Annotated in this window: 51 protein-coding genes (1 of these 51 only partly in view); 27 read left to right on the top strand and 24 right to left on the bottom strand. The window is 72.0% G+C overall.

The window, feature by feature from the left end; genetic code table 11:
• The first annotated feature begins 77 nt into the window (after positions 1–77).
• Positions 78–365: a hypothetical protein gene (locus tag V6U90_RS13010; RefSeq protein ID WP_334434990.1), complete on the top strand. Its 288-nt coding sequence runs from the start codon at positions 78–80 to the stop codon at positions 363–365.
• A 315-nt stretch (positions 366–680) separates the two neighbouring features.
• Here V6U90_RS13010 and V6U90_RS13015 read toward each other — a convergent pair whose 3' ends face one another.
• Together V6U90_RS13015 and V6U90_RS13020 are read right to left on the bottom strand one after the other, a co-directional pair.
• Positions 681–1049: a DUF4180 domain-containing protein gene (locus V6U90_RS13015; protein ID WP_334434992.1), complete on the bottom strand. Its 369-nt coding sequence runs from the start codon at positions 1047–1049 to the stop codon at positions 681–683.
• Entirely contained in the window at positions 1042–1503 is a 462-nt protein-coding gene (locus tag V6U90_RS13020; RefSeq protein WP_334434994.1) for a helix-turn-helix domain-containing protein, read from the bottom strand. Before V6U90_RS13020 ends, V6U90_RS13015 begins: the two co-directional genes overlap by 8 nt.
• Positions 1504–1630: 127 nt before the next feature.
• Between V6U90_RS13020 and V6U90_RS13025 the strand changes: the two genes are divergently transcribed.
• The 6 genes from V6U90_RS13025 to V6U90_RS13050 all read left to right on the top strand — a co-directional run bounded on the left by V6U90_RS13025 (position 1631) and on the right by V6U90_RS13050 (position 11661).
• Positions 1631–3268, top strand: coding sequence for a DUF5722 domain-containing protein (locus V6U90_RS13025; protein ID WP_334434997.1), 1638 nt, complete (start codon positions 1631–1633; stop codon positions 3266–3268).
• 370 nt (positions 3269–3638) lie between these two features.
• On the top strand, positions 3639–5294 hold the full coding sequence (gene kdpA, locus V6U90_RS13030; RefSeq protein WP_334435000.1) for a potassium-transporting ATPase subunit KdpA: 1656 nt from the start codon (positions 3639–3641) through the stop codon (positions 5292–5294).
• Between the two features lie 20 nt (positions 5295–5314).
• Positions 5315–7507, top strand: coding sequence for a potassium-transporting ATPase subunit KdpB (kdpB, locus tag V6U90_RS13035; protein ID WP_334435114.1), 2193 nt, complete (start codon positions 5315–5317; stop codon positions 7505–7507).
• Entirely contained in the window at positions 7507–8388 is an 882-nt protein-coding gene (locus V6U90_RS13040) for a potassium-transporting ATPase subunit C (protein WP_334435004.1), read from the top strand. Before kdpB ends, V6U90_RS13040 begins: the two co-directional genes overlap by 1 nt.
• 40 nt (positions 8389–8428) lie before the next feature.
• Entirely contained in the window at positions 8429–10981 is a 2553-nt protein-coding gene (locus V6U90_RS13045; RefSeq protein WP_334435007.1) for a sensor histidine kinase, read from the top strand.
• The gene (locus V6U90_RS13050; RefSeq protein WP_334435010.1) at positions 10978–11661 is read left to right on the top strand and encodes a response regulator; all 684 of its coding nucleotides are present in this window, start codon (positions 10978–10980) and stop codon (positions 11659–11661) included. The genes V6U90_RS13045 and V6U90_RS13050 overlap by 4 nt, the downstream gene beginning before the upstream one ends.
• Positions 11662–11684: 23 nt before the next feature.
• Here V6U90_RS13050 and V6U90_RS13055 read toward each other — a convergent pair whose 3' ends face one another.
• A complete protein-coding gene (locus V6U90_RS13055) occupies positions 11685–12620 on the bottom strand; it encodes an STM4015 family protein (RefSeq protein WP_334435012.1) in 936 nt (311 codons plus the stop codon).
• Between the two features lie 375 nt (positions 12621–12995).
• On the opposite strand from V6U90_RS13055, the gene V6U90_RS13060 reads away from it, so the two are divergent.
• Positions 12996–14606: a family 43 glycosylhydrolase gene (locus V6U90_RS13060; protein ID WP_334435014.1), complete on the top strand. Its 1611-nt coding sequence runs from the start codon at positions 12996–12998 to the stop codon at positions 14604–14606.
• Positions 14607–14714: 108 nt separating this feature from the next.
• Entirely contained in the window at positions 14715–17522 is a 2808-nt protein-coding gene (locus V6U90_RS13065; protein WP_334435016.1) for an FAD-binding and (Fe-S)-binding domain-containing protein, read from the top strand.
• On the opposite strand, the gene V6U90_RS13070 is transcribed toward V6U90_RS13065, so the two are convergent.
• The 7 genes from V6U90_RS13070 to V6U90_RS13100 form a co-directional block, all read right to left on the bottom strand.
• Positions 17512–18183 (bottom strand): class I SAM-dependent methyltransferase, encoded by a 672-nt coding sequence (locus tag V6U90_RS13070; RefSeq protein WP_334435018.1) that lies wholly within the window; start codon positions 18181–18183, stop codon positions 17512–17514. The two genes, V6U90_RS13065 and V6U90_RS13070, sit on opposite strands and share 11 nt — an antisense overlap.
• Before the next feature lie 32 nt (positions 18184–18215).
• Positions 18216–19238: a prolyl aminopeptidase gene (gene pip, locus V6U90_RS13075; RefSeq protein WP_334435020.1), complete on the bottom strand. Its 1023-nt coding sequence runs from the start codon at positions 19236–19238 to the stop codon at positions 18216–18218.
• A 90-nt stretch (positions 19239–19328) separates the two neighbouring features.
• Positions 19329–19832: a hypothetical protein gene (locus tag V6U90_RS13080; protein ID WP_334435022.1), complete on the bottom strand. Its 504-nt coding sequence runs from the start codon at positions 19830–19832 to the stop codon at positions 19329–19331.
• 122 nt (positions 19833–19954) lie between these two features.
• Positions 19955–21313 carry a hypothetical protein gene (locus tag V6U90_RS13085; RefSeq protein WP_334435024.1) on the bottom strand — a complete coding sequence of 453 codons (1359 nt, stop codon included), beginning with the start codon at positions 21311–21313 and terminating at the stop codon, positions 19955–19957.
• Entirely contained in the window at positions 21310–22062 is a 753-nt protein-coding gene (locus V6U90_RS13090; RefSeq protein WP_334435027.1) for an ATP-binding cassette domain-containing protein, read from the bottom strand. Before V6U90_RS13090 ends, V6U90_RS13085 begins: the two co-directional genes overlap by 4 nt.
• A gap of 20 nt (positions 22063–22082) precedes the next feature.
• Positions 22083–22232 carry a hypothetical protein gene (locus tag V6U90_RS13095; RefSeq protein ID WP_334435029.1) on the bottom strand — a complete coding sequence of 50 codons (150 nt, stop codon included), beginning with the start codon at positions 22230–22232 and terminating at the stop codon, positions 22083–22085.
• Between the two features lie 300 nt (positions 22233–22532).
• Positions 22533–23375, bottom strand: coding sequence for a hypothetical protein (locus V6U90_RS13100; protein WP_334435031.1), 843 nt, complete (start codon positions 23373–23375; stop codon positions 22533–22535).
• A 274-nt stretch (positions 23376–23649) separates the two neighbouring features.
• Here V6U90_RS13100 and V6U90_RS13105 point away from each other — a divergent pair, with 274 nt between their 5' ends.
• Positions 23650–23844, top strand: a complete 195-nt coding sequence (locus tag V6U90_RS13105) for a CsbD family protein (RefSeq protein WP_334435034.1) — start codon at positions 23650–23652, stop codon at positions 23842–23844.
• A gap of 59 nt (positions 23845–23903) precedes the next feature.
• Here V6U90_RS13105 and V6U90_RS13110 read toward each other — a convergent pair whose 3' ends face one another.
• Positions 23904–25322 carry a KamA family radical SAM protein gene (locus V6U90_RS13110; protein WP_334435037.1) on the bottom strand — a complete coding sequence of 473 codons (1419 nt, stop codon included), beginning with the start codon at positions 25320–25322 and terminating at the stop codon, positions 23904–23906.
• A gap of 141 nt (positions 25323–25463) precedes the next feature.
• Between V6U90_RS13110 and V6U90_RS13115 the strand changes: the two genes are divergently transcribed.
• The 9 genes from V6U90_RS13115 to V6U90_RS13155 all read left to right on the top strand — a co-directional run bounded on the left by V6U90_RS13115 (position 25464) and on the right by V6U90_RS13155 (position 35566).
• Entirely contained in the window at positions 25464–26525 is a 1062-nt protein-coding gene (locus tag V6U90_RS13115) for a zinc-binding alcohol dehydrogenase (RefSeq protein WP_334435040.1), read from the top strand.
• A 5-nt stretch (positions 26526–26530) separates the two neighbouring features.
• Positions 26531–28102, top strand: a complete 1572-nt coding sequence (locus V6U90_RS13120) for an amidohydrolase (RefSeq protein ID WP_334435042.1) — start codon at positions 26531–26533, stop codon at positions 28100–28102.
• The gene (locus V6U90_RS13125) at positions 28099–29661 is read left to right on the top strand and encodes a lysine 5,6-aminomutase subunit alpha (RefSeq protein ID WP_334435045.1); all 1563 of its coding nucleotides are present in this window, start codon (positions 28099–28101) and stop codon (positions 29659–29661) included. The genes V6U90_RS13120 and V6U90_RS13125 overlap by 4 nt, the downstream gene beginning before the upstream one ends.
• Positions 29658–30410, top strand: coding sequence for an OAM dimerization domain-containing protein (locus V6U90_RS13130; RefSeq protein WP_334435048.1), 753 nt, complete (start codon positions 29658–29660; stop codon positions 30408–30410). Before V6U90_RS13125 ends, V6U90_RS13130 begins: the two co-directional genes overlap by 4 nt.
• Positions 30407–30799: a hotdog domain-containing protein gene (locus tag V6U90_RS13135; protein ID WP_334435050.1), complete on the top strand. Its 393-nt coding sequence runs from the start codon at positions 30407–30409 to the stop codon at positions 30797–30799. The genes V6U90_RS13130 and V6U90_RS13135 overlap by 4 nt, the downstream gene beginning before the upstream one ends.
• A complete protein-coding gene (locus tag V6U90_RS13140) occupies positions 30796–32142 on the top strand; it encodes a glutamate mutase L (RefSeq protein ID WP_334435052.1) in 1347 nt (448 codons plus the stop codon). Before V6U90_RS13135 ends, V6U90_RS13140 begins: the two co-directional genes overlap by 4 nt.
• Before the next feature lie 393 nt (positions 32143–32535).
• Positions 32536–34191 (top strand): apolipoprotein N-acyltransferase, encoded by a 1656-nt coding sequence (lnt, locus tag V6U90_RS13145; RefSeq protein WP_442933579.1) that lies wholly within the window; start codon positions 32536–32538, stop codon positions 34189–34191.
• Between the two features lie 20 nt (positions 34192–34211).
• Positions 34212–35006 (top strand): polyprenol monophosphomannose synthase, encoded by a 795-nt coding sequence (locus V6U90_RS13150; protein WP_334435054.1) that lies wholly within the window; start codon positions 34212–34214, stop codon positions 35004–35006.
• A gap of 53 nt (positions 35007–35059) precedes the next feature.
• The gene (locus V6U90_RS13155) at positions 35060–35566 is read left to right on the top strand and encodes an FxsA family protein (protein WP_334435120.1); all 507 of its coding nucleotides are present in this window, start codon (positions 35060–35062) and stop codon (positions 35564–35566) included.
• Positions 35567–35768: 202 nt separating this feature from the next.
• Here the strand turns inward: V6U90_RS13155 and V6U90_RS13160 are convergent, their stop codons facing one another.
• The 3 genes from V6U90_RS13160 to V6U90_RS13170 form a co-directional block, all read right to left on the bottom strand.
• Positions 35769–36110 carry an RNA polymerase-binding protein RbpA gene (locus V6U90_RS13160; RefSeq protein ID WP_208814296.1) on the bottom strand — a complete coding sequence of 114 codons (342 nt, stop codon included), beginning with the start codon at positions 36108–36110 and terminating at the stop codon, positions 35769–35771.
• Positions 36111–36327: 217 nt separating this feature from the next.
• Positions 36328–37452, bottom strand: coding sequence for a hypothetical protein (locus V6U90_RS13165; protein WP_334435058.1), 1125 nt, complete (start codon positions 37450–37452; stop codon positions 36328–36330).
• Positions 37453–37513: 61 nt separating this feature from the next.
• Complete coding sequence (locus V6U90_RS13170; protein ID WP_334435061.1) at positions 37514–38860, bottom strand: MFS transporter; 1347 nt, start codon at positions 38858–38860, stop codon at positions 37514–37516.
• Positions 38861–38926: 66 nt separating this feature from the next.
• Between V6U90_RS13170 and V6U90_RS13175 the strand changes: the two genes are divergently transcribed.
• From V6U90_RS13175 to gltX, 5 genes are all read left to right on the top strand, one after another.
• On the top strand, positions 38927–39580 hold the full coding sequence (locus tag V6U90_RS13175; protein ID WP_442933582.1) for a TetR/AcrR family transcriptional regulator: 654 nt from the start codon (positions 38927–38929) through the stop codon (positions 39578–39580).
• A gap of 59 nt (positions 39581–39639) precedes the next feature.
• Entirely contained in the window at positions 39640–40968 is a 1329-nt protein-coding gene (locus V6U90_RS13180) for a flavin-containing monooxygenase (RefSeq protein ID WP_334435065.1), read from the top strand.
• On the top strand, positions 40965–41783 hold the full coding sequence (locus V6U90_RS13185) for an SDR family NAD(P)-dependent oxidoreductase (protein ID WP_334435068.1): 819 nt from the start codon (positions 40965–40967) through the stop codon (positions 41781–41783). The genes V6U90_RS13180 and V6U90_RS13185 overlap by 4 nt, the downstream gene beginning before the upstream one ends.
• 47 nt (positions 41784–41830) lie before the next feature.
• Complete coding sequence (locus V6U90_RS13190; protein WP_334435070.1) at positions 41831–42244, top strand: cupin domain-containing protein; 414 nt, start codon at positions 41831–41833, stop codon at positions 42242–42244.
• A 101-nt stretch (positions 42245–42345) separates the two neighbouring features.
• Positions 42346–43806, top strand: a complete 1461-nt coding sequence (gene gltX / locus V6U90_RS13195; RefSeq protein ID WP_334435072.1) for a glutamate--tRNA ligase — start codon at positions 42346–42348, stop codon at positions 43804–43806.
• Positions 43807–44128: 322 nt separating this feature from the next.
• On the opposite strand, the gene V6U90_RS13200 is transcribed toward gltX, so the two are convergent.
• From V6U90_RS13200 to V6U90_RS13230, 7 genes are all read right to left on the bottom strand, one after another.
• Positions 44129–45169, bottom strand: coding sequence for an ADP-ribosylglycohydrolase family protein (locus tag V6U90_RS13200; RefSeq protein ID WP_334435074.1), 1041 nt, complete (start codon positions 45167–45169; stop codon positions 44129–44131).
• 32 nt (positions 45170–45201) lie between these two features.
• The gene (locus V6U90_RS13205; protein WP_334435077.1) at positions 45202–46008 is read right to left on the bottom strand and encodes an energy-coupling factor transporter transmembrane component T family protein; all 807 of its coding nucleotides are present in this window, start codon (positions 46006–46008) and stop codon (positions 45202–45204) included.
• Positions 46008–47768 (bottom strand): ABC transporter ATP-binding protein, encoded by a 1761-nt coding sequence (locus V6U90_RS13210; RefSeq protein ID WP_334435080.1) that lies wholly within the window; start codon positions 47766–47768, stop codon positions 46008–46010. Before V6U90_RS13210 ends, V6U90_RS13205 begins: the two co-directional genes overlap by 1 nt.
• Positions 47765–48541 carry a hypothetical protein gene (locus V6U90_RS13215; RefSeq protein WP_334435083.1) on the bottom strand — a complete coding sequence of 259 codons (777 nt, stop codon included), beginning with the start codon at positions 48539–48541 and terminating at the stop codon, positions 47765–47767. Before V6U90_RS13215 ends, V6U90_RS13210 begins: the two co-directional genes overlap by 4 nt.
• The gene (locus tag V6U90_RS13220) at positions 48538–49077 is read right to left on the bottom strand and encodes an ECF transporter S component (protein WP_334435085.1); all 540 of its coding nucleotides are present in this window, start codon (positions 49075–49077) and stop codon (positions 48538–48540) included. The genes V6U90_RS13215 and V6U90_RS13220 overlap by 4 nt, the downstream gene beginning before the upstream one ends.
• A gap of 95 nt (positions 49078–49172) precedes the next feature.
• Positions 49173–49985, bottom strand: coding sequence for a GntR family transcriptional regulator (locus V6U90_RS13225; protein ID WP_334435087.1), 813 nt, complete (start codon positions 49983–49985; stop codon positions 49173–49175).
• Positions 49986–50558: 573 nt separating this feature from the next.
• Complete coding sequence (locus V6U90_RS13230) at positions 50559–51098, bottom strand: winged helix-turn-helix domain-containing protein (RefSeq protein WP_334435089.1); 540 nt, start codon at positions 51096–51098, stop codon at positions 50559–50561.
• Positions 51099–51712: 614 nt separating this feature from the next.
• On the opposite strand from V6U90_RS13230, the gene V6U90_RS13235 reads away from it, so the two are divergent.
• A complete protein-coding gene (locus tag V6U90_RS13235; protein ID WP_334435091.1) occupies positions 51713–51859 on the top strand; it encodes a hypothetical protein in 147 nt (48 codons plus the stop codon).
• On the top strand, positions 51859–53019 hold the full coding sequence (locus V6U90_RS13240) for a YeiH family protein (protein ID WP_334435094.1): 1161 nt from the start codon (positions 51859–51861) through the stop codon (positions 53017–53019). Before V6U90_RS13235 ends, V6U90_RS13240 begins: the two co-directional genes overlap by 1 nt.
• An 89-nt stretch (positions 53020–53108) precedes the next feature.
• Here the strand turns inward: V6U90_RS13240 and V6U90_RS13245 are convergent, their stop codons facing one another.
• Positions 53109–54236: a sulfite oxidase gene (locus V6U90_RS13245; protein ID WP_334435096.1), complete on the bottom strand. Its 1128-nt coding sequence runs from the start codon at positions 54234–54236 to the stop codon at positions 53109–53111.
• Between the two features lie 171 nt (positions 54237–54407).
• Between V6U90_RS13245 and V6U90_RS13250 the strand changes: the two genes are divergently transcribed.
• Entirely contained in the window at positions 54408–54881 is a 474-nt protein-coding gene (locus tag V6U90_RS13250; RefSeq protein ID WP_334435098.1) for a hypothetical protein, read from the top strand.
• A gap of 58 nt (positions 54882–54939) precedes the next feature.
• On the opposite strand, the gene V6U90_RS13255 is transcribed toward V6U90_RS13250, so the two are convergent.
• Both V6U90_RS13255 and V6U90_RS13260 read right to left on the bottom strand, forming a co-directional pair.
• On the bottom strand, positions 54940–56538 hold the full coding sequence (locus V6U90_RS13255; protein WP_334435099.1) for an amidohydrolase: 1599 nt from the start codon (positions 56536–56538) through the stop codon (positions 54940–54942).
• A gap of 110 nt (positions 56539–56648) precedes the next feature.
• The coding region annotated (locus tag V6U90_RS13260; protein WP_334435102.1) for an RNA polymerase sigma factor crosses the window boundary (this coding region is incomplete at its 5' end): on the bottom strand, positions 56649–57671 show 1023 of its 1183 nt. Its footprint extends 160 nt past the window's final position.

Here is a 57671-nt window from a genome sequence, read left to right on the forward strand (position 1 = left end):
GAGGGCGAATGCCCTCCGATCCGCCATGACCTGGACGGATATGGCGGAAGAACGAACGCGGCGAGGTGGACGAGGGTATGTCGAACAGTCGAACCGGCTACCGGCTGGTGCGCCGGGCAGGTGACGCCGCGCCGGTGGCCTCAAACGCGCAACCGTTGGACAGCGCGTTGGCGGCGTTCCAGGAGCAGGTCCGGGCCGGCGGGTACGGGCCGTATGACGGTCGGCGGCTGATGGTGGTGTCGGACGAGGAGTGGAGCGCGTCCAGCGGGCAGCCCTTGTCGAGGCCATCCGGCTCGGCCTCCGCCCCGACGCCGCCTGCCCCACGCTGGCGGAACCTGTTCAGCAGGCTCCGCTCATCCCGGTGAGACCGCCTGATGCGGTGGGCCCGGCACGGGCCGACCGCAGCCCTGGCCGGCCGCTGCCTCGTCAGGGGCCGGTACCCAGGCTGCCCGGGGAACGCGTGGCCGTCACCGCTCGACCCGGCGGCCCGGCCCGAGCAGGTCGAGACGGCACGGTGCTCGACGCGAGCGCGCCCCGGGACTGACCCGTACCGGGGCGCAGTTGACCAGCCCACCGCCAGGAGCAGAACCCAGTGTCCTAGGACGCCCTGCAGGTGGTGGCGTGCCTCCGCACTCGCGGGCAGCTACCCGCTGGCACCGATCTGCGCGCAGCTGCCCGGGTCAGGCTGTGGCCCGCAACCGGGCGTCGAGGGCGTCGAGGTCGGGGACGAACCACACGTGGTCGGCCCGGTTGGATTCGTGGACGAGGGCCCGCAGGGCTGCGCTGGCCGTGAGGTGTCGGGATATGTCACCGATGACGACCAGGCGGAGCCGGTAGTTGACGAACTTCTGCATGATCTCCCCGGCGAACTGGGTGCCCAGGGAGAAGAAGCGTTCGTCCAGGCGCTCGGCCGGTACGGCCACCACCTCGGCGCCGAGGAACGCCGCGCCGATCAGGTCCAGCGCGTCCTGCATGGTGGCCACCAGCGGACCGTCCGGGTCGCAGACCAGCACCGGTACCCCGGCGCGGTGCTCCACCACGTCAGGCACCGTCGCCCCCCGGGGTGAGTAGGCCGTTGTCGCCGTCGAGGACCGCCTCGACCAGGCGCAGCAGTTCGGAGGTGGCGGCGACGCCGCCCAGGATCACGATCTTCATGCGATGGCGTTCCTCGTCGTGGATGGTCTGGATGCGGAGTGGTTCGGTGGGCTGCTCGGTGGTCTGCGATCCGGCCAGCAGCAGGGTGCTCAACCGGTCGGCGGCGGCCCGGTCGACACCGTCGATCTGCACGATGCTCGACACCTCCACCAGGCCGATGCCGGCGGGCCGGGCGGTTGGCGGCTGCCGCTGCCCGGTCAGCGCCTCAAGGGCGCTGCGGGTGATCCGGTACTGCTTGCCGATCCGGGTTGCGTTGAGTCGGCCGGTGCGGATGTAGCCGCGCACGGTGCGTACGTGGAGGTCGAGCAGGTCCGCCACCTGCTCGACCGAGTACATTTCTTCCTTCATCGTCACCAATAATAGCTGGGTAAGCAGTGGATAGGGAAGTTTAGGGTAGGGGGTGGGATGGGTGCGGCGTGCCCGGCGCCAGGTCCAGCCGGTTGACGGACCGCGGAGACCGGGATGGCATATATCAATGTCCTTCACATCCTGGATGGGTCTCGGCCGCGTCACACTCGCGGTCGTCAGTGCCCTGACCATCTCCGTCGCCGGGCTCACCCCACCGCCGGCCACCGCCGTCCGTCCCGACCAACCGGCCACCGGCAACACCGCCACCGACGGTGCCCCCGCCGCCACGGCCCTGGCCTACCCGACCCGCTCCGACTACCGGCTCAAGGGCATCCAACCCGACTTCTGGTCGAACCCGACCGAGATCGCCGGTAACAACGCCGGTGGCGTCTCGATGAACCTGGTCTGGGCCGACTGGCAACCGACCCGCCGGTACGCCCCCTGCGGCGCTGGCGAACAGCAGTACGACGGGCAGTGCTTCTGGGTCGTGCCGGCGGTCGACACGGCGATCCGGGACTGGACCGCCCGGGGCCTGGTGGTCACCGCCATCGTGTACGGCGTACCCGGCTGGGCCCGCACCACCCGACCCTGCTCACCCGTGGGACCCGGGTACGAGATCTTCTGCGTGCCCGACAACCCGGCCGACTACGCCCGCTTCGCCGGCTTCCTCGCCTGGCGGTACAACGGCATGCAGGGCAACGGCCGGATCGCCGACTTCGTCATCCACAACGAGGTCAACGCCAACGCCTGGTTCGACATCGGCTGCGGGCAGGGCACGGCCTGCGACACCAACCAGTGGATCGGCATCTACTCGGCCAACTACAACGCCGCGTACGACCGGATCACCGCCGAGCAGGCCACCGCCAAGGTGCTCGTCTCCCTCGACCACCACTTCGGGCCGGCGTACGACCAACCGGCGGCCCACTCGGCCCTGCTCTCCGGGCAGACCCTGCTGCGGGGCGTCGCCGCCAACGCGGCCGGCCGGGCCTGGCGGGTCGCCTTCCACCCGTACCCGCCGGACCTGTTCTCCCCGACCTTCACGGCCCGCGACTACCCGAAGGTCACCTTCGGCAACATCGGCGTCCTGGTCGGCTGGCTGCACGCCACCTTCCCGGGCACCCCGTCGGCCTGGCAGGTGCAGCTCACCGAACAGGGCGTCAACTCCGGCACCGGCTCCAGCGAGGCCGCCCAGGCCAGCGCCCTGTGCCAGAGCTTCCGCAACATCCTCGGCACCCCACACATCGAGAGTTACCTGTACCACCGGATGCAGGACCACCCGGCCGAGGGCGGACTGCAACTGGGGCTGCGCCGCAGCGACGGGTCGGCCAAGCCGGCCTGGGCCACCTGGGCGCTGGCCAACCGCACCGACCTGAACCCGCCGCAACTGTCCTGCGGGTTCGAGCACCTGCCCTACACCGTGCTGACCCGGGCCGTCCGCAACGGGTACGGCCACGTGGCCAGCAGCCGGCAACTCCCGGCGGGCTTCACCCCGGAGGGCACCTGGCGGCTGCTGCGCAACCCGGCCGCCGGCACGGTGCTGCTCTTCGAGTGCCAGGTCGGCAACCACTCGATGCTCACCCGCTACGCCAACTGCGAGAACCAGTTCCCGCTCGGCCCGGTCGGCTACGTCCACACCACCCAGCTGGCCGGCACCGTGCCGCTCTACCGCTGCTACGTGCCGGCCAACGGTGACCACTTCGTCAGTCCCCAGTCGAACTGCGAGGGCCACCGGACGGAATCACTGCTCGGCTACGGGTACGCCTGATCCTCGGCGGGCGCCGCCGACCATCCGGCGGCGCCCGCCGTGACCTGCTTCACCCGGCCGGTCGGCGGCGTGAAAACCGCGTCAAGAAACGCGTCAGCACCGTCAAGGTCGCGTTATGGACCCTGTCGCCGGCCCCGGGCACGGCGGTGCAATGGCCCGGCACGGTCGCGCGGCGGCCGTGGCGATCCGTCCCGCAACGAGGAGCCGGCTGTGCCTGACGTGGTGTTCGTACTGGTGACGGTGGCGCTGTTCGCAGCGCTCACCCTGGTCGTCCGGGCGGTGGAGAAACGGTGACCGCCGTCGGTCTGGTGCTGGCGACCGGGCTGGGCGTGCTCATGGTCGCCGCCCTGCTGTTCCCGGAGCGTTTCTGATGGGTACCACGACAGCCGGTGCCATCGTCGTCCTGTCCCTGGTGGCGGCGCTGGTCGCCGTGCACCGCCCGTTCGGTGACCACATGTACCGGGTGGTGTCCGGCAACCGGCACTCGCGATTCGAGCGGGGTGTCTACCGGCTGGTCGGTGCGGATCCGGCCGCCGGGCAGCCCTGGGGTGTCTACGCCCGTAGCGTGCTGGCCTTCTCGGCCGTGTCGGTGCTGTTCCTGTACGGCCTCCAGCGGGTGCAGGACCACCTGTGGCTCTCGCTCGGGTTCGACCCGGTGGTCCCGCACGGGGCGTGGAACACCGCGGTGTCGTTCGTGACGAACACCAACTGGCAGTGGTACTCGGGCGAGTCGACGATGGGTCACCTGGTGCAGATGGCCGGGCTGGCGGTGCAGAACTTCGTCTCCGCCGCCGTGGGTATCGCCGTCGCGGTGGCCCTGGTCCGGGGCTTCGCCCGCAGCCGCACCGGCGACCTCGGTAACTTCTGGGTCGATCTGACCCGGATCATTCTGCGGATCCTGCTGCCGGTCGCGGTGCTCGGCGCGCTGGTGCTGATGGCCGGCGGTGTGGTGCAGAACCTCTCCGCCGGTACCGACGTCACGACGCTGACCGGCGGCAGCCGGACGATCACCGGCGGACCGGTGGCCAGCCAGGAAGTGATCAAGGAACTGGGCACCAACGGCGGCGGCTTCTACAACGCCAACAGCGCCCACCCCTACGAGAACCCGACGGCGTGGACGAACTGGCTGCAGGTCTTCCTGATCCTGCTGATCCCGTTCAGCCTGCCCCGGGTGTTCGGCCGGATGGTCGGGCAGCACCGGCAGGGCCACGCGATCGCTGCGGTGATGGCCATCCTGGCGGTCGCCAGCATCACGCTGACCAACGGCTTCGAGCTGGCCGGCGACGGTACCGTCCCGCAGGCCGTCGGCGCCGCCCTGGAGGGCAAGGAGGTCCGCTTCGACGTGTCGAACTCGGCCACCTTCGCCGCTGCCACCACGTTGACCTCCACCGGCGCGGTGAACTCGTTCCACGACTCGTACACCGCACTGGGCGGCATGATGACCCTGGGCAACATGATGCTCGGCGAGGTGGCGCCCGGCGGCGTCGGTTCGGGTCTCTACGGCATGCTGGTCCTCGCCGTGATCACGGTGTTCGTCGCCGGTCTGATGGTCGGCCGCACCCCCGAGTACGTCGGCAAGAAGATCGGCTCCCGGGAGATCAGGTTCGCCGCGCTGTACTTCCTGGTCACCCCGGCGCTCGTGCTGGTCGGCACGGCCACGGCCTTCGCCACCGGCAACAACGCCACCGCCCTGAACACCGGCCCACACGGCCTGTCCGAAGTGCTCTACGCGTTTACCTCGGCCAGCAACAACAACGGATCGGCGTTCGCCGGCATCACGGTGAACACCCCGTGGTGGAACACCGCCCTGGGGCTGTGCATGCTGCTGGGCCGGTTCCTACCGATCATCTTCGTGCTCGCGCTGGCCGGCTCGCTGGCCCGTCAGCAGCCGGTACCCGCCTCCGAGGGCACGCTGCCGACCCACCGGCCCCTGTTCGTCGGCATGGTCGTCGGCGTCACGGTGGTCCTTGTCGCGCTGACCTTCCTGCCCGCCCTCGCGCTCGGCCCCCTCGCGGAGGCGCTGTGACCACCCTGGGAGACAAGGACATGACCACCACCATTCCGACACCGCGCGGCACCGCCGTGCCCACCGCCGGCCCCCCGACCACCCGGGGTGACCGCCCGGGCGGGGGCCTGCTCGACCCGGGGCAGTTGATCAGGTCGCTGCCCGACGCGCTGGGCAAGCTCGACCCGCGCACCCTGTGGCGCAACCCGGTGCTGCTGATCGTCGAGATCGGCGCGGCGTACACCACCGTGCTCGCGGTGGCCGACCCGTCGGTGTTCGCCTGGGCCATCACGGTCTGGCTGTGGCTGACCGTGCTCTTCGCCAACCTGGCGGAGGCGATCGCCGAGGGCCGGGGCAAGGCCCAGGCCGCGACCCTGCGACAGGCCAAGCAGGACACCATCGCCACCCGGCTACCCGGCTGGACACCCGGTGCCGCCGCCGACAGCCACCGGGACGAGGCGGTGCCGGCGCCGCAACTGCGGCAGGGTGACATCGTCCTGGTCGAGGCCGGGGGCATCATTCCCGGTGACGGGGATGTCGTCGAAGGCATCGCCAGCGTGGACGAGTCGGCCATCACCGGTGAATCGGCGCCGGTGATCCGGGAGTCCGGCGGTGACCGCAGCGCCGTCACCGGCGGCACCCGGGTGCTGTCGGACCGGATCATCGTCCGGATCACCCAGAAACCGGGGGAGAGCTTCATCGACCGCATGATCGCCCTGGTCGAGGGCGCCAACCGGCAGAAGACCCCGAACGAGATCGCGCTGAACATCCTGCTCGCCGCGCTGACCATCATCTTCCTGCTGGCCGTGGTGACGCTCCAGCCGCTGGCGATCTTCTCGAAGGGCTACCAGGGGGCCGCGCCGGACACCGGGGCGATCACCGACACGGGTGTCACCGGCGTGGTGCTGGTGGCCCTGCTGGTCTGCCTGATCCCGACCACGATCGGCGCGCTGTTGTCCGCGATCGGCATCGCCGGCATGGACCGGCTGGTGCAACGCAACGTCCTGGCGATGAGCGGACGGGCGGTGGAGGCCGCCGGTGACGTCAACACGCTGCTGCTGGACAAGACCGGCACGATCACCCTGGGCAACCGGCAGGCCGCGCAGTTCCTCCCGGTCGAGGGGGTCGACGTGGCCCGGATCGCGGACGTGGCGCAGCTGTCCAGCCTCGCCGACGAGACCCCCGAGGGCCGTTCGATCGTGGTCCTCGCCAGGGCCGGGTTCGGGCTGCGTGAATGCGAGCCCGGCCTGATCCCGCACGCCACCTTCGTGCCGTTCACCGCCCAGACCCGGATGAGCGGCGTCGACCTCGGTGCCGCAAGCACCGACGGCGGGGTACGCCGCATCCGCAAGGGCGCCGCCACGGCGGTGATGAAATGGGTACGCGACCACGGCGGTCACCCCACCGATCAGGTCGGCCGGATCGTCGACGAGATCAGCGGCGCGGGCGGCACGCCCCTCGTCGTCGCCGAGCACGTTGACGGGGAGCCCGCCCGCGCCCTCGGGGTTATCCACCTCAAGGACGTCGTCAAGTCCGGCATGCGGGAACGGTTCGACGAGATGCGCCGGATGGGCATCCGCACGGTGATGATCACCGGTGACAACCCGCGGACCGCGCAGGCGATCGCCGACGAGGCCGGGGTGGACGACTTCCTCGCCGAGGCCACCCCCGAGGACAAGCTCGCCCTGATCAGGAAGGAACAGGAGGGCGGTCGGCTGGTCGCGATGACCGGCGACGGCACCAACGACGCACCCGCCCTCGCCCAGGCCGACGTCGGTGTCGCCATGAACACCGGCACGTCGGCCGCCAAGGAGGCCGGCAACATGGTCGACCTCGACTCCGACCCGACCAAGCTCATCGACATCGTGGAGATCGGCAAGCAGTTGCTCATCACCCGGGGCGCGCTGACCACCTTCTCCATCGCCAACGACATCGCCAAGTACTTCGCGATCATCCCCGCCATGTTCGCCGGCATCTACCCGGGCCTGGACGCGCTCAACATCATGCGGCTGTCCAGCCCCGAGTCGGCCATCCTGTCGGCGGTCATCTTCAACGCGGTCGTCATCGTCGCGCTGATCCCCCTCGCGCTGCGCGGCGTGCGCTACCGGCCCGCGTCGGCGTCGCAGTTGCTCAGCCGCAACCTGCTGCGCTACGGCCTCGGCGGGATCGTGGCGCCGTTCGTCGGCATCACGCTCATCGACCTGCTCATCCGGCACATCCCAGGGATCTCATGATGCGTCTACCCAGTTGGCTCTCCGCACACCTGGCCGCCCTGCGCGCCCTGCTCGTCCTCACCGTGCTGCTCGGCGTCGCCTACCCGCTCGCCCTGGTCGCGGCCGGCCGGATCCCCGGCCTCGCCGACCGGGCCGACGGATCCCTGGTCGAGGTCGACGGCAGGACCGTCGGCAGCACCCTGATCGGCCAGTCCTTCACCGACGCCGACGGCAACCCCGTCCCGCGCTACTTCCAGTCCCGCCCCTCGGCCGCCGGTGACGGCTACGACCCCACCGCCACCGGCGCCAGCAATCTCGGCCCGGAGAGCGTGGTCGACACCATCGCCGCCGACCCGGCCCGGTCGACCCCGAGCCTGCTCACCCGGGTCTGCGCCCGCAGCCGGGCGGTCGGGGACCTCAACGGCGTCGACGGCCGGCGCCCGTACTGCACCGCCGACGGGGTCGGCGCCGTGCTGGCGGTGTTCCGCGCCGACGGTCTCACCGGTCCGGTCTCCCGGGTGGTGAGCGTCAACCAGACCGCCCCCGCCACACCGTTCGTCACCACCTGGCAGGGGGTGCCGGTGGAGGTGGCGCAGCCCGGCGAGGACTACGTCGCGGCCGGCGGCCTGATCACCCCGGTCCGCGGCGACGCCCCGGACACCCCCGCCGTGCCCGCCGACGCGGTCACCGCCAGTGGCAGCGGCCTCGACCCGCACATCAGTCCCGGGTACGCGGAGATCCAGGTCGCCCGGGTGGCGCGGGAACGCGGCGCCGACCCGGCGGCGGTCCGCCGGCTGGTCGCGGCGCACACCACCGGCCGGACGCTCGGCTTCCTGGGTGCCCCGGCCGTGAACGTGCTCGCCCTGAACCTCGCCCTCGACGAGCGGTTCCCCGTCCGCTGAACCCACCCAGGTGCGAACCCCACCAGGAAGGATGGTCGGCGTGCCACGAGGTGAGCTCCGTATCTACCTGGGTGCCGCCCCCGGTGTCGGCAAGACCTACGCCATGCTGGAGGAGGCCCAGCGCCGCGCCGAGCGCGGCACCGACGTGGTGATCGGCCTGGTCGAGACCCACGGCCGTCCGCACACGGCGGCCATGGTCGGCGACCTGGAGCAGGTGCCCCGCCGCACCATCGCCTACCGCGGCACCGACCTCACCGAGCTGGACCTCGACGCTGTCCTGCACCGCCGCCCCGAGGTCGCCGTGGTCGACGAGCTGGCCCACACCAACGTGCCCGGCTCCCGGCACGACAAGCGCTGGCAGGACATCCAGGAGCTTCTCGACGCCGGGATCACCGTGCTCTCCACAGTCAACATCCAGCACCTGGAGTCACTCAACGACGTCGTCGCCCAGATCACCGGTACCACCCAGCGGGAGACCGTGCCCGACGCCATCGTCCGCGCGGCCGAGCAGGTCGAACTGGTCGACATGACGCCCGAGGCACTGCGCCGGCGGATGGCGCACGGCAACATCTACCGCCCGGACCGGATCGACGCCGCCCTCGGCAACTACTTCCGGGTCGGCAACCTCACCGCCCTGCGGGAGCTCGCCCTGCTCTGGCTCGCCGACACCGTCGACGACCAGCTCGACCGGTACCGCAGCCAACAGGGCATCTCCGACACCTGGGAAGCCCGGGAACGGGTCGTCGTCGCGCTCACCGGCGGTCCCGAGGGGGAGCCCCTGATCCGGCGGGCGGCCCGGATCGCCGCCCGCAGCAAGGGCGCCGACCTGCTGGCCGTACACGTGGCGCGCAGCGACGGCCTGGCCGGCGCCGACCCCGCCCGGCTGGCCCGGCAACGGATCCTGGTGGAGAGTCTCGGCGGCACGTACCACCAGGTGCTCGGCACCGACATCCCGGCCGCGCTGCTCGACTTCGCCCGCGGCGTGAACGCCACCCAGCTGGTCCTGGGCGCCAGCCGGCGGGGCCGGGTCGCGCAGCTGTTCTCCCGGGGCGTCGGTGTGACCACCACCGCCCTGTCCGGACCGATCGACGTCCACCTGGTCACCCACCCCGAGGCGGGGCGGGGGCGGCGGGGCGCCGCCGTGCCGGCGGCACTGTCGCGGCGGCGCCGGCTGCTCGGTTTCGCGCTGGCCGGGCTCGGCATGCCGGCGCTGACCCTGCTGCTGCGGGCGCTGCCGGACCTCACCCTGACCAACGACATCCTGCTCTTTCTCGTCGGGGTCGTCGGTGTCGCCCTGGTCGGTGGCCTGTGGCCGGCGCTGGCCGCCGCGCTCGGCGGCTCGCTGCTGCTGAACTGGTTCTTCACCCCGCCCTACCGCACGCTGACCATCGCCGAGGTCGACAACCTGCTCGCCCTCGCCGTGTTCGTGGCCGTCGCGGTCGCGGTCAGCTGGGTCGTCGACGTCGCCGCCCGACGTACCAGGGAAGCGGCCCGGGCCGCAGCCGACGCGCAGACCCTGGCGACCGTCGCCGGCAGCGTGCTGCGCGGCGAACGGCCCCTGCCGGCGCTGCTGGACCGGCTGCGGGAGACCTTCGCGTTGCGGGCGGTCAGTGTCCTGGAGTTGGCCGCCGAGGCACACGGCCGGCCCGCCCGGGACCGGGAGGAGACGGCGTGGCGGGTCGTGGCCAGCGTCGGTGAGGCACCGGCGGGCAGCCCGAGCGCGGGGGAGACGGCGGTACCGGTCGACGACCGGCTCACCGTCGTCCTGTCCGGACGACGCCTGGAGGCCGCCGACCGGCGTATCGTCGAGGCCTTCGCCGCCCAGGCCGCGGTCGCCCTGCGGCAGGAACGCCTCGCCGAGGAGGCCGCCACCGCCCGGCCCCTCGCCGAGGCCGACCGGATGCGTACCGCGTTGCTCGCCGCGGTCAGCCATGACCTGCGTACCCCGCTCGCCTCCGCGAAGGCGGCGGTCACCAGCCTGCGCAGCCCGGATGTCGAATTCGACGCCGAGGACCGCGCCGAGCTGCTCGCCACGGCCGAGGAGTCCCTCGACCGGCTGGCCCGGCTCGTGGCCAATCTGCTCGACATGAGCCGGTTGCAGGCCGGCGCCCTCGGTATCCGTACCACCGCCGTCGGGCTGGAGGACGTGGTGCCCCGGGCCCTGGACGAACTCGGCCCGCCGGCAGCCGACGTCCCCACCGATATTCCCGCCCACCTACCCGCCGCGCTCGCCGACCCCGGGCTGCTGGAACGGGTCCTGGTCAACATCGTCGCCAACGCGCTGCGACACAGCCCGCCCGGTCAGCCGCCCACCATCACGGCCAGCGCGCACGCGGGATCCGTGGAACTGCGGGTCATCGACACCGGCCCCGGCATCCCGCAGGACCAGTGGGAGCATGTCTTCCTGCCGTTCCAGCGGCTCGGCGACCGGGACAACCAGACCGGCGTCGGCCTCGGCCTGGCCCTCTCCCGTGGCCTCGCCGAAGCCATGGGCGGAACCATCACACCCGAGACCACCCCCGGCGGGGGGCTGACCATGGTGCTGCGGCTTCCCGCCGCCACCGCCGGCATGTCGGAAGGGCCGCACGAATGACCCGCATCCTGGTCGTCGACGACGAACCGCAGATCCTGCGTGCCCTGCGGATCAACCTGCGGGCCCGCCGCTACGACGTCGACATCGCCGACACCGGCACCGCCGCGCTCCGGATGGCCGCCAGCCACCCACCGGACCTGATCGTGCTCGACCTCGGCCTGCCCGACCTCGACGGCATCGAGGTCATCCGGGGACTACGTGGCTGGACCGGCGTACCGATCATCGTGCTCTCCGGCCGGGCCGGCAGCGCGGACAAGGTCACCGCCCTCGACGCCGGGGCGGACGACTACGTCACCAAGCCCTTCGGTATCGACGAGCTGCTCGCCCGGATCCGCGCGGTCAGCCGACGCCTCGGTGCCACCGCCGACGCCGGCACCGCGACCGCGCGGGTCGGCCGGCACACCGTCGACCTGGCCGCCCGGATGGTCACCCGCGACGACGGCACCGACGTCCGGCTCACCCCCACCCAGTGGGGTGTGCTGGAGAAGCTGCTCCGGCATCCCGGCAAACTCGTCAGCCAACGCCAGCTCCTGCACGACGTGTGGGGGCCGGAATACCAGAACGAGACCAACTACCTGCGTCAGTACATGGCTCAGCTCCGCCGCAAACTGGAGGACGACCCCGCCCGTCCGCGCCACCTGATCACCGAACCGGGGATGGGGTACCGGTTCCAGCCCTGAGCCGGCGCCGGTACCCGCACCGGCTACTCGGCGACGGCCGTGTACCGGTACGACCTGCCGTCGTAGCTGTGCGGCACCTGGGCCTCGGACAGGTCCACCTCGACGCCCGGCAGCTGACCGGTGATCCGCTGGCCCTGCTCGGGCGAGAGGAAGTGGTGGTGCAGGTCCAGCCGGTCCAGATGGGTCAGCGGCTGCCCGGCCAGCAGCGCGGCGGCGCCGTCGTCGGTGAGGGTCCCCATCGACAGGTCGAGCACGGCCAGTCGGGGTACCACCGGGGCCGCGCCGACCGCCGCCGCGACCGAGTCGGCGATCGTGGCGTTGCGTAGCCCCAGGTAGCGCAGCGCCGGCAGGCCCTGACCGTCCAGGATGCCGGCCAGGTCGTCGACGGTGACGTCTCCGCCGTAGTCGTCGACCCCGAGCCAGAGTTCCAGGTGGGTCAGCGCGGGCAGGTCACAGCCGCCGATGGCGCGGACCACCCCTGCGGGCAGGCCACCGGACTCGACGGCCAGTTCCCGCAACCCGTCGTGCCGCAGCGGCTCCAGCCGGAGGCCCTGCGCGCCGCGTATCCGCAGCACCCCCAGCTGCGGGTACGCGGTCAGCAGCGGGGTGACGTCGTCCTGGTTGATCCAGGAGATCTCGCACTGCTCACCGACGAGGTCGGCGAGGAAGACCGCGCGTAGCCCGGTGAGCCGACCGGCGGCCCGGGCCAGGAGCTCGACGGGCGGGGGCTGCTCGTACGCGGTGCCCCACTCGCCGATGACCAGTGCCCGCACGGTGTGCGCCGGGACCTGCTCCAGGAACGCCGCGAACAGTTCGGCGAACTCCTCCGGCGGGGCGTCGAAGTCGTCCACCTCCAACCGCCAGGCCACCGCCGCCGGGTCGTCCGGCAGGGCGCCGCCCGGGGTGAAGGGCGTCACCGGCAGCCCGGCGAACGTCGACAGATGGGAGTAGATGGCCACGGGTACCTCCGGTCGGACTGGATCCAGCGGCGGCACGTTAGCAGCGGGTGCCGACACCGGCCCGGCGGTGGCCGGGTTCGGCGGGCCCTCACGATCAGCGGGGTGGCCAGCGCCAGGCGGTCGCTGCCGAGTTCCTCGCCGTTGATCAGGGTGAGCAGCATCCGGGTGGCCATGGCGGCCGTGTCACGCCACCGGACCAATCCATCGATGTTCACCTCTTGACCGTGCTCCGGCTGGCTCCTTAGGCTGATTTGGTCCGAAACTTCCCCCGAAAACTGCCGGATCCCGTCCGGTGCCTGACCGGACGACCGAGAGGACGGTGGTCCACGACCGGGTTCGGCTGCTGACCCGCTGTCGCACAGGAGGGGAGGTCCGATGTTCCGCGGGACCACCGGTCGGCCCGCAGTCCCAGTCCCGCCCCCGGTCACCGGGCCGGTGCTGCCCGGCCTCTACCCGGATCCGTCGGTCGTGCGGGTCGGCACCGACTACTACCTCGCCACCCCGACCTTCGAGTGGTACCCGGGCGTCCGGGTGCACCACTCCCGGGACCTGGTGCACTGGCGGTCCCTCGGCGGCATCCTCACCGACCGCCGGCTGCTGGACCTGACCGGGGTGGAGGACTCCGCCGGTGTCCGGTCACCCTGCCTGTCCTGGGCCGACGACCTGTTCCACCTGGCCTTCACCCACCTGCCCGGCGTCGCCGGCGGGTACCGGGATCCGCAGAACTACGTCCTCACCGCCCCGTGGATCACCGGCCCCTGGTCCGACCCGGTCCCGGTGCACGCCCACGGCGCCGACCCGTCGCTGTTCCACGACGACGACGGCAGCACCTGGCTGCTGGCCGTGCACGCCGACTGGCGGCCCGGCCGGGACCGGACCGCCGGCATCGAGATCCAGCGCTACGACCGGACCGCCGGGCGGGCCATCGGCCCGGTCCGGCTGATCCTGCGGGGAACCGCCGGGACCACCGGCGGCCCACGCCTGTACCGCCGCGGAAACTGGCACTACCTGGTCACCGGCGGGAGCCGGGCGGACGGTACGCCCCGGGTGAGCGTGGCCCGGTCCCGGGACCTGCTCGGCCCGTACCGGCTGGATCCGGCCGGACCGCTGCTTACCGCGGTCACCCGTCCCGGGCTGCCGGCGTCCCGGGCCGGGCACGGCAGTCTGGTCGCCACCCCGGACGACCGGTGGTACCTGGCGTACCCCGCCGGCCGCCCGGACCCGGCGCCCGGCGCCGGTGCGCCCGGCCGGGAGGCAGCCCTGCAACCGGTGCGGTGGACCGTCGACGGTTGGCCCCGCGTCAACGGCGGCGGGCCAGTCGGCACGGCACCGGCCCCGGACCTGCCGTCCGGGTCGGTCGAACCGGAGGTCGACGACTTCGACGCACCCACCCTCGGCCCGATGTGGTCCACCCTGCGCCGGCCGGCCACCCCGGACTGGGTCAGTCTCACCGCCCGCCGGTCCCACCTGCGCATCGCCGGCGGCCAGTCACCCGCCGGTCGGCATCGGCCCAGCCTCGTCGCCCGCCCGGTCACCGACCCGAACTTCCTGCTCACCGCCGTACTGGAGTTCCGGCCGGCCACGTACCGGCAACTCGCCGGGGTCACCGGGTACCACGACAGCCGTAACTGGCACTACGCGTACGTCACCGCGACCGACGCCGGGGACCGAATACTGGAGGTGCTCAGCTGCGCCTCCGGCCGGCTGGTCCCGCACCCGGAGGCGACCGTCCGGCTGGGGGAACGGGCCCGGATCGGCCTGCGGATCCGGTTCGCCGGACCGGTCCTGCGTTTCGGTTGCGACCTGGGCGACGGGTGGCGGGACCTGCCACCGGTCCTCGACGCCTCGATCCTCGCCGACCGGCCCGCCGGGGCCGGCGGCGCCGGGGCCTTCGCCGGGCTGTGGGTGCAGGACATCGGCGCCGACGGCGGCTACGCCGACGTGGACTCGGTGACCTGTCGGACCGGACCGGCGGCCCGGTACTGACCACCGCGCGCCCCGGTGAGCGTGCCGGCGTCGATGCACGGACACTCGTCGACGACAAAAACGGTCTTGACCTAAACTGCCCTCTGGTCCGCCGGGAGAGGGAGCCGCGTGAGTCGTACCGATCAACGAACCGTCGACCCGGTGCTCGCCCCGTTCGCGGCGGCCATCCCTGGCGGGGTCCACACCCGGGCCGTCGACCGGCTCCGTTACGCCCACGACGCCTCGCACTACCTGCTGCACCCGCAGGCCGTACTCACCCCGACCAGCATCGACCAGGTCGCCGGACTACTGCGGGCCAGCCGGACCGCCGGGGTACCGCTGACCTTCCGCTCCGGCGGCACCAGCCTCAGCGGCCAGGCCGTCACCGACCAGATCCTGGTGGACACCCGCCGGTACTTCCGGGACCTGACCGTGCTCGACGACGGCCAGCGGGTCCGGGTACAGCCCGGGGTCACCCTGCGTCAGGTCAACAACCGGCTCGCGCGGTACGGCCGCAAACTCGGCCCCGACCCGGCCAGCGAGTCGGCCTGCACCGTCGGTGGCGTGGTCGCCAACAACTCCAGCGGCATGACCTGCGGCACCGAGTTCAACACCTACCGCACCATCGAATCCCTGGTCCTGGTCCTGCCCAGCGGCACGGTCATCGACACCGGCGCCCCGGACGCCGACGACCGCCTGCGCGCCACCGAACCCGACCTGCACGCCGGCCTGATCCGGCTGCGCGACCGGGTCCGTGGCAACCCCGACTCGGTACGCCGGATCGGCGCCCAGTACGCCATGAAGAACACCATGGGCTACGGGCTCAACGCGTTCCTCGACTTCACCTCGCCCGCCGACCTGCTCACCCACCTGGTCGTCGGCAGCGAGGGCACCCTCGCCTTCGTCGCCGAGGCCACCTTCCGCACCGTACCCGTGCACCCGCACGCCGCCACCGGCCTGCTGCTGTTCGACACCCTCCAACAGGCGATGGCCGCCATGCCGGACCTGGTCGCCGCCGGCCCGGCCGCCATCGAACTGCTCGACACGGTCGCGCTGCGGGTGGCCCAACTGGACCCGCAGGCCGACCGGACCCTGCGTGACCTGCCCGTCCGGCAGCACGCTGCGCTGCTGATGGAATGGCAGGAGAGCGACCCCGACGCACTGGCCGACCGGGTACACGCCGCCGGTGACCTCCTCGCCGGACTGCCGCTGGCCGGCCCGGCCCGGCTCAGCGGCGAACCCGCCGCCCGCGCCGCGCTCTGGCACATCCGCAAGGGGCTCTACGCCACCGTCGCCGGTGCCCGCCCCTCCGGCACCACCGCTCTGCTGGAGGACGTCGCCGTACCGGTGGCCGCGCTCGCCGACACCTGCGTCGAGCTGACCGCGCTGTTCGACCGGTACGGCTACACCGACAACGTCATCTTCGGCCACGCCAAGGACGGCAACCTGCACTTCATGCTCACCGAGCGGTTCGAGCACGGTGAACCGCCCGACCGGTACGCGGCCTTCACCGAGGACATGGCCGACGCGGTGCTGGCCCGGGGCGGCACGCTGAAGGCCGAACACGGCACCGGCCGGGTGATGGCGCCCTACGTCCGCCGGCAGTTCGGCGCCGAACTGCACGCGGTGATGCGCGAGATCAAACAGCTCTGCGACCCGGCCGGCCTGCTCAACCCCGGGGTACTGCTCACCGACGACCCCACCATCCACCTGCGCCACCTCAAGACGGTGCCGCAGGTCGAACCGGAGGTGGACCGCTGCGTCGAGTGCGGCTACTGCGAACCGGTCTGCCCCAGCCGCGACCTGACCACCACGCCCCGGCAGCGGATCGTGCTGCGCCGGGAACTGGCCGCCGCCGAAGCCGACGGAAACACCGACCTGGCCCGGCAGTTGCGCGCCGACCAGGACTACGACGTGGTCGACACCTGCGCGGTCGACGGCATGTGCGCGACCGCCTGCCCCGTCCTGATCGACACCGGTGACCTCGTCAAACGGTTGCGCGGCGAACGGCAGGGCGGCGCCGCGCAGGCCGGGTGGCGGGCCGCCGCCCGACGGTGGGGGAGCACCACCCGGGTCCTCGCCCGCGGCCTCGACCTGGCCGGCGCCCTGCCACCCGGGCTGCCCGAGACGGCCACCCGCGCCGGGCGGGCCGTGCTCGGCGCCGAGCGGATCCCGCAGTGGCAACGCGACCTGCCCGGTGGCGGCACCGTACGCCGGCCCCGGCACGTCGACGCCCCGCACGCGGTGTACGTCCCTTCCTGCCTGAACACCATGTTCGCCTCCGCCGACGGCGGGGCGGGCGTGACCGGTGCCCTGCTCGCCCTGGCCGACCGGGCCGGGGTGCGCCTGCTCGTCCCGGACGGCGTCGCCGACCTGTGCTGCGGCACTCCCTGGTCCTCCAAGGGCCTCACCGGCGGGTACGCGACCATGCGGGACCGGGTGCTGCCGGCGCTGCGCGAGGCCACCCGGGACGGTGAGCTGACCGTGGTCACCGATGCCGCCTCCTGCACCGAGGGATTCGACCGGCTGCTCGCCGTGACCGGGTCCGACCTGCCGGTACGCGACGCGGTGGCGTACGCCGCGACCGACCTGCTGCCCCGGCTGACCGTGCGTCGCCGGTTCGGCTCGCTGGCCCTGCACCCGACCTGCTCGTCCACCCGGTTGGGGATCAACGACGCGCTGCTCACGGTGGCCCGCGCGGTCGCCGACGAGGTGGTGGTGCCGGACGGCTGGCAGTGCTGCGGGTTCGCCGGGGACCGGGGCCTGCTACACCCCGAGTTGACCGCCGCCGCGACCCGGGAGGAGGCCCGGTCGGTCGCGGCCGGTTCGCACGACGCGTACGCCTCGGCGAACCGTACCTGCGAGATCGGGCTGGCCCGGGCGACCGGGCAGCCCTACCGGCACCTGCTCGAACTGCTCGACGAGGTCACCCGCTGACCGGTCCGGTCGGTTCGACCGGCTTGCTGGCGATCAGGATGCCCTGCGGGGTCTTCTCGGTGTCCTCGGGCTCCTTGACGACCGTGGCCCACAGGTCGAAGCCGGCCCCGCGCAGCAGCTCCGCCACCTCGTCGGGCCGCTGCCGGTGAAAGTGCAGGTCGACCGGCTTGCCGAGGATCTCGTCCCGGTGCAGGATCTCGTCACCGACCTGGAAGACCAGCATCAGCTGCCCGCCCGGTGCGAGTACCCGGTGGAACTCGGCCAGCACCTCCGGCCGCCGGGACCAGGGCACGTGGATGATCGAGTAGTAGGCGAGCAGCCCACCGAGGGAGGCGTCCGGCAGCTCCAGGTCGAGCATGGAGCCCACCTCGAAGCGCAGCCGCGGGTACGTCCGCCTCGCCAGCGCGACCATCGCGGGCGACAGGTCGATGCCGAACGCGTCCAACCCGAGCCGGTGCAGCAGGATCGTCACGCGGCCCGGTCCACAGCCGACATCGGCGACCGGACCGGACCCACCGGCGCGTACCCGCTCGGCGAAGGCGGCCAGCAGCGCCCGGTCGAGGGGTCGGCGCTGCATCTCGTCGTGCAGCAGGTCGGCGTACTCGACGGCCATGGCGTCGTAGGAGTCCCGGGTTTTTTCGAGGAACGAGGCGTCGGACATGGTGCGCAACAGTAGTACCGGTCGTCGGGTCGTCATCCCCGGCCGGCGGGTGGCGCCGACAGCAGGTCGGCGAACCGGTCGGTCGCCCGGATCAGTTCCCGGGCTATGCCCGGCTCCCGGGCGGAGTGGCCGGCGTCCGGCACCACCCGCAGTTCTGCCTCCGGCCACCGCCGCGCCAGGTCGTACGCGTTGATTGCCGGACAGCAGAGGTCGTAGCGGCCCTGGATCAGCACGGCCGGCAGGTGCCGGATGCGGTCCACGCCGTCGAGGAGCTGCGTGTCACTGTCGAGGAAACCGCCGTGCACCCCGTAGTGCGACAGGATCCGGGCGATCGGCAGGGCCTGCTCGTCCCCGGTCAGGTGCGCGAGCAGTTCGGGATCCACCTGCAGTGCCGAGTTCACCGCCTCCCAGCGGCCCCACGCCGCCGCGCAGGCGCGCGCCTCGGCGGTGTCCGGTCCGTGCAGCCGTCGGTGGTACGCGGCCAGGATGTCGTGGCGTTCGGCCTGGGGGATCGGGGCCGTGAAACGGTCCCACTCGTCCGGTTGCAGATGGTGCAGGCCGCGCTGGTAGAACCACTCCCGTTCGCTGCGCCGCATCAGGAGGATGCCGCGCAGGATCAGGCCGGTGACCCGCTCCGGATGTGCCTGCGCGTAGGCCAGACCGAGGGTGGTGCCCCAGGACCCGCCGAAGACCAGCCACGATCCGATCCCCAGCCGTCGGCGGATCACCTCCATGTCGTCGACGAGGTGCCAGGTGGTGTTCTCCACCAGGCTGCCGAACGGGGTGCTCCGTCCCGCGCCGCGCTGGTCGAACAGGACGACCCGGTACCGGCCGGGGTCGAAGAACCGACGTGCCGCCGGCACCAGACCGCCGCCCGGGCCGCCGTGCAGGAAGACCGCCGGTACGCCATCCGGCCGACCGACCTCCTCCACGTACAGGTCGTGACCGCCGCCGACCGTGATCCGGTGTGTGGCGTACGGCTCCACCGGGGGGTGCAGGTGCCCGTCCGTGCCGGGCACCGCTGCTGACAGCTCGTTTCCACCGGTCTGGATCATCCTGCCGGTCTACCATGGGTGACCGTTCCGACGCGACCCGTGTCGTACCCGGCGGTCCGTCCCCCTCGGGCGTCCGTCCCTGGCCGGGAGTCAGGACGGCACGCCGTGGTTGGTGAGGGGGTCGGTTCTCCTGACCAGTGCGGCGGCGAGGACTGTGCTGCTGAGCAGCGCGACGCCGATCACGGTGGTAAGGCCGCTGAGCTGCACGTTGTAGAGGACGTTGTGCTCCCACGGGATCACGCCTGGACTGCTGAACACGATCACCACGATGAGGGTGGCGGCGAATGCGGCGAGGGCTGGCATGACGATCCCAGCCAGCAGGTAGGTGCCGAGTACGACGGTCCACGCTGCCACAAAGGCCGTCCTGTTGATCTGTTCCTGGAGCATCGGAGTGATCACGATCGGGCTGGCGGCCGCGAGCAGGCACACCGTGGCGAGCCAGAGGGTGCGTCCGGGTTGGCGTCGCCGCGAGCGCGTGGCTTCGAGGGACTCGACGCGGCTGTGCAGGCAGCGGGCGATCACTCCGGCGGGTATCAGGGTGGTCAGGACCGCGACCGTGTCCAGGGGGGAGCTGCCGGTGGGGGCGAAGTTCACCCCGAAGGTGGACAGCCGGTACCGGGCCGTGAGGGCGATGCCGAGCCAGACAAGCAGGTACGCGACGATGGCGCGCCCGGTGACACCGTGCGCCTTGACGTGGGCGCGCAGCAGGAACAGTCTCAGCGGTCCGCTCCGTCCCCGCAGGTGAGCACCGTCGGTCCGTTACGGCGGAACCACGCTGCCCGGTCGGCGTCGGACATCGCAGTGAACGCCTGGGTCCGGGTGGCGAGCGCCGCGTTCTCGGCTGTCGCGTAGTTGATGTTGATCTCACCGGTGTAGTTCGACCCGTCGGTCGGCAGGTTGTGGTGCCGCAGCCACCAGCCGTAGAGCATCATCGACCGGATCCTGGCGTCATCGAGCGACGCGGCGTTCTGCGGTGGCGCGGTGAGGCACGGCGTGAAGAACAGCCCGGTTCCGAGCCTGGCCACGAAGGCGCGCGGGTCGATCTCGTGTGCGGGCGACGTGTAGCCCTTGGTGATCTCGATGATGAGCTGGCCCGGCCCTGGGTCGGCTGCGGTCTCGGTGAACCGTTGTGCGTTGGGGAAGAGGGATGAGCTGTGCACGACGGTGCGCCCCGTCAACGACAACCCGTCGATGTGTCCGAGTCCCTGTCGCACCAGACGGTGGTACTGCGGGAGCAGGTGGTCGTGCGCGCGGTCGGTGCAGACGCGCGGGCTGTCCCCGAGGCACTTGATGGCGTACTCCTCGGGCACGTCGTAGCGGGCGCCGGCGACCAGGAAGGCGCCAGCGGCGGCGAACCCGGCCGCCAGCACCAGCGCGTACGCCAGCCGGTTACTCCTGAGGACCCAGGCCACCGCGGCCACGCCGAGTAAGACCCAGAGCGCGGTCTTGCTGACCAGGAGTTCGGTCGGGGGACGCAGATAGTCGCGCGCCGAATCATCCAGGCCGAACAGGTCACCGAAGAAGACCCGGCCGGTGGAGAGGTCGACGGACATCCCGACTGCCGGAAGCAGATAGGGGGCGGTCGCCGCTGCCACTGGTGCCACGACGGCTGGCAGGAACCGGCCGGCGACGACGCCGATCCCGGCACCCGCCATCGTCCATCCCGCTGCCGGCAGCATGTCCAGGACGTTGATGGTGCCGTGCGTGGCGCTGCGCTGGGTGGTCCATATTACGTAGGCGGCCACGACGACATAGCCGAGAAGACTGCCGCCGACCACCGCCGTCAGCGCGGCCCCGTACACACGCCAGGCCGAACGGGACGCGGTCGTCAGCATCGGCGCGTACCGGTTCCGTCGCGGCGTGGCGACCGCCCACGCGGCCGCCGCCGCAGTGACGCAGGCACCCCACAAGCTGGCGTACCGCAGGCTGCTGCTCGTGGTTCGCCAGTTGCCGATCCATTCCTCGGCGTTGAGAGCCGCCTGCGCCACGCCCTGCGTGGCGATCACCAGCGCCAGCAGCACACCCACCGCCAATGGGCTACGCAGGAAACTGCCCCGCGCGTACGGGATCCTCATCTGGCGCTGCCCAACACGGCCTGAAACCCTCGACGCAGGCCCTGTAGGCCCGACTCCGAACCAGCCAGTTCGATCAACTCCTGCGGCGTTCCCGACCACAGAAGACGGCCGTCATCAAGCACCATGATCCGTTGGGCCAACGCCTCTACATCTTCCAGCAGGTGCGTCGCGACCAGTACCACGGTCCGTGTCCGCAGCGTGCGGACCAGGTCGTGGAACTCCTCCCGCTGCTCGGGATCCAACCCTGCTGTCGGCTCGTCCAACACCAGTACCGCGGGCTCCGCGACCACCGCCGCAGCCAGGCCCGCGCGGCGCAACTGCCCCCCCGACAGCGTCCCAAGAGCCTGCCGGGCCTTGTCACTCAGACCGACCAGCGAGATCGTCTCCGACACCCGCCCAGCGAGGCGGGCACGCGGCACCTCCTTGAGCCAGCCCGCATAGCCCACGAACTCCTCCACACTCATCTGTGGAGGAAACCCGAACGACTGCGGCAACCAGCCGATATCCCGCAGAACCCCCCGCCCGCGCCGGCTGCCACCTCCTACCACGCGACCGTCCAGCAGCACGCGGCCGCCCACCGGCTGCGCCGCGCCCACCAATGCGGCGATCAAAGTGCTCTTCCCAGCGCCGTTACGGCCCAACAGCACCGTGGCGCCCACCCCGAGGTCGAAGCTGACCTGCTCCAGGGCAACCTTCCTCCCGTACCGGAAGGTGATCTTCTCAGCCTCGAACACGCGGGACGGACTCACGCCTCACACCCTAATCAGGATCAGTCGGGAATCAGCGCCGACAAGCTGCCACCCGGGCAGGCTGGTTGTTGATGCCGCGGCACACCCGGGCCTTCTCCCCGTCCGGCGAGCACCGCCATTCCGGCCGTCGGCACCACCAGCGCGACGACCGTCAGCACCGCAAACGTCACGACCTTTCCCCATACCCATTCGTCAAGGATCCTAGGATGCTCTACGGGCTGTGCGCCTGCGCATCCGTCCGTAGCGATCGCTCAGCCGCCTCGGGGCCGCTCTGAGCTTCCGCTGGGGGACCGGAGCGGGAACAGCGCCCACCGCATCCGATCTTGTGCGGACGGTGGGCGTCCAGAGTCGGGTGACGACACGGATGCCGAGCCCGACCTCGGGAAACAGGCGGACCTGGCCAGCTCGCCGATGTCCTCCGCTGCGTGCGGCGGACCCTGAACGCGCGAGTCACCGCGTCGGTGGTCCGGTCAGCGCGTTGGGAGGGCTCGCGTGACGGTGAGCAGCAGTGGTGAACGGACGCCGAGCCGGGCGGTGGAGTCGGCCACGATCTCAGCCAGCCACCCGATGGCGTCACACGACCACTCGGCCAGCTCTCCGCGCAGCACGACGCCATGCAGAGGCGGGCCGTTCCAGGAACGGTCGTCGAACGGTGGGCGGAGGATGGCCTCTTGGCCAGCGACGTCGTGGGACTCGCACACGAACACGTCCTGCATCAGGCGGCCAAGGTGGTCGGTGAGCTGCTGGGCGGCAGCGGGGATCGACGGATCCCGACCGCTGTTGATGTTGAACTCCACCATGGTCCTTGCTTCCGGGGCCCACTCGGCGAACCACTGCTTCGTCAGGATCGCCGGAATGGGCGCGTACGGCGGGCGCGACGCGGGGTCAAGCCCCTGGACTGGCAGCAGGACCTGGACCGCAGACAGGTGCGGCGTGCCGGCCCGTGCTGTCGCGTCGTACGCACACCGCAGAAAGGGCTGCACGGGTAGCGGCCGATCGTCAGCGACCGCGCTGGTTCCGACCTGGAACCACGAGATCAATCCCGCCCCGGGATCAGCGAGGGGATGGTCCCACCCGGCGTCGTTCATCCCCCACAGCCCAGGCGCGCGGAGCATGCGGTCCTCCACGCCGCCCCCGGCCGACCTGTCGTCGAGCCAACCCATGGCGATCGACCGGTGATAGAACAGCGAGTAGGCGTCGAGCTCCGAATCGGGATTGCGCCAGGCGTGCGGTACCAACTCGCCGTACAGGGCGGCGAACATGGTGCCCGCGGTCCGATGGGACCCGGGCACCAAGCCCGGCTGTGCGGTCACGCTGGATCCTCCTGGGCCATCTCGCAGCCGCGTTCCTTTTCCGAGGTAATTGGTACACCCGGCAGGCGTCGTCGTACCGGGTATCCGGCGTATCGCTCGTAGCCACGATCCCGCTCGTACCGGCCGCCATCCGAGCATAACTCTAGCTTCCTAGGACGCTATACACGTGGTGATCCACCTCGCATGACAAAGGTTTCTGGCAACCGCCAAAAGGGCACTACTTAGCTACGGGCGATAGCAGCCCCGAGCTGGACAATCACCAGAAGGAGCCGATATGAGCTTCGCGGACAAGGCCAAGAACAAGCTCGACGAGATGACCGGCGCGGCGAAGGAGAAGTTCGGCGACGCGACCGACAACGAGCGGCTCCAAGCCGAGGGTGCCACCCAGCAGACGGAGGCGCGTACCCGGCAGGCGGGGGAGCACGTGAAGGACGCCGGCCATGACGTGCGGGACGCCTTCACCCGCTGACCTCGGTAATGCGGAAGGCCCCCCAGAGTCCCGGGGGCCTTCCGCATTGTCTGTCCGGATCAGGCGGACAGGTCGTGCCGGGTCCACCACTGCTGGCCGGATTCGGGCAGCGTGTCGATCGGGTCGTAGTAGGCGTACCGCTTGTTGAGTGCCTCGGCGTCGGCGGACTCGATGGAGGTGCGGTAGTTCTTCGTCCAGTACGAGATGCCGCGCTCGCGGTCGTACTCGGTGAGCATGTGCACCCAGCGCTTGCCGACGAACGGTACGTCGCAGACGATCCGGGGGGTGGCGTACCCGGGCAGGTAGCCCATGATGTCGTGCTGGAGCTGCTGGGCGTGCCAGACCGGTACCCGCCAGTGTTCGGCGTTGGGGATCATGTCGCACATGTAGAAGTAGTACGGCAGGATCCCGGCTTCGCCCTGGAGCGCGAAGCACAGGTCTAGCAGGTCGGGGGCGGTGGCGTTGACGCCGCGCATGAGCACACCCTGGTTGCGGACGTCGCGTACGCCGACGTCGAGGGCGGTCTGTGCGGCCCGGGCGACCAGCGGGGTGATCGACTGGGCGTGGTTGACGTGGGTGTGGATGGCGAGGTTGACGCCCCGGCGGGCGGCGGTGCGGGCGACCCGCTCCAGGCCCTCGACGACGTCCGGCTGGAGCCAGTGCTGGGGCAGGCCCATGAGGGCCTTGGTGGCGAGCCGGATGTCGCGGATGGTCTCGATCTCCAGCAGCCGCATCAGGTACGACTCCAGGTTGCGCCAGGGGACGTTGGCGACGTCACCGCCGGAGACGACGACGTCGCGTACGCCGGGGTGGGCCCTGAGGTAGCTGATGTGGGCGTCGTACCGGTCGACGGGCTTGAGGCTGAGCTTGAGCTTGTCGACGGTGGGGGTGGAGTTGCCGACCAGGTCCATCCGGGTGCAGTGCCCGCAGTACTGCGGGCAGGTGGAGAGCAGTTCGGCGAGGACCTTGGTGGGGTAGCGGTGGGTGAGGCCCTCGGCGACCCACATGTCGTGTTCGTGGAGCGAGTCGCGGCTGGCGTAGGGGTGTGACGGCCAGTCGGTGCGCCGGTCGGAGGCGACCGGGATCATGTAGCGCCGGATGGGGTCGGCCAGGAAGGCCGCGGTGCTCATCGGTGCGAAGGGCACCATGGTGTTGAGCATCTGTGGCGGCACCAGCATGGACATGGTGGCCAGGGCGTTCTGGTCGGTGGCGAGGTCGTCGTAGAAGGTCTCGTCGACGGTGTCGCCGAGGACGTTGCGAAGCTGCTTGATGTTCTTGACGCAGTTGACCCGTTGCCACTGGGCGCTCTCCCACTGGTCGCGGGTGACGTGGCGCCAGCCGGGGAAGCGGGTCCAGTCGGGTTCGACCAGGGGGTTGCGCCGGTACTCGTAGGGCTGGCCGGCGGTGGGTGCCGGGGCGGGCACGTCCGGGGTGTGACGGGGGTGGGGGATGGTCCCCACCGGGTGGGTCTGGGTCACGTGCCCTCCTCTGTGCCGTGCTTTGCGAGTCAGCGGCCCGAAGGCTACTGGAAATTCTCCGGTGAAGAAATTAGTCTGCCGGAAGTTTTCCCGCGACGCGACCCTGGTTAGGGGTGCGCTGCGGCGGCGGAGGGGGTGGGCATGACGTCACCGGTGGGTCTGCATCGGGTGGTGGAACCGGTCGGGGTGCTGCCGCAGGCGGCGCAGCGGTTGCGGGTGGACCGGGAGATCGGCGCGGACGAGGTCCGGATTCGGGTGGAGCGGTTGAACCTGGACGCGGCGAGTTTCCGGCAGTTGTGGCAGAAGCACGCCGGGGACGGGGCGGCGGTGCGGGCCGAGGTGTGCGAGATCATCGCTGCGCGGGGCAAGATGCAGAACCCGGTGACCGGTTCGGGCGGCATGCTGATCGGTGTCGTGGAGGAGGTCGGTCCGGATTCGCCGTTGGGGCTGAAGCCGGGGGACCGGGTGGCGACGCTGGTGTCGTTGACGTTGACGCCGCTGGTGGTGACCGACGGCCTGGCGTCGTGGGACGGTCGTGGGGAGCAGGCGCCCTGTGCGGGGTACGCGATCCTGTTCGCCCGGTCGATTGCGGCGGTGCTGCCGGCTGATCTGGATCCGCAGTTGTCGTTGGCGGTGCTGGACGTGTGTGGGGCGCCGGCGCTGACGGCGCGGGTGGTGTCGCGGTATGTGGCGGACCGGCGGCGGGCCGGTGATGACCGGCCGGTGACTGTTGCGGTGGTCGGTGGGGCCGGGAAGAGCGGGTCGTTGTCGTTGGCGGCGGCGGCGCGGGCGGGTGCGGGTCGTACCGTCGGGGTGGTGCCGGTGGTGGCGGAGCGCGACGGGCTGGTGGCGGCGGGTCTGGCGTCGGGGGTGGCGTTGGCCGATGCGCGGGATCCGGTGGTGTTGGCGGACGCGGTGGTGGGTGTGCTCGGTGGGCCGGCGGACGTGACGGTGGTCTGTGTGGATGTGCCGGGTTGTGAGCATGGGGCGATCCTGGCGACTGCGGACGGCGGCACGGTGGTGTTCTTCTCGATGGCGACGAGTTTCGCGGCGGCGGCGTTGGGCGCGGAGGGTCTGGCGGCGGACGTGACGATGCTGGTGGGTAACGGGTACGTGCCGGGTCACGCGGAGTTGGCGTTGGGGCTGGTGCGGGAGGTTGCCGGGGTGCGTGCGCTTTTCGAGGCGCGGTTGGCGGCAGACTGATCCCCATGACGAACCCCTCGACGTTGTACCGCGGTGGAGTGCTGCACTGTCCGGCGGATCCGAGCGCGACGGCGCTGCTGGTGTCGGATGGGCGGATTGCCTGGTTGGGTGCGGATGCGGAGGCGCCGCGTGCGGACCGGGTGGTGGAGTTGGACGGGGCGTTGGTGACGCCTGCGTTCGTGGATGCGCATGTGCACTGCACGGACACCGGGTTGTCGTTGTCGGGGCTGGACCTGTCGGCTGCGCGGTCGGCGGGGCAGGTGATTGAGCGGGTGGCGGCGTTCGCGGCGGGGTTGCCGGCGGATGCGGTGGTGTTGGGTCACGGGTGGGACGAGTCGACGTGGCCGGATCCGGGGTTGCCGTCGGCGGTGGAGTTGGATCGGGCGGCCGGTGGGCGGCGGGTGTATCTGTCGCAGGCGTCGATCCATTCGGCGTTGGTGTCGTCGGCGTTGTTGGCGGTGGTGCCGCGGGTGGTGTCGGTGCCGGGGTACGACGCGTCGGGCTGGTTGCGGCGGGATGCGCATCACGTGGTGCGTGAGGTGGCGCTCGGGTCGGTGTCGCGGTCGCAGCGGGTGGCGGCGCAGCGGGTGGCGTTGGCGCATGCGGCGTCGTTGGGTATCGCGGCGGTGCATGAGTGTGGTGGGCCGGGGACGTCGGATGAGGAGGACTTCACCGGTCTGTTGGCGTTGTCGGGTGCGGGGTTGCCGGAGGTGTACGGCTACTGGGGTGAGCTGCTGGGTGCGGCGAAGGCCCGGGAGTTGGGTGCGGTGGGTGCCGGTGGTGACCTGTATGCGGATGGGGCGTTGGGGTCGCGGACGGCGCATGTGTCGCAGCCGTACCTGGATGGTGAGCCGGGTGGGTGTGGGCATGGGTATGTGAGTGCGGGGCAGGTGCGGGAGCATCTGCTGGATTGTGCGGGGCATGGGATGCAGGGCGGGTTCCATGCGATCGGTGATGCGGCGATCGCGACGGTGTTGGCGGGTTTCGCGGGTGCGGCGCAGGTGCTGGGGGTCGAACGGGTTCGGGCGGCGCGGCATCGGGTGGAGCACGCGGAGATCATGAACAAGCGGTTGATCGCGGGGTTCGTGGAGTACGGGATTGTGGCGTCGATGCAGCCGGCGTTCGACCGGTTGTGGGGTGGCGCGGGTCGGATGTATGAGTCGCGGTTGGGTCTGGACCGGTCGTGGGAGTCGAATCCGATGGGTGCGATGCATGGCGTCGGGGTGTCGTTGGCGTTCGGGTCGGATTCGCCGGTGACGCCGTTGGATCCGTGGGGTTCGGTGCGGGCGGCGGTGGCGCATCACAATCCGGTGCAGCGGATGAGTGTGCGGGCGGCGTTCGCGGCGCACACGCGGGGTGGCTGGCGGGCGGTGCACCTGGACAACGAGGGTGTGTTGGCGTTGGGGGCGCCGGCGACGTTCGCGGTGTGGTCGTCGCCGGCGGGGGTGGATCGGGGTCTGCCGGTGTTGCAGGCGCTGGATCCGGAGGTGCGGGGTCCGCAGGATCCGACGCCGTTGCCGGTGTGTCGGCGCACGGTGCTGCGTGGTGAGGTGATCTATGAGGAAGGGTCTTCGTGACAGGCAAGCTTGACCTGGATCCGGTGCTGGTCGCTCGGGCGCGGGAGTTGGCGCGTCGCGCCGGGCGGCCGGTGGTGGATCTGGCGCGTAGCCACACCACCGTGTCGGTGGAGCGGGCGGTGCTGCGGCTGGCGGGGGTGACCGGGGCGGATCCGGATGGTATTCCGTGGGTGAACCGTCTGGTGGATGCGGTGGTCGCGGATGTCGGGTTGGGCCACGGGGTGGCGGTGCCGGTGTTCGACGCCCTGGTGCGGGAGCAGATCGCCGATGTGACGTTGCTGGCGCAGAAGGCGGCGGCGGGGTCGGTGCGGTTCGGGGTGCCGTCGGGTCGGGCTGCGGTGGCGGCGCGTCGGGCGGCGCGTCGGGCGGTGGCGGCGGGGATCCGGGTGATTGACCGGCGTCGGGTTGAGCGGGATCGTCTGGTGAGGCGGTTCGGTGATCCTGCGCAGCGGCCGTGGATCTATCTGATTGTGGCGACGGGGGATATTTACGAGGATATTCCGCAGGCGCAGGCGGCGGCGCGGGCGGGTGCGGACGTGATCGCGGTGATCCGGTCGACGGGGCAGTCGTTGTTGGACTATGTGCCGGAGGGGGCGACTCGGGAGGGGTTTGCGGGTACGTATGCCACGCAGGAGAACTTCCGGTTGATGCGGGCGGCGTTGGATGCCTCGTCGAAGGAGTTGGGCCGGTATGTGCGGTTGACGAACTATGCGTCTGGTTTGTGTATGCCGGAGATGGCGACCCTGGCGGGGTTGGAGCGTCTGGACATGATGCTCAACGATTCGATGTACGGGATTCTGTTCCGGGACATCAATCCGATCCGGACCTTTGTGGACCAGCGGTTTTCGCGGCAGGTGCATGCGCGGGCGGGGATCATCATCAACACCGGTGAGGACAATTACCTGACCACTGCGGATGCGGTGGATGAGGCGCACACGGTGACGGTGTCGCAGCTGCTGAATGAGTTCTTTGCGCATGAGGCGGGGTTGGCGGACTGGCAGTTGGGGTTGGGGCACGCGTTCGAGATCAATCCGGATGTGCCGGAGTCGTTCCGTCTGGAGTTGGCGCATGCGTTGCTGGCGCGGGAGTTGTTTCCGGATGCGCCGTTGAAGTGGATGCCGCCGACGAAGCACATGACGGGGGATGTGTTCCGGGGGAACCTGCTCGACGGGTTTTTCAATCTGGTGGGGGCGATGACCGGGCAGGGGATCCTGCTGGTGGGGATGATGACGGAGGCGGTGGTGACGCCGTGGTTGTCGGACCGGGACATCGCCCTGCAGAACGTCCGCTATGTGTTGGGTGCGGCGGGTGGGTTGCGCGAGGACTTCGTGCCGGCGCCGGGTGGGTTCATTCAGCAGCGGGCGAACCGGGTTCTCGGTGAGGCGATCGATCTGTTGGAGCGGATCGGTGAGCAGTCGTTGTTGACGGCGATTGCCGAGGGCACGTTCGGGATCATGAAGCGGCCGGCGGACCGGGGTAAGGGTCGCGATGGTGTCGCGCGGCACGAGGATGAGTACTACAACCCGGCCACGGAGATCCTGGAGGGGGCGGCGGCATGAGTGACCGGACGATCGTGCGGCCGTATGGGGACACCACCGGTGATGGCATGGTGCAGGTGTCGTTCACGTTGCCGGTGCCGCATGACAAGCGGGCCGAGGGTGCGGCGTTGCAGTTGGCCGCGAAGATGGGCATGGATCCGGCGATGTTGGTGCACGCGAAGCAGATGGGTGACGGGTTCACCTTCTTCGTGGTGTACGGGCGGGTGAACCATCTGGTGGACCTGTCGGCGGTGCAGGTGGTGGAGCGGGATTTTCCGTTGTTGTCCGCCAAGGAGGTCAACGCGGTGGTGAAGCAGCGGTTGCGGCGGAAGTTGTCGGTGGTGGGGGCGTGTATCGGTACGGATGCGCACACCGTGGGCATCGACGCGATCCTGAATGTGAAGGGTATCGCCGGGCAGAAGGGTCTGGAGTACTACCGCGAGTTGAAGGTGACGAACCTGGGTGCGCAGGTGAGTGTGCCGGAGTTGGTGGAGGCGGCCCGGGTGGAGAGGGCCGATGCGGTGCTGGTGTCGCAGGTGGTGACGCAGCGGGATGCGCATCTGCACAACACGCGGGAGATGTCGGCGGCGTTCCGGGAGGCGATGCCGGCGGGGCGGCGGCCGTTGCTGGTGGTCGGTGGGCCGCGGTTCGACGAGTTGATGGCGGCCGAGTTGGGGGTGGATCGGATCTTCGGTCGGGGGACCACTCCGGGTGAGGTGGCCAGTTACCTGGTGCATGCGTTGATCACGAAGAAGGCGGCGAAGGTATGAGTGACCCCCGGGTCGGGTTGACGGTGACGCACCGGCGGTATGTGCCGTATTCGCATGCCCATTACGCGGGGAGCCTGGTGGATGGGGCGTACGCGTTGGGGTTGTTCGGGGATGTGGCCACGGAGGTGTGTATCCGTACCGATGGTGATGAGGGGTTGTTTGCCTCGTATGCGGATGTGCAGTTCCGGGCGCCGATGCGGGCCGGGGATGTGCTGGAGGTGACGGCGACGGTGACGCGGGTGGGTCGGCGTAGCCGCACGGTCGACTTCGAGTGTCGGGTGGTGTGCCGGGGTCGGCCGGACCGGGGTGAGTCGGCGGCGGAGGTGGTGGATCCGCCGGTGGTGGCGGTGACGGCGACCGGCACGGTGGTCGTGCCCGCCGCGTCGTGAGCGGGTACGCCGTCTGCGCGGATGTGGGGTCCACGTTCACGAAGGTGGCGGTGGTGGATCTGGCTGACGGTGCGTTGGTGTCGGCGGCGTCGGCGCGTACGACGGTGGGCACGGATGTGCTGCACGGGCTGGATGCGGCGGTGGCGTCGGCGACGGTGGGATTGCCGGCGGGTCTGCCGTGGTATGTGTGCTCGTCGGCCGGGGGTGGGTTGCGGCTGGCGGTGGTGGGTTACGAGCGGCTGGTGACGGCGCAGGCCGGCGCGCGGGTGGGCCTGTCGGCGGGGGCGCGGGTGGTGCATGTGGCCGCTGGTGTGTTGTCGGGGGCCGATGTGGCCGCGTTGCGGGCGTCGCGGCCGGATGTGCTGCTGCTGGTGGGTGGCACCGATGGTGGTGACGCCGAGGTGTTGCGGCGTAACGCGGGCCGGTTGGCGCGGATGCGGTGGCGGGTGCCGGTGGTGTTGGCCGGTAACGCGCAGGTGCGCGATGAGGTCGCGGCGGTGCTGGTCGACGGTGGGGTGCCGGTGACGGTGGCCGGGAACGTGCTGCCGAAGATCGGGGTGTTGGCGCCGCAGGAGGCGCGGGCGGCGATTCGGCAGGTGTTCCTGCGGCATGTGATCGGTGGTAAGGGCCTGTCGCGGGGGCCCCGGTTCGCGTCGCTGGTGCGGGCGGCGACGCCGGATGCGGTGCTGACCGGGGTGGAGGTGTTGGCCGACGCCGTCGGTGGTGATCTGGCGGTGGTGGATGTCGGTGGGGCGACCACGGACGTGTATTCGGTGTTGACGCCGGATGAGCGGGCCTCGGGTCCCGGTCGGGAGGTGGCGGGTTCGTTGTGGCGGGCCCGCACCGTGGAGGGGGATCTGGGGATGCGGTGGAGCGCCCCGGGGGTGGTCGCGGCGGCGGTGGCGGAACGGCTGGTCGACGCCGGTGCGGCGGAGCGGCTGGCGGTGGCTGCGGCGGCGCGGGCCGCGGATCCGGGGTGGTTGCCGGTGACGGAGGCCGACCGGGCGGTGGAGGCGCGGATCGCGGCGTTGGCGGCGACGGTGGCGGTGCGTCGGCATGCGCGGGGTCCGGCCACGGGGGAACGCACGGGCCGGGATTTGCGGGATGTGCGGTTGCTGGTGGGTTCGGGCGGTGTGTTACGTCACGCGCCGGCCGGTGATGTGGCCGTGGTGCTGGGTGCGGTGCTGGCCGATCACGGGGGTGGCTGGTCGGTGCCGCGGGCGGCGGTGCCGGTGGTCGACGGGGCGTATGTGCTGGCGGCGGGGGGCCTGCTGGCGGCGGAGCATCCGCAGGCGGCGCGGGCGTTGCTGCGGGGCCGGTTGGCGGCCGGCGCCGACCGGTAGGGGGTGACACGCCGTGGCGGTGGCGACGACTGGCCGGGGGGCGGTTGACAGGCCCCGGGGGGTGGGTCGTACCGTCTTTGAGTCCTATCACGGGAAGCGGCTGTTGTTCGCTTCGTCCCTTCGTCCGCTGGCCGAGTGACAGATGGTGTGTCGCGGCGGCCAGGTCCAGCGGGCGGGGGTCGGCGGGGCGGCGCGAACCGGCCGCGGTTACCGGTGTATGGGCAGCTGTGGGGCACGGCCAGTAGACAACGGCCCGGCGGGGGCAGCCAGTCCGCCGTCCGGTCGGTCCGAAGGTCCGGGGCACTGCAGTTGGCTCGCACCGGCCGGGAGGGGCCTGGGAGCATCGGGGCGCGGCCAGTGGCCGCGCCCCGATTTTGTGTTCCTGGTGGGTGCGTGGCGGCGTCGGGCGGGTCGGCGGCGGGTAGCCTTCGGCGCGTGATCGAGGCGCAGGTGACGGCGGCGGGCCGCGTGCAGCAGGTGGGGTCCGTGGCGGGGCGGGGGTTGCCGTGGTGGCTGTCGGTGGTGGCGGCGGTGTCGGCCGGGTTGGTGCTGTTGGGGGCGTTCCCGCCGTATGACGGGTGGCTGTTGGCGCCGGTGGGGGTGGCGTTGCTGGGCGCGGCGGTGCACCGGCGTCGCCTGCGGGCGGGTTTCGGGTTGGGGTTCCTGGCCGGGTTGGCGTTGTTCGTGCCGATGTTGAGTTGGACGAATCTGCACACCGGTGACCTGCCGTGGCTGCTGCTGTCGGTGTTGCAGGCCGGCTATCTGGGGTTGTTGGGGGCGGCCACGGCGTGGGTGTCGCCGCTGGTCGACCGGGTGCGCTGGTGGTGGCCGCCGGTGACGGGTGTGTTGTGGGTGGCGCAGGAGGCGCTGCGGGACCGTACGCCGTTCGGTGGGTTCCCGTGGGGTCGGTTGGCGTTCGCGGTGACCGATGCGCCGCTGGTGCGCCTGGCGGCTGTCGGTGGGGCGCCGTTGGTGACGTTCGCGGTGGCCACCGTCGGTGGGTGTCTGCTGCTGGCGGTGTGGCGGTCGGGGCAGTTGGTGCGGGCCCCGCGCGGTGGTCGGGGCCTGCGGGTCTGGCGGCCGGTGCTGGCGTCGGCGGGCGCCGGGGTCGCGGTGGTGGCGGCCGGTTGGGCGGTGCCGGTGGGGACGACGGTCGGGTCGGGTTCGGTGACCGTGGCGGTGGTGCAGGGCAATGTGCCCCGCCTGGGGTTGGACTTCAACGCCCAGCGGCGGGCGGTGTTGGACAACCATGTCAACGCCACGGTGCGGCTGGCGGAGGATGTGGCGGCCGGGCGGGTGGCGCAGCCGCAGCTGGTGGTGTGGCCGGAGAATTCCAGTGACATCGATCCGCTGCGTAACGCGGATGCGGCGGCGCGGATCTCCCAGGCGGCCGACGCGGTACGGGCGCCGATCCTGGTGGGTGCGGTGCTGGGTGGTCCGCAGCCGGGGCAGGTGCGTAACGCGGGACTGTTGTGGCGTCCCGGTACGGGTGCGGATCTGGAGCAGACGTACGTCAAGCGGCATCCGGTGCCGTTCGCCGAGTATGTGCCGCTGCGGGATATTGCCCGGATGGTCAGTAGCCAGGTGGATCGGGTGCGGTCGGATTTCGTGGCCGGTGACCGGCCGGGGGTGGTGTCGGCCGGTCCGGTCACGGTCGGTGACGTGATCTGTTTCGAGGTGGCGTACGACTCGGTGGTGCGTGACACGGTCACCGGTGGGGCGCAGATCCTGGCGGTGCAGACCAACAACGCCACGTTCAGCGAGGCGGAGGCCCGGCAGCAGTTGGCGATGGTGCGGTTGCGGGCGGTGGAACACGGCCGGGAGGCGTTGATGGCCTCGACGGTGGGCGTGTCGGGGTTCGTGGACGCCGGTGGGCGGGTAAGCGGCGCCACCGGGTTCAACACTGGTGCGGTGGTGGTGGCGCAGGTGGGTGTCGGTGCCGGGTTGACGGTGGCGACCCGTCTGGGCTGGTGGCCGGAGGCGTTGCTGGTGACGGCGGCGCTGGGCGTGCTCGGGGCGGTGTGGCCGGTGCGGCGGCGCCGGGGGTGACGTGTCGGGAGGAGGTTGTGGTGGGGGCGGACCGGTTGGCGGGGTATCCGGGTGTGGGGCGGGTGCTGGTGGTGGTCCCCACGTACAACGAGGTCGACAACGTGGCGCCGATCGTCGTGGGGGTGCGGCGGGCCGCGCCGGCGGTGGAGGTCCTGGTCGTCGATGATGCCAGCCCGGACGGTACCGGGGTGGCGGCGGACGCGCTGGCGGCGGCGGACCGGCGGGTGCATGTGCTGCACCGTGACGGTAAGCACGGGCTGGGTGCGGCGTATCTGGCCGGGTTCGGGTGGGCGCGGGAGCGTGGCTTCGACGCGGTGGTGGAGATGGACGCCGACGGTTCGCATGATCCGCGGGAACTTCCGGCGCTGCTGGACGCGGCGCGGGACGCGGATGTGGTGATCGGGTCGCGGTGGGCGGCGGGGGCCCGGCTGGTGAACTGGCCGTGGCGGCGGCTGCTGCTGTCGCGGTGCGGCAACGGGTTCGCCCGGTTGGTGCTGGGGATGCCGGTGTCGGATGCCACCGGCGGGTACCGGGTGTACCGGCTGTCCGGGTTGGGGCGGCTGGATCTGCAGTCGGTGTGCTCGCAGGGGTATTCGTTTCAGGTGGAGCTGTGCCGGCTGGCGTACCGGGCCGGGTTGCGGATCGTGGAGGTGCCGATCACGTTCGCCCAGCGGGAGCGGGGGGCGTCGAAGATGAGTCCGCTGATCATTGGTGAGGCGTTGTGGCGGATCACGGTGTGGGGGTTGCAGGACCGGCGTACGGCGGTGCGGCGGGGGTTGCACGGCACGGCGACGGGTCAGGTGCGGTGGCCGTGACCGGGGTGCGTGTCATGCTGGGATGACCGGTGTCGAGGCACGGATGGGGTGACATGCGCCGAGGGTTGAGGTTCGTCGCGCCGGCCCTGCTGCTGGCCGTCGTGGTCGAGGTGACCGTTTTCGTGGTGTTGGGGCGGTCGGTGGGGTTCGGGCCGGCGGTGTTGGCGGTGCTGGTGGCGTCGCTGGCCGGGTTGTGGCTGTTGCGCCGGGAGGGTGTGCGGGCGTGGCGGGGGCTGCGGGCCGCGGCGGGCAGTGGGCAGCCACCGGGACGGCAGGTCACTGACGGGTTGGTCGGGTTGGCCGCCGGGGGGTTGCTGGCCGCGCCGGGTCTGGTCAGTGGCGTGGTGGGCCTGGTGCTGGTGGTGCCGCCGGTGCGGCGGGCGGCTGGGGTGCTGGCGGCGCGGGTCGCGCAGCGGCGCATGTCGTCGATGGTGGCGGCGGAGATGTTCGGTCCGCGTCGGGTGCGGGTGCGTCAGGGCGCGCCGACGGCCGGGCCGGCGCCGCAGCCGACGGCGGAGCCCGGGGCGGCCATCGAGGGGGAGATCATTTCCGGCCGGTGACCGTCGGCGCGCCCTGGCTGGTCGCCGGCCTGCTCGCCATCGGGGTACGCCGGCTGGTGTCGCGTACTGCCCCTGGCCCGGGTCCTGCGGAGAGCGCCGTGGGTACTTGCGGCAGGCGGTCATGGTGGCCCCCCGCTGACCACACAACGTGTCGGCCCCCGCAGGGGTCCCTGCGGGGGCCGACACGTTGTGTGGTCAGGTCTCAGATGCGACCGCGGCGGGTGCGGACCTCCTGGAGCCGCTCGTTGAGGATGTCCTCCAGTTCGGCGATGGAACGCCGTTCCAGCAGCATGTCCCAGTGGGTACGCGGCGGCTTGGCCTTCTTCTGCTCCGGCTCACTGCCGTCGACCAGGCGGGCGGTGCTGCCGTCGAACTTGCACTCCCAGGTCATCGGGACCTCGGCGTCCACGGCGAAGGGCACCTCGAACTGGTGGCCCTTGGCGCACAGGTACTCCCGGGTCTGGCGGGGCGCGAGCTCGGTGTTGCGGTCGGACTCGTAGCTGACTGCGCCGAGGCGGCTGCCCCGCAGCATGCGCTCGCCCATGATCGACTTCCCCTCGTTCGGTGGTGCTGGTCTTATCGGTGCAACAGCGCCGACCGGGTGGGGGATTCCCGCCCGGGGCGCGAGGTGCGGGTGGTCAAACCCTTCGAGGGTAACCGCCGCCGGCGGCGGGCGCTCAGCCTCACCCCGGTCAACTCGCCGACCCGGTACACGTTATGCCGCAAATCGGGAAAAACGCCAGCGTTGCTCGGTGGACCGGTCAGCCGGCCGTCGGTGGACCGGCTGCGGCCTGCCGGGCCGCACCGAGGGCAGCCAACGCGGCGGCCAGGTCACTGACCTGCGCGGCGAGCTGGGTCACCCGCTGCTGCGCGCTGTCCCGTTCGGCGGCGACCGCCTCCAGGCGCACCTGCGTCTGGTGTAGCTGGCCCTGCGCGGTGGCCGCCGCGTCGCGCGCCCCGGCCAGCTCGGCGGTGGCCCGGTCCCGTTCGGCGGCGGTCTGCGTGGCCTGTGCGCGGGCGGCGTCGGCGTCGGTGCGGGCGGCGTCGGCGTCCGCGCGGGCCCGGGTGGCCACGGCGGTCGCGGCGGAGGCCGCCTCGACCGCACGGGCCGTCTCCTGCCGGGCCGTCGCGGTCTCCTGCCGGGCCGCCTCCGCGTCGCCCCGGAACCGTTCGGCCCGGGCCAGCGCGTCGGTGGCCTGCCGGGCGGCCCGTTCGGCGTCGGCGAGGGCGGCGTCGCGGGCCCGTAGCACCTCGGCGATCTGCCGCTGCTGCGCGGCGTGCTCGGCGCGCAGTACGTCGATCTCCCGGCGGGCGGTGTCCCGGTCCCGTTCGGCCTGTACCCGCAGCGCCTCGGCGGCGTGGGCGGCCCGGCGGGCGTCGTCGGCGGCGGCGTGGGCGTCGCGTTCGGCGTGGCGGGCCTGCTCGGCGGCGGCGTCGGCCGCCGTGGCCCGGGCCACGGCGGCGTCGCGTTCGGCCTGCGCCTGCTCGGCGCGTACCGTGGCGGCCGCGGCGGTGGTGGTGGCGTCCTCGGCCTCGGCGCGGGCGGTGTCACGTTCGGTCTGCGCGTCGGCGACCTGCGTGGCGGCCTCGGCTCGCACCTGCGCCAGTTGCCGTTCCACCCCCACCGGGGACAACTCGGCGTGCAGGGCCTCGGTCAGGGTCGCCACCGCCTGGTCGAGCCGGTCCACCACCTCCCAGGTGCGGGCCACCTGCCCGGGCAGGCCGGGGGCGTTGCGGTGACGCATCCGGGTGTTACGCGACGCGCGCTGGCAGGCGCCGTCGTTGTCCCGGCAGTAGCGGAACGGGCGGCCGGCGGCGGCCCGCTGCGGCACCGGGCGCCCGCAGTGCGCGCAGGGCCGCGTGTCGGCGGCGGCTGGGGTGTCCATCGAGGGCGAAGTCTAGGGGGTGGGCCGGGAGCTGACGGGGCACCGGGCGGCGTGGTCGTGTTCACCGGCCGGTGCGGGCGGTCCGGTCCAGGGTGTAGTGCCGTTGCAGCGCCAGGGCCACCAGCATCATCACCACCGGCAGGACACCGAAGCCGTAGCGGACCGCGGCCAGCGCCGTCGACGACTGCACGACGGTCTCCCCGGCGCGGCTGGCGGCGAATCCGCCGGCGGCCAGGCACAGCGCGTAGGCGTAGGGGCCCAGCGCCGCGCCGGTGGCCTCGGCGGCGGTCCACACCCCGGTGTAGGTGCCGGCGCCGGCGCCGGTGGTGTCGGCCCGGATCACGTCCGGGACCATGGAGAACGGCAGTAGTTGCATGCCGGCGAACGCCACCCCGAGCACCGCGACGGCGGTGACGAGGACCGGCAGGCCGGCCGGGCGGCCGACGGCCAGCACCGCACTGCCGGCGGCGAACGCGGCCTGGGCGGCCAGCAGGGCCCGTTGCTTGCCGACCCGGCGGGCGACCGCCAGCCAGCCGGGGGTGACCAGCAGCGCCGGGGCCACGAACGCGGCGACCAGCACGGTGGTCAGGCCGGGGCGGCCGAGTTCGTACTCGGCGTAGTAGGGCACCCCGGCCAGCACCAGGTGGGTGGTGGTGGACATGGCCAGGTAGGCGCCGACGAGCCAGCGGAACTGCCGGTTGGTCAGCGCGGCCCGCAGGGACCGCCAGCCCGCCGGGGTGTGCCCGGACGGTGCGGGCAGGGTCGCGGTGGCGTGCAGGCGGCCGATGCCGGCCACCCCGACGACCATGGTGGCGGCCATCGCGGTGGCCAGCAGCGCCGCCATGCGCAGGTAGCCGGTGCGGGTGGCGTCGTCCCCGCCGGTGAGCAGTGGTGCGGCCACCCCGGCGGCGAGGATGCCGAGGGTCAGCACCACCATCCGGAACGCCATCAGTCGGGTGCGTTCGTGGTAGCCGATGGCCAGGTCGGCGGGGGTGGCCAGGTAGGGGACCTGGTAGGCGGCGAACAGCAGGTTGCCGGCGGTGAATCCCACCGCGACCCACACCGCGGCCGGGGCGCCGGTCAGCCCGGCGGGCACGGCGAACAACGCGGCGAACGCCACCGGCAGGGCGCAGCCGACCAGCAGCAGCCGGCGCCGGTGGCCGTGGCGGGCCCGGTCGGTGTCGGCGCGGTGGCCGACCGACGGGTGCAGCACCACGTCGGCGATCTTGGGTAGCAGCAGGGCTGTGCCGGCCAGCCAGGCGTCCACGCCGAGGATGTCGGTGAGGAAGTACAGCAGCAGCAGTCCGGGCACGGTCACCCACACACCCATGCCGACCGAGCCGGTGGCGAAGCCGACCAGCGGTCCCCGGGGCAGGGTGGTCGCCGGCTGCTGGTCGAGCCCGGTCATGGTGGTCTCCTCGCCGCGTCAATCCAACGGTTGCTGGATTGTAGGGGGACAATGGGCGGCATGACCATGCCCCGACGCCGACCCGGCCGTCCCCGTCGCGACGAGAACCTGCAGACCCGGGAGCGGGTGCTCGCCGCGGCGACCACCCTGTTCGCCCGGCGCGGGTTCGACGCCGTCGGGCTGCGGGAGGTCGCCGCGAGCGCCGGCGTCGACGTGGCCACCGTCGCCCACCACACGGGCACCAAGGCCCAGCTGTACGAGGCGTGCTTCGCGCGGGTGTTCGAGGCGGAGAAGGTGGTGCTGGAACAGGCGGCGAGGCGGGTACGGGCGGCGTCCACGGCCCGGCCGCGGCGGACCCTGGCCGGGTTGCACGAGCTGATCGACGTGTTCGTGGACTTTCTGGAGCAGCGCCCGGAGACCACCGCCCTGTGGCTGCGGCGCTGGCTGGAGCCGCACCGGCACGCCGACCTCGACCAGCGGTACGCGGCGCCGCTGTACGAGCTGGTGGAGCAGTTGCTCGTCGAGGCGGCGGCCACCGGGTCGCTGGTCGAGCCGACACCGCACGTGGCGGTCCGCAGCCTGGTGTGGGCGGTACACGGGCATGTGGTGGCCCTGGCCGCCGACCCGGCCGGGGCGCGCGGGCGGCGGGAGTTCCGGGTGTTCGCGCACCGGTGGCTGGACGCGCTGTACGGGACGGGGTCGGGCGGCGGCACGTCTTGACGGGGGCACGGCCCGGTCGGCATTATCCATCGCGTGTTGGATAAATCTCGGGTCGGCCGGTGACCCCCACGGTCGCGGTGATCGGCGCCGGCCCCGCCGGCCTGGCCACCTGCAAGGCGCTGGCCGACCAGCGGATCCCGACCGTCTGCTTCGAGGCCACCGACACCATCGGCGGACTGTGGGCGTACGGGTCACCCGGCTCGGCCGCCTACCGGACCCTGCACCTGAACACCAGCCGCCGACGCACCGAGTTCGCCGACCATCCGATGCCGGCGCACTGGCCCGACTACCCCGACCACACCCGCGTCGTGCAGTACCTGCGCGACTACGCCGACCGGTTCGGGCTGACCGGCGTGATCCGCCCCGGGCACACCGTCACGTCGGTGACCGCGGGTGACGACGGCACCTGGACGGTGCGCGCCGACAGCGCCGGCGGCCCGTCCGAGGTGGTCGTCGACGCCGTGGTCGTCGCCAACGGCCACAACCGGGTGCCGCACCTGCCCGACCCGCCGCCGGGCGAGGCCACGTTCCGGCAGATCCACAGCCACGCCTACCGCGACCCCGACCAGCTGCGCGACGCGCGGGTACTGGTCGTCGGCGGCGGCAACTCGGCCATGGACATCGCCGTGGACGCCTCCCACGTCGCCCGGCGTACCCTGCTGTCGCTGCGCCGGGGCGTGTGGGTGGTCCCGAAGTACCTGCTCGGGCGTCCCTCGGACACCCTCAACGGGGCCCTGGCCCGGCGGCTGCCGTGGCGGCTGCGCCAACGCGTCAGCCAGGCGATGCTCACCGCCACCGTCGGGGACCCGACCCGCTACGGGCTACCCGCGCCCGCGCACGGCCTGCTGCAGGACCACCCGACGCTGTCCGACGCCCTGCTGTCCCGGCTGACCCACGGCGAGATCGCCGTACGGCCCGGCATCGCCGGCTTCGACGGTGACCGGGTCACGTTCACCGACGGCACCACCGACCCGGTCGACCTGCTGGTGTGGTGCACCGGTTACCGGGTCGACATCCCGTTCCTCGGCCCCGGGCTGCTCGGCGACGGCGCGCACACCCTGGCGCTGTACCGGCACGTGTTCCACCTCGACGCGCCCGGGTTGACGTTCGTGGGGCTGATGCAGTCCACCGGCGCCGCGCTGCCGGTCGTGGAGGCGCAGGCCCGGCTGGTCGCCGCGCACCTCGCCGGCCGGTACGCGCTGCCCGACCCGCAGCGCCAGCGCGCCGGGTGCGCCGCCGAACTGCGGGCGGCCACCAGCCGGTGGGGGCAGCGCCGCCCGGCGATGCGGGTCGACTTCGACGTGTACCTGGCCCAACTGGCCCGGGAACTGACCGAGGGTGCCCGCCGGGCGGCCCACGGCCGGGGCGTGGCGGCGGTGTCCCGGTGAGCCGGCTGGCCGGACGTCGGGTGCTGCTCACCGGCGCCCGCGGCACCTTCGGCCGGCAGTTGGTGGCCGACCTGACCGCCGCCGGTGCCCGGGTCGTCGGCATCGACCTGACGCCCACCGACACGCCGGTGCCGGTCGTCGGCGCCGACCTGACCGACCCGGCCACGGTCGCCCCGGCGGTGGCCACCGCCGTCGAACGGCTCGGCGGACTGGACCTGCTGATCAACAACGCCGGGGTCGGTGGACCCGCACCCGCCGAACAGCCTCCCGACGGGGTGGTCGCCCGGCAGATCGAGGTGAACCTGCTGGCCGCGTGGCGGACCACCGCCGCCGCGTTGCCCGCCCTGCTCGCCGCCCGTGGGCGGGTGATCTTCGTGGCCAGCCGGATGGCGGTGCTGCCGCTGCCCCTCGCCGCCGCGTACGGGGTCAGCAAGCGTGCCCTGGTCGCCTACGCCGACGCGCTGCGCCTGGAGGTCGGTACCCACGTCGGGGTGAGCGTGGTCTACCCGAGCATGGTGGCCTCACCGATCCACGACAGCACCGTCCGGGCCGGACTGTCGTTGCAGGGCGTGTCCCGACCGGAACCGGTGGCCGGGGTCAGCGCGGCGATCCTGCGGGCCGCCGCCGCCCGGCGGGCCCCCCGGGATGTGGCCACCACCGCCCGGGGACGGCTGGAACTGGCCCTGGCCCGGCACGCCCCGGGCCTGGCCGACCGGCTGGTCCGGCGTACCGTGGCCGCCCGCGTCGCCGCCGGTGAGCTCGACGGCGCGCCGCTGGCCGCCGCGATGGTCCACCGCCACCGTCACCGGTCCTGAACCGCCCGGCTGCCCGGCATGCCCGACCAGCCGGGCACAATGCACCGGTGAGTGACCAACCGATCGTCCTGGCGGCGGCGCTGGCCCGCTTCGACACCCTGTGGAGCCCCCGGATCGTCACCCGGGTCAACGACTACGACGTGCGGGTGGCCAAGGTCGCCGGGGAGCACGTCTGGCACGCCCACGACGACACCGACGAGTTCTTCCTGGTCATCGACGGGGAGCTGCACATCGCTCTGCGTGACGGTGCGCCGCAGTCCGACGGTAGCCGTGTCGAACGGGTGGTCACCCTGCCGGCGGGCACGGTGTTCGTGGTGCCCCGGGGGGTGCAGCACCGGCCGTTCTCCCCGGGCGGGGCGTCGATCCTGCTGTTCGAGCCGTCCGGTACGTCCTCCGTCGGGGATCGGCACGACCCGGTTCCCGACCACGTCGATGCCACCGTCGGTCATCCGCTGGACTGACCCCGGGCCGACGCGGAGGTCACATTTGGCGACACAGGCGCACCGATGGGGCACTCGGGCCCTACCGGGGTACACCCGTGGGCATGGTCTACGGTAGCCGGGTGCTAAGCGAGCAGACTCCAGCAGGCGGGCAGCAGGTCCGGGTCAGAATCGCGCCGTCACCCACCGGCGACCCGCATGTCGGCACGGCGTACGTCGCCCTGTTCAATCTCGCCTTCGCGCGGCGCTGCGGTGGCCGGTTCATCCTGCGCATCGAGGACACCGACCAGACGCGGTACGTCGACGGCAGTGAGCAGCAGATCTTCGACACCCTGCGCTGGCTTGGTCTCCACTGGGACGAGGGCCCGGACGTGGGTGGCCCGCACGGCCCGTACCGGCAGTCGGAGCGGCTGCCCCGCTACGCCGAGGTCGTCGACACCCTGATCGCGCAGGGGCTGGCCTACCGGTGCTGGTGCTCGTCGGAGCGGCTGGCCGAGATGCGGACCCGCCAGCAGCAGAACAAGCAGCCGACCGGCTACGACCGGTTGTGCCTGGGCAAGACCCGTGACGAGCGGGCCGCGCTGCCGGGGTTCAGCGAGCCGCCGGTGGTGCGGATGCGGGTACCGGAGGAGGTGCCGGCGTTCCAGGACCTGGTGCGCGGCGAGGTGCGTACCCCGCACCCCGACGACCAGGTGCTGCTGAAGGCCGACGGGTTCCCCACGTACCACCTCGCGGTCGTCGTCGACGACCACGACATGGGCATCACCCACGTGGTCCGGGGCGAGGAGTGGATCAGTTCCACCTCCAAGCACATCCTGCTCTACACGTGGCTGGATTGGCCGCTGCCGCAGTTCGCGCACCTGCCGCTGCTGCGCAACGCCGACCGTTCGAAGATCAGCAAGCGGAAGAACCCGGCCGCCCGGCTGAAGTGGTTCCAGGAGGAGGGGTACCTGCCGCAGGCGCTGCTCAACTTCCTCGGCCTGATGGGGTACTCGCAGCCCGACCTGGAGGAGATCTTCGACTTCGACGCGATGTGCGCGTCGTTCGACTTCTCCCGGGTCAACACGGTCGGCCCGGTCTTCGACATCGACAAGCTGAACTGGCTCAATGGGCACTACCTGCGGTCCCTGCCGGTCGAGGAGTTCCTCGCGGTGGCCGAGCCGTTCCTGCCGGCCGGGGTCGGCACGCAGGATCTGCGGTGGATCGTCACCGCGTTGCAGGAGCGCACCAAGCGGCTGTCCGAGCTGCCCGAGCAGTTGTCCTGGCTGCACGACGGCCCGGTCGAGGTCGACGCGGAGTCGTTGACCCGCAAGGGCCTGCCCGCCGCCGAGGCGGCCAAGGTGCTCAGCCGGCTGGCCGACGATCTGGCGCAGGTGACGCCGTTCGAGCCGGCGCCGGTGGAGGCCGTGCTCAACGGCGTGTGTGAGGCCGAGGGCGCCAACCGGCGGCGGATGTTCATGACCACCCGCACGGCGCTGGTCGGTGGGCCGGTCTCCCCGCCGCTGCACGAGACCATCGCCGCGCTCGGTGCGGCCCGTACGGCCGCCCGGTTGCGGGCCGCGGCGGAGCTGCTGCTCGGCTGAAACGCCTCGGGAAGAGCCGAGCAGACGGGCGGACCGCTCCCGTCAGCCGCCGCCCGTCCCCCAGGCCAGGCCGGTGATCCCCTCGGGGTCACCGGCCCGCGTTCTCCGCGGCCCTGGGGCCGCTGTTGATCCCGTACCGGCGACGAAGGATCCGGCCAGCAGCGACCTGAGCGGCCCGGACTTCTGACAAACGCTGAATTCGATCACGGGCGCCCGGGGTGGTCGGGCGGCGACCGCCAGCAGCCGGTGACCGTTGCCGACGTACGAGTGCGGCAGGTCACCCGCCACGTGCGGGTAGCCGAGGACCACACCCGATGGCGGGTCAGTGACGGTGGTCGAGCAGCGCGTCGGCGAGCTTTTCGGGGTCGATCCCGTTGACCGCCCGGAGCTGGTCGAACAGGTCCCGGGGGATGGCGGACAACCCGCTGACCGCACCGGCCATCCCGGTCGCGATCGCGCCGATGGTGTCGGTGTCCCCGCCGAGGTTCGCCGCCAGCACGGCGCAGCGCAACGGGTCCGCGCCCGAGCGGACCAGCAGACCGATCGCGGCGGGCACCGACTCGGCGGTCGCCACGCCGCCACCGACCAGGTCGTAGAGGTCGGCGAGGAAGTCGGCGTCGTCCCCGGGTTGCCGCGCCAGGTCGGCGGCCCACCGGGCGCGGCGGACCACCGAAGGGCTGACCACCTGCTCGCCCCGGGTCGCGCCGAGCCGGCCCGCCTCGTACCCGACCTCCAGCGCCTCGGCCAGCCGGGTGGCCCGGTCGGCCGACCCGGGCGCCTCGACAGCGGCGCTGACGGTGCCCGCGACGAGGCTGGCGCCGCTGATTGCCACGCTGGTGTGGTGGGACATCAGCGAGGCCGCCACCACCCCGTCGACCAGCGCGTCAAGTCGGTCGCTGCGGTGCAGCAGGCCGACCGGGACGATCCGCATGGCGGCGCCGTTGGTCTCCCCGCCCTTGCCGGTCTCCGCCGGGTCGGCCCCCTCCCGGAGCAGCCGGATTGCCCGCGCCGAACTGGGGCCGAGGAAATTACCCTCGCTCGCCCCCACCCGGTCGGCCCACTCGACGAGGTGCCGGGCGACCACGGCGGTGTCCACGGTGCCGCCCGCGGCGAGGATCGCCTCGGCAAGCATGTACGTCTGCTGTGTGTCGTCGGTGACCTGGCCGGCCGCGAAGCCGTCCACCACGAAGTGGCCGTCCGGGCCGGGAAGGAATCGGTCGATCCAGCCGAAGGTCGACACGACCCGCTGGCGTGGCCACAACTCGCCGGGCATGCCCATGGCGTCGCCGAGCGCGACCCCAGCCAGGCAACCCCGTGCCCGATCCGTCGTGGTCACGGTGTCCAGCGTCGCTCGATCGGTCATGTCGGGTACTCCGTTCATCGGTTCTACAGTGGTCACAACGATCCCCACCCCGCCAGCCGGGCCCAGACGACCACGCCGACCACTACGGCGGTCACCACGGCTACGGCGGGATCACGCCAGGTCGGACGCAGGATGGTCAGCGCGGTGGGTTGCCGGGTGATGCCGTAGCCGCGGTTGAGCATCGCGGCGGCCAACTCCTCGGACATCCGGATGCCGGTGGAAAAGAGCGGCACCATGATGGTGGTGTAGGCGCGAATAGCACCGATCATCCCGCCGTCGATCTTTGCGCCCCGGGCCCGCTGGGCGTCCAGTACCTGGTTGGCCCGGTGCTGCATGGTCGGGACGAACCGCAGGGCGGTCATCACGATGAAGACCACCGGAAACGGCAGCCGGGCCATGCGCATCAGGGCGACGAAGTGCTCCACCGGCGTACTGACGATCAGCGCGGCGGTCAGGCACACCATGGTGAGGATCCGCAGGCCCAGGTTGGCGCCGTGGGCCAGGCCGCCGACGGTCAGCGGCAGGCCGTCACCGAACCAGAGGTGCACCAGCACCCGGGCGGAGGAGGACGAGCCGAAGTCACCGGGGCCCCGGCTGAGCGCCGCGAAGACCAGAATCAGGACGACGACCGGGGCCAAGGGCGCCAGCAGCTTGCCCACCTGCCGCTTCGGCACGCCAAGCGCGGGCAGGAGCAGCAGCGAGCCGACGGCCAGCAGCGCGTTGGGCAGCGGGTGGGCGAACTGGAAGGTCAACACCACCGCGCCCACGAAGACGAGGAGCTTGGTGCGGACGTCCATCTGGTGAAGAAAGCTCGTGCCGGGCCGGTACTCGAGAAACATCAGGCTTCCTCCCACAGTTCGACGAACGCGTCCACGGTGGTGACCGGGGGCAGCCCGAGCCGCCGGGCCAGGCGGGTCACCTGGGGTGCGACGAGTTGGGTCCCGGCGAGCAGGTCCTCGTCGGCGAAGAGGTCGGCCACCGGGAGGTCGGCGCGGAGCCGCCCGGCGTCGAACACCAGCGCCCGATGTGCGTACTCGGCGACCAGGGGCATGTCGTGAGTGACCATCAGGATGGTCCGGCCGGCCCGGTTCAGCTCGCGGACCAGGTCCATGATCGCCCGCGCGCCGCGCCAGTCCTGACCGGTTGTCGGCTCGTCGACTATGAGGATCCGGGGTTCCAGGGCCAGGACGCTGGCCACCGCCAGCCGCTGCCGCTGCCCCTTACCCAGCCGGAACGGGTGGTGGTCGAGATGGGCGCGCATGCCCACCAGGTCGAGTACCTCGCGTACCTTCTCCTCGATCCGGTCGTCCGCCCAGCCCGCGTTACGCAGCCCGAACGCGACCTCGTCGCGGACGGTCGGGGCGAAGATCTGGTGGTCCGGATTCTGGAAGACGTACCCGACGTCGGTGGCCAGGTCGCTGACCGAGCGGTCGCCGGTAGGGTGGCCGTACACCCGCAACTGGCCGGCGGTGGGACGGAGCAGGCCGTTGAGGTGCCGGGCGAAGGTTGTCTTCCCGGCGCCGTTACGGCCGAGCAGGGCGACGAACTCGCCCTCCCGGACCCGGACGTCCACGTCGGACAGGGCCTGGACCCCGGAGGGGTAGCGGTGGCCGAGGCCGGTCGCCTCGATCACGACGGCCGCGTCCGCCGGAACCGCCGGCTGCGGGGCGCTGGCGCGTACCCGGGCGGTGACCGGCAGCCGGTCCTGGAGCATGGCGACCGCCTCGTCCAGGGTCACCGCCGTCCGGTCGGCGGGCAGCCGGCCGGCCCGCTGGAGCGCGTGGCACACGGTGGTCACCTGCGGTGGTCGCAGTCCCACCGCCTCGGCCCGCTCCGCGACGGTGAAGAACTCCGCCGGTGGGCCGTCGTGTACGAGGGCACCGTCGTGCAGGACGATCAGCCGGTCGGCCCACTGCGCCACGAGTTCCGGCTCGTGCTCGACCAGGACCACGGTCCGGTCCCGGTCGGCGGCGGCCTGCTCCACCACCGCGAACACCTGGGCCGTACCGGCCGGGTCCAGTTCGCTGGTCGGCTCGTCGAGCACGAGGATCTCCGGGGCCATGGCCAGGATGCCGGCAATGGCCAGCCGCTGCTGCTGCCCACCGGACATCTGCCCGGTGTCCCGGTCGGCCAGTTCGCCGAGGCCGACCGCGTCGAGGGCCCGGCGGGCCCGGTCGAGTACCTCAGCGCGGGACAGCCCGAGGTTTGCCGGGCCGACCGCCGCGTCGTCCAGTGCGAGCCGGCCGGTGATCTGCGACTCCGGGTCCTGCATGACCAGGCCGACGTGCCGGACCAGGTCGACCACGTCGTGTTCGACGGTGTCCAGGCCGACCGCGGTCAGGTACCCGTGCATCTCACCGTCGTGGTGGTGTGGGACGAGCCCGTTGAACATCATCAACAAGGTGGTCTTCCCAGCCCCGGTGGCGCCCATGACGGCGACCCGCTCGCCGCGCCGGATCTGGAAGGAGACGTTGGTGAGTTGGCGCTCGGTGGCCGACCGGTACCGGAAGCTGACGCCGTCGGCGCGCAGCACGGCGTCCGGGTCGCCGGTGCCCTGCGGCTTGCCGCCGGCGGCTCGGGTCAGTCCTCGGGTGGTCATGGCGCCTCCTCGGTCAGGTCGGCGACCACGTTCACCGGCAGCGGATCGGGGAAGGCGGCACGGACCGTGGTCAGGTCAGTCGGGCGGCAGCTCACCAGGACGCAGGCCGACGGGCCGGCGGAGCGGTCGACCGGTACGGGATGGTCGGTTCGCCAGTCGACGGTGAGCCCGGCGCTGGCCGCGAGCTGCGGCACCTCCCAGGCCAGGCCCTTGGAGCCCACCGGGAGCGCGTCGTGGACGACGCCGCTGTCGAGTAGGGCCCGCAGGTCGGCGAGGCCGACCAGGTCCGGGTGGCCGGGGATGACCCGGTCCCGGGGTGCCGAGCGGGGCAGACCCAGGCAGACCACCACGTCCCCCGAGCGGGAGGCCCCGGGGCGCAGCGCCCCGGGAGCCGCCTCGCCGAGGACGGTCACCCCGATGCCGGTGGCGACGGTGGGGACGTTGTCCTCGGTCGTACCGGTGACCCGGTCGGCGTCGAGGCCGACCTCGGCGGCGAGCGCGACGACTGCGGCGATCATCTCCCGGCCCTGCGGGTCGGCCTCCACGCAGAGCGTGTTGACCACGAGGGTCGGGGTGGCTCCGGCGCAGAGCACCTCCAGCAACGGCACGCGGGTGGCGAAGTGCGCGGCGGTCGACGCCGGTACGGTCACCGTGTCGTGCGGCTTCGGGCCGATGCCGCCCACGGAGTCGCAGGCGACGACCAGGCAACTGTCGGTGAGGTCGAGTACGGTGAGGTCCCGGATCCGCCGGACGCCGCGTACCGCGTAGGTCATCTGGTCTCCTCCTCCGCGAGGCCGGCGGAGCGCAGTGCCCGGGTCGCGGCGGCAGCGACCAGGATGTTGATCGCCGACCCGGCGGTGAGCGGCAGCACGAGCGCGGCGAAGAGTCCGACACCGCCGATCGGGATCATGATGGCGGCGCCGCCGACCCCGTTGAGCACGATGCCGACGACGATCGCGACCCAGATGTTCACCCGGCGGGCCAGCAGGCCGAAGATCGCCACGAAGACGGCCATCTCGGCCGCGACCAGCAGGTGGACGGGGAGGCCGAGCGGGAAACCGGTGGTCAGGGCGGAGAGCAGGTGCCCGAGCGCCCCGACGATGGACCCTTCGAGCGGGCTGAACGCGGCGGCGGCGAGGAAGGCGGGCGCGGAGTCGAGCGCCACCGTGCCGGTCGGGCTGGGTAGCTTGATGAACGCGCCGACAGCGCTGAGCGCGACGAGGATGGCGATGCGGGCGATCCGGCGGGGGGTGAAGAAGCGCGCGGCACCGCGACGGCGTTCGACCTTCCGGGCTTCGGCGTTGCTCATGCTGGTTCCTTCCTGCGCTCGGAAACCGTCACGAGGCTCGTCCGGACTGTGCTTGGTGTTTCGCTCGCTGCGCTCGCTCATGGGGGAACCTCCGGTCAGCTTTCGGTGGTGGGGGGTGTGAGAGGGGAACGGGCCGCCTCGAGGTCGAGGTCGGTGCGGATGGTGAACCGGTCGGCGCGCAGGACGCTCTTGACGTACTCGACTGCGCGATCGGCGGCGTCGTAGGTGACCCGTTCGACCAGGAAGGCGGGGGCGCCGGCCTTCTGGTCGAGGCAGGTCGCCTCAAAGTCGTCGAGGACGGTGGCGGTGAGCTGCTCGTGCCCGCGTACCGGCTGGATGCCGAAGGCGCGCAGCGAGTCGTAGAGCGACCGGTCGTTCAGGTCGACGCCGAGCAGGGGGGCGCACCGGTCGGTGGAGAGCCACACCGTCTCCAGCGACACCGGGCTGCCGTCGAGGGAACGGACCCGGCGCAGCTCGATCACCGTGTCCGGGGCGTTGGCGACCCGGAGGACCTCGCAGAGCCGGGCGGAGGGACGGACGGTGCCCATAGCGAGGACCTTCGAGCGGACTCGATGCCCGCGCCGGGCCAGCTCGGCGGAGAACCCGTGCAGGAACCGCATGTCGTGCTCGACCCGGGGTTCGGCCACGTACGTGCCGTCGCCCTGCCGCCGGTTGACGAGCCCATCGCGTTCGAGGCGGGTCAGCGCCTCGCGGACCGTGGCCCGGCTCACGCCCAACTGCTCGGCCATGGCCCGTTCTGTGGGCAGCCGGCTGCCCGGGGGGAGGTCGGAGCCGCCGAGTCGCTGCCGCAACGCCTCGTAGACCTGGTAGTACGCGGGTACCGGCCGGGTCTCGTCGACGACGACATCGCTGATGTCGGCGGGCTCGTACATGATCACCTCGAACATTGGGCGGTTATTGGTCCTGAACGCTAGACCAATAACAACCCAATGGCAATGGCCTGGTCAAGCCGCATCTTTGTGGGGTGACCCCGCAATGGGCTCCCGGACGTATCCGAGAGGTCGCGGCCCGGCCCGACCGGCCAGGCGCCCTGCGCGCTGTCAGCGCGGTCGCCTTGTGATCGGGTTTCCGGGGATCATCCTGATCGATCAGGTTGGCTCGGGTGCGCTATCCCGCCGTGGAGGGCGACCGGCCTGGCGGTAGCCAGGGCCGGCAACGCCGGAACCAGCCAGCCGTCCGGACCAGCCGGCGCCGCCCGCCGACCGGAACCGCCGTGCATCATGCGATGGCCGCCACCGTCTACGGTCCGCCCGTCGCGGTCGACCCCGACAGGATGCGTACCGTCCCTCACCTCGTCGCTGACCGCTAGGCTCACCGCGCTGAAGACGGCCGCGAGTCAGTCGGCTGAGGATACATCCCGGCGCCCACGGACCTGCGGTCGTGGGCGCCGGCACGCGTCAGGCGCCCGGTCGGCGGCGTTCGCACATCAGCCGGCCCCGCCCGAGCGGGGTCCGGCCGGGTCACGCCTGCGTCTGCACCAGCACCACCTCGGCGCGGTCGTCCAGGCGGTAACCGACGCCCCGGATCGTGGTCACCAGGGGCCGACCGATGCCGACCTTCGCGCGTAGCCGCTGAACGTGCACATCCACGGTCCGCTCGCCGACGTGTATACCGCCCCAGACCGAGCTGAGCAGTTGCCGGCGGGTCAGCACCTGCCGGCGGTTCTGGGCGAGGAAGAGCAGCAGGTCGAACTCGATGCGGGTCAGCGGGACGACGTCGGCGTCCCGGTACACCGTCCGTGACTCCGGATGGATCCGCAGCCCCGCGTCGTGGTCGGTGATCGGCTGGGGTGCCCGGTTCGGCGGGGTGTCTGCCGGTCCGGTCACTGCGGGGCCGCTGCCGCCATCCCGTTCGGTGAGCCGGCGCAGCAGGTCGAGCACGGCGGCGGAGTCCCGGCTGACGACGGGACCGTCCGGGCTGAGCCGGATGGTGACGCTCACCGTGTACGCCGGGGCGGCGGCACGGTCGGTGTGGTGGGGACTGGCGACGGTGAGGGGCACGGCGGGGTTCTCCTGATCAGGGCGTGACGGTCCGCCAACGGGCGGCGGGCGGAAGCACCCGTCGCATCGGTGCGGACGGGTGACGCAGGGGTGGCGGTCCACAGAGCACGGCTGGCGGCGCGTCGGACCAGGACGCGAGACGCCCCAGCGGACCACCCGGGGTGGCGCCGGCCCAGATCAGAAGGGACAGCGTGTACTGGCGTAGCGAACCAGGTCGACCACCAGGCAGACGGACAGCGTTCCGGCCTGTGACTGCATGTCACCGATGCTGTACCGAGCGTCGCCGGTTGTCAATGTGACGGATGTTGCAGCAGCCCGGCCAACTCCGCCATCGGGACTTGAAATCCTATCAGTCAAGTAGGAATATGGGTGGGTGCCGATCGGACCTGTTCTGACGTCCCGCCGGGTCATCGACCTGATGCGGGTCGCTTCCGAGCTCTGTCCCGGCCCGCGCCGCGCCGGCTGATCCGCCGCCACGCGCCCCCGATCGCCGCTGCCGCGATCCACGGCGTACCCACCGCCGCCTCCGTCCCCGACGCGTCGGTGGCGCTGTCGACAGAACCCGCACCCCCGGTTTGGCCCGGGGGTTCCCCTGCCACGAAAGAGGACATCCGATGAGTACCGATCCGCCGTCCCCATCACCACCCACCGACCGGGAGTCCCGGACCGCGGTCGACGAGGACTGGGCGGCCACCATCCTGGGCCTGGCGCTGCTCGGACTGGTCCTGCTCGGAGTGATCCCCGCTGGGCTGGTGCCCTGATGGCCGGCGAGGCGTCCGGGACACCGGCGACCAAACCCGGCCCGACCAACACCGCAACCGGCGAAGCCGGCGAGACAGTCCGCCCCCCGACCTCGTGGGCCTGGGTCGCGCTGGGACTCCTGGTGGTCCTCGTGCTGGCCGCGCTGACCCGGTACCTGGAGCAGAACGTGCCCGCCCTCACCGGCGGCACCGCACTGGAGAACGTCACCGCCGCGATCGAGTACCCCGTGTACGCGATCCTGCTCGGGTTGCTCGGCAACGCCGCCGTCACCCTGCTCGGCATCCGCGACCGGATCGCCGCAGCATTCCGCACCGAGTTCTTCATCAAGACCGGTCTGGTGCTGCTCGGCGCCTCGATCAACCTGGCGGTGATCGCCAGGGCCGCCGGCCCGGCGATCGCCCAGGCGATCCTGCTGATCTCCGGGGTCTTCCTGTTCACCTGGTGGCTGGCCGGACGGCTCGGCCTGGACGAGAAACTGCGCGCCCTGCTCGCCGCCGCCGTGTCGATCTGCGGGGTCAGCGCCGCGATCGCCGCCGCCGGGGCCGTCCGGGCCCGCCGCGAACAACTCGCCTACACCGCCAGCCTGGTCATCGCCTTCGCGTTGCCGTCGATCTTCGTGTTGCCCTGGCTGGCCGACGTGCTCGGTCTGCCGTCCGCGGTGGCCGGAGCGTGGATCGGCGGCAACATCGACACCACCGCCGCGGTGACCGCCGCCGGCGCGCTGGCCGGCGAGGAGGCGCTGCAGATCGCCAGCATCGTCAAGGTCACCCAGAACGCGTTGATGGGCGTGGTGGCGGTGGCGCTGACCGCGTACTTCGCCCTGCGGGTCGAGCGGCGCCCCGACGCCGCCCGTCCCGGGCCAGGGGAGTTGTGGCGACGGTTCCCGAAGTTCGTGCTCGGTTTCATCGCCGCATCGGTCATCGCCACCGGGTACCTGGAGGCGGCCGGCGTCGACGGGAAGGCCACCATCGGTGTGGTGAACGACCTGCGGGTGTGGTTCCTGATCCTGGCGTTCGTCAGTATCGGCCTGGAGGTCCGGGTGGCCGCGCTACGCGAGGCCGGGTGGCGGCCCGTCGCGGTCTTCGCCGGCGCGACCGTGTTCAACCTGGCGTTGGCGCTGGCCCTGGCGTCGCTGCTGTTCGCCGGCGTCACCGTCTGACCGGTGCCGGGAGTGCCTTCCGGTACCCGGCACCGGCCGTGGCCACGCCGGGAGCCTCCACCGGCTGCGGGACCGGGGATAGGCGTGGTTCAGGTGACGGTCACCGGATGCCGGACGATCCCGTCGAACAGGTACCCGAGGGTGTTGTACCGGGCCTGTGCGCGCTGCCCGGCACCGGTGACGTCGGTGGCCCGGGCGCGCAGGGTGAACCGGCCCGGGCCGGGGGGACGCCAGTGGGCCGTCCAGCGTTGCCAGGCTCCGCCCCGGTCGTCGGCGACCAGGTCCGCCGGCCGCCAGTCGTCGTCACCGGTGCTGACCTCGACGGCGCGGATCGGACCGTTGCCGGACCAGGAGCGCCCGTGCAGCAGGACGTCGGCGTCGGCGGGGATCGCCGCGTTGAAGGGCAGCTCGAAGGCGCTCTTGACCACCTGCCGGGTCAGCGGTGGTCCACCGTCGACGGGGTGCCCGGGGCCGAACAGCCGGTAGAAGCGGGTGTTCCACGGCGAGAGGAGACGCCCGGTGGAGACCTCCACCGGGCCGACCCACTTGATCGAGGCGACGCCGACCCAGCCGGGTACCACCAGCCGCACCGGGAAGCCGTGGTCGGGTGGCAGTGGCTCGCCGTTCATCTCGTACGCCAGCAGCACGTCGTCAAGGGCCTTGCCGACCGGCAGTGGACGGCGTACCCGGCCGAGGTTGACCCCGTCGGTGTGGTAATCCGGGTCCAGGCCCTCGGGCATCACGTCGACCGCAGCGTCGGTGAGGCCCGCGTGGCGCAGTACGGTCGACAGCCGGACACCCCGCCAGCGGGCGACCCCGACGCCGCCGAGCCCCCAGGCCACACCGTTCGACGGCTGCCCCTGCTGCTCGCTGAAGAAGCGCCGCCCGTTGCCCGCGCACTCGATCAGCGCGGTCTGCTCCTGCGCGGGCATCGCGCGCAGGTCGTCGTAGCCGAACTCGACGGGGCGGTCCCTGGTCGGTCGGCCGCGCAGCCCGGTGCCGAACAGGCTCAGCCGCCACGTGTCGACGTCCAGCAGCGGGGTGCGGGTGTGGTTGCGGACGAAGAACCGGTCGGTCGGGACCACCTGCCCCTGCCCGGCCATGGCCTCCCAGCGCAGTTCGGCGTTGGTGTCGTGGCGGGTGAGGACACCGGCGGGGAGTGGCTTGACGATCGGCGCGGACGGGTCGGCCGCATCCGGTAGCAGGGGACGTGTCACTTGGGTCCTCCCCTCGGCTCGACAACGAATATTCCTATTGAATCAGTAGGAGTTTCGGTTGGGCCAGTCCCTGCCGGGCCACCTGTCGTGGTCGTGACGCTGCCGGGTGGTTTCCGTGCTGGGACCGGAGGGCGCCGCTGCCTGTCAGCGGCCACCGCTAACCTGGCGGCCATGGGCTGGAACACCTCCGCACTCTTCGTCGCCGACCACGATCCGCTGACCCTGCTCACCGCCACCACGACGGCCACCGCAGAGGAGACCGACGGTGCCGAGGCAACCTCGGGCCTACGCCACGACGTCGTCTACACCGCCCGGACCGGACAGTGGCACGAACTGTGGGACCCGTCCCTGGAACACGTGATGAGCGTGCCCGACCTGGCCGGCCACCGGGCACTGTCGGTCATCTTCTCCAGCGTCACCAGCAGCTACGGGTTCAGCTACCACGACGGACCCACCCCCGCCCGGCGCATCGTCTACACCGACGGGCAACCCGTCGTCGACGACGGCGTACCCCTGCCGGTCGAACAGGGACTCACCTTCCCCGACTGGGGGCCGGACGAGGACTTCGTCTGGGCAGTCATCGAGGAGATCACCGGCATCACCTTCGACGCCGACCGCCGCTACCAGGTCCACCAGCTCTGCTGACTCCAGCCGGCCCGGCCCACCCGTAGCCGCCAGCGAAGAACCAACTCCTTGCCAGGGGTCAGCGCCGCCACCGGATCACCCCACCGACCACGGTCACATCCACGCTGATGTCCCGCAGGTCGCCCGCCGGAACCTGGTACGGGCTGGTGGGCAGCGCAATGAAGTCCGCCAACATCCCCGCCCGCAGCCGCCCCTTGAGATGCTCCTCGTAGGAGGCGTACGCGCCGGCAACGGTGAAGGCGTGCAGCGCCGCGTCCAGGTCCAGCCGCTCGTTTGGGTCGACCCCGCCGGGTGGATGACCGCCGGCCTGCTGGCGGGTCACCGCCGCGTGGATCCCGTGGAACGGGTCCGGGTCCTCCACCGGGGCGTCCGAACCGAACGCCACCGTCGCGCCCGCGTCGCGCAGACTACGCCAGGCGTACGAGGCCAGGTCACGGCCGGCCAGCAGGCTCGCGGTCAGCGGGATATCGCTGGTGCAGTGGGTCGGCTGCATCGAGGCGACGACCCCCAGCGGGCCGAACATCGCCACGTCCGCCGGCCGCAGGTGCTGGGCGTGTTCGATGCGGTGCCGCAGCCGGGGCACCCCACCGGCGCCGTCGTTGTCGGCCCGCCACCGGGCGTACGCGCGCAGCACCATCGCGTTGGCAGCGTCACCGATGGCGTGGGCGGCGACCGCGATACCCGCCCCGGCGGCCCGGGCCAGCAGCCGCGCGAACTCCTCGGCCGGGGTGACCGCGATGCCGTGGTTGCCCGGCTGGCCGGGGTACGGCTGACTCATCAGGCAGGTGTGTGAGCCCAGGGCCCCGTCGGTGAACACCTTCACCGGGCCGGTCCGCAGCCACCGGTCCCCGTCGCCGGTGGCCCAGCCCCGGTCGATCGCCTCGTCGAGAAACGTCAACGGGATCGACTTGTGTACCCGCAACGGCAGCTCACCCTGGGCGTACAGGGTCTCGTACGCCACCCGGCAGTCCTGCCCGTCGATGTCGTGGATGCTGGTCAGGCCGACCGACAGCAGTCGTGGCAGGTGGGTACGCAGCAGGGCGACCAGGTCACCGGCGGCGGGGGAGCGCATCAGGTCGTTGGCCCGGTCGGCGGCGTTCTCCCGCAGGATGCCGGTCGGTTCGCCGTCCGCGTCGCGGACGATCTCACCACCGGGCGGGTCGACAGTGGTCGCGTCGATCCCGAGGTGCCGCAGCGCGGCCGTGTTGACCCAGGTGGTGTGACCGTCGATGCTGGGCAGCACCGCCGGCCGGTCCGGGCAGACCCGGTCCAGGTCGGCGCGGGTCGGCTGCACCGGCCGCGTCCACCGGTTGCTGTCCCACCGGCCACCGAACAGCCACGCCCCCGGCGGCAGGGCGGCCACCGCACGGGCGATGCGGGCCAGTGCCGCATCGAGACTGTCGGTGCCGCGCAGGTCCACCTGTTCCAGCCCGCGCGCCCACAACGCGGAGTGCAGGTGGCTGTCGATGAGTCCGGGCAGCACGGTCATGCCGGCCAGGTCGACCCGCCGCGCCCCGACCCCGGCCCGCTCACGGCACTTGTCGAGGTCCCCGACGGCCACGATCCGCTCACCGCGTACCAGCATCGCCTCGGCGTGCGGACGGGCCGGGTCGAGGGTGTGGATCCGGGCGTTCTCAAAGACCGTACCGGTCACCATGTCCCCCGATCCGAACCTCCGGCCACGACGACCATCGTATGCCGGGACCAGTCCTGGGTGGACCCGGCCGACCAGCCGTCCGAACCTGCCGGGCAGCGCCCGCAGAGCGGTCAGTCGCCGTCGGGCTGACCTGATCCGGTCTCGACCGTGCGCAACCGGCGCCGCAGGTACGCCCGGTCGGGTTCGGTACCGGCCAGGTCGAGCGCCTCCCGGTAGCCGGCTGCGGCCTCGGCCCGGCGACCGAGCCGGGCCAGCAGTTCCGCCCGCGCCGCCGGGTACGGGTGGTGGTCGCGTAGCCGGGGTTCACCGGCCAGGCCGTCGAGCAGGGTCAGGCCCGCCAGCGGACCGTCGCGCATGGCCACGGCCACGGCGCGGTTGAGTGCGACAACCGGGGACGGCGTGAGCGTCAGCAGCACGTCGTAGAGGGCCACAACCTGGGGCCAGTCGGTGGTTTCCAGGTCATCGGCCCCGTCGTGCAGGGCGGCGATGGCGGCCTGCACGCCGTACGGGCCGGGTGGCCCGCCGGTCAACGCGACCAGCACCAGCTCCCGCCCCTCGGTGATCATCGGCTGGTCCCAGCGGCTGCGGTCCTGCTCGTCGAGCATCCGGATCTCCCCGTCGGGCCCGGTACGGGCGTCGCGGCGGGCGTGGACGAGCAGCATCAGCCCGAGCAGCCCGGCGGCCTCCCGCTCGGCGGACAGCAGCCGGCGCAGCATCCGGGCCAGCCGGATGGCCTCCTCGGCCAGGTCCCGCCGTTGCAGTCGTGGACCGGAACTGGCCGCGTACCCCTCGGTGAAGATCGAGTAGACAACCTGGAGTACGCCGGGCAGCCGGTGCGGCAGCTCGTCGACGCCCGGTACCCGTAACGGGATCCGGGCTTCGCGGATCTTGCGTTTGGTGCGGACCAGCCGCTGCGCCATGGTGGCCACCGGCACCAGGAACGCCCGGGCCACCTCGGCGGTACTCAGCCCGGCCAGGTAGCGCAGGGTCAACGCGGCACGGGCGTCGGCGGGCAGCGCCGGGTGGGCGCAGGTGAAGAACAACTCCAGTCGATCGTCGGGCAGTTCGGTGTCGTCGCCTGCGGTGCGCCCGGCCCGGTCCGCCTCCACCTGCAGCAGGGCCAGCCGGGTGGC

Source organism: Micromonospora sp. CPCC 206060, from assembly GCF_036906895.1.
Classification (GTDB): domain Bacteria; phylum Actinomycetota; class Actinomycetes; order Mycobacteriales; family Micromonosporaceae; genus Micromonospora.

Coding starts and splice junctions, on each gene's coding strand:
- V6U90_RS13135 (WP_334435050.1), top strand. CDS start 30,407: ATGAGTGACCCCCGGGTCGGGTTGACGGTGACGCACCGGCGGTATGTG.
- V6U90_RS13210 (WP_334435080.1), bottom strand. CDS start 47,768: ATGACCACCCGAGGACTGACCCGAGCCGCCGGCGGCAAGCCGCAGGGC.
- V6U90_RS13200 (WP_334435074.1), bottom strand. CDS start 45,169: ATGACCGATCGAGCGACGCTGGACACCGTGACCACGACGGATCGGGCA.
- pip (WP_334435020.1), bottom strand. CDS start 19,238: ATGATCCAGACCGGTGGAAACGAGCTGTCAGCAGCGGTGCCCGGCACG.
- V6U90_RS13050 (WP_334435010.1), top strand. CDS start 10,978: ATGACCCGCATCCTGGTCGTCGACGACGAACCGCAGATCCTGCGTGCC.
- V6U90_RS13130 (WP_334435048.1), top strand. CDS start 29,658: ATGAGTGACCGGACGATCGTGCGGCCGTATGGGGACACCACCGGTGAT.
- kdpA (WP_334435000.1), top strand. CDS start 3,639: ATGGGTACCACGACAGCCGGTGCCATCGTCGTCCTGTCCCTGGTGGCG.
- V6U90_RS13085 (WP_334435024.1), bottom strand. CDS start 21,313: ATGAGGATCCCGTACGCGCGGGGCAGTTTCCTGCGTAGCCCATTGGCG.
- V6U90_RS13060 (WP_334435014.1), top strand. CDS start 12,996: ATGTTCCGCGGGACCACCGGTCGGCCCGCAGTCCCAGTCCCGCCCCCG.
- V6U90_RS13105 (WP_334435034.1), top strand. CDS start 23,650: ATGAGCTTCGCGGACAAGGCCAAGAACAAGCTCGACGAGATGACCGGC.
- V6U90_RS13155 (WP_334435120.1), top strand. CDS start 35,060: ATGCGCCGAGGGTTGAGGTTCGTCGCGCCGGCCCTGCTGCTGGCCGTC.
- V6U90_RS13240 (WP_334435094.1), top strand. CDS start 51,859: ATGGCCGGCGAGGCGTCCGGGACACCGGCGACCAAACCCGGCCCGACC.
- kdpB (WP_334435114.1), top strand. CDS start 5,315: ATGACCACCACCATTCCGACACCGCGCGGCACCGCCGTGCCCACCGCC.
- V6U90_RS13175 (WP_442933582.1), top strand. CDS start 38,927: ATGCCCCGACGCCGACCCGGCCGTCCCCGTCGCGACGAGAACCTGCAG.
- V6U90_RS13160 (WP_208814296.1), bottom strand. CDS start 36,110: ATGGGCGAGCGCATGCTGCGGGGCAGCCGCCTCGGCGCAGTCAGCTAC.
- V6U90_RS13205 (WP_334435077.1), bottom strand. CDS start 46,008: ATGTTTCTCGAGTACCGGCCCGGCACGAGCTTTCTTCACCAGATGGAC.
- V6U90_RS13235 (WP_334435091.1), top strand. CDS start 51,713: ATGAGTACCGATCCGCCGTCCCCATCACCACCCACCGACCGGGAGTCC.
- V6U90_RS13220 (WP_334435085.1), bottom strand. CDS start 49,077: ATGAGCAACGCCGAAGCCCGGAAGGTCGAACGCCGTCGCGGTGCCGCG.
- V6U90_RS13040 (WP_334435004.1), top strand. CDS start 7,507: ATGCGTCTACCCAGTTGGCTCTCCGCACACCTGGCCGCCCTGCGCGCC.
- V6U90_RS13250 (WP_334435098.1), top strand. CDS start 54,408: ATGGGCTGGAACACCTCCGCACTCTTCGTCGCCGACCACGATCCGCTG.
- V6U90_RS13255 (WP_334435099.1), bottom strand. CDS start 56,538: ATGGTGACCGGTACGGTCTTTGAGAACGCCCGGATCCACACCCTCGAC.
- V6U90_RS13170 (WP_334435061.1), bottom strand. CDS start 38,860: ATGACCGGGCTCGACCAGCAGCCGGCGACCACCCTGCCCCGGGGACCG.
- V6U90_RS13215 (WP_334435083.1), bottom strand. CDS start 48,541: ATGACCTACGCGGTACGCGGCGTCCGGCGGATCCGGGACCTCACCGTA.
- V6U90_RS13020 (WP_334434994.1), bottom strand. CDS start 1,503: ATGAAGGAAGAAATGTACTCGGTCGAGCAGGTGGCGGACCTGCTCGAC.
- V6U90_RS13070 (WP_334435018.1), bottom strand. CDS start 18,183: ATGTCCGACGCCTCGTTCCTCGAAAAAACCCGGGACTCCTACGACGCC.
- V6U90_RS13120 (WP_334435042.1), top strand. CDS start 26,531: ATGACGAACCCCTCGACGTTGTACCGCGGTGGAGTGCTGCACTGTCCG.
- V6U90_RS13115 (WP_334435040.1), top strand. CDS start 25,464: ATGACGTCACCGGTGGGTCTGCATCGGGTGGTGGAACCGGTCGGGGTG.
- V6U90_RS13010 (WP_334434990.1), top strand. CDS start 78: ATGTCGAACAGTCGAACCGGCTACCGGCTGGTGCGCCGGGCAGGTGAC.
- V6U90_RS13225 (WP_334435087.1), bottom strand. CDS start 49,985: ATGTTCGAGGTGATCATGTACGAGCCCGCCGACATCAGCGATGTCGTC.
- V6U90_RS13025 (WP_334434997.1), top strand. CDS start 1,631: ATGTCCTTCACATCCTGGATGGGTCTCGGCCGCGTCACACTCGCGGTC.
- V6U90_RS13165 (WP_334435058.1), bottom strand. CDS start 37,452: ATGGACACCCCAGCCGCCGCCGACACGCGGCCCTGCGCGCACTGCGGG.